This is a genomic window from Streptomyces sp. NPDC003393 (assembly GCF_053589015.1).
The window spans coordinates 113506-170962 of the sequence record NZ_JBSFRB010000004.1 but is presented as its reverse complement, the minus strand read 5'-3'; the positions used below and the strand labels follow the sequence as shown (position 1 = coordinate 170962).

The following is a 57457-nucleotide window of genomic DNA, read 5'->3' as shown; positions in this document are numbered from 1 at the left end:
GTGCCGTTGTACACCGACGACACCTGCGAGCCGGTCAGGGCCTCGCCGTAGACCTGGACGTCGTCGAGACCGCCCTTGTGGTTGCCGCCGTGGCTGCTGCCCGCCTGGTGACGGCCGAGCTGCAGCGGTCCGTTGGCGCTCCACGGGGTGGTGTAGGCCGTCTCCGAGGCGAGCGCGCCGTTGACGTACAGCCGGATCTTGGCCGCCGTGGCGTCGTAGACACCCACGAGGTGGGTCCAGGTGTTCGCCGTGACCGCCGCCTGGCCCGACGTGGCCCGTACCAGGGTGGCACTCGTACTGTCCGTGGCCCGGCGGGCGAATGTCCAGCCACCGGTGCCCGTCGAGTAGTACAGGACGAAGCCGTAGATCTGGTCGCCGTCCTGGGAGACCAGCGTGTGGTTGACCGACGTGTCGGTGAGCTTCGCCCACAGGGACACGGTGAAGCTGCCGGCCGTGTTGACCACCGGCCCGTCCGTCTGCGCGTACGATTCGGCGTCACCGTCGAACACGGCGCTGCCGCCGTGGTCGGTGTTCCAGTGCATGCCCGTGCCGTGCGTGCCGGTGCGGTTGCCGCCGGAGGAGTCACCGACCGAGTAGCCGGTCGTCTCGTCCAGCTTGTAGCGGGCCACGGGGGCCGTGGTCCCGTCGTGCTGGACGATGCCCTGGACGTTGCCCAGGTTGTCGAAGAGCGTGTCCGTCGTCGCGGTGTCACCCGTCGCCGGGTCGCTCTCCGTCTCCTTGACGACATTGTCGTCGGGGTCGTAGGAGACCTTCGTCGTCCGGTTGACGCCCGTCGGGTCCAGGACGGACGACGTGACGCGGTCGTCCGCGTCCACCGCGAAGGTGTTCGTGGTGCGTCCGTCGTTGGTCACCTGCTTGATCAGGTTCCCGGCCATGTCGTAGGTGTTGGACTCCTCGACGAACTGCTTGCCGTTCGCCGGGTCCTTGCGGGTGACAGTGGCCGTCAGGCCGTCGTCGGTGTAGGTGTACGCCGTCACCCAGCCCATGGCGTCCGTGATGGACGCGAGGCGGCCGGCCGGGTCGTAGGCCCGGGACTCCTGCACCAGCGTGGCCGGCGCCGACGGGTTGTCCGGGTCGCCGGTGTAGTCGAGCAGGTTCGTCGTGAGCGGGCGGCCCTCGCCGTCGAAGGTGTAGGTGTTGACGTTCCCCTGGGGGTCGGTCTCCTTCACCTTGTTGCCGTAGACGTCGTACTCGAACGACGTGGTGTCGCCGCCCGGGTCCGTGCGCGTGGCGACACGGTTGTACGCGTCGTACGTCATCGACGTCGTCCGCGGGGCGTCACCGCCGGTGAGGTCGGCGACGGTCTGGGAGGTGACGTCGCCGTCGTGGTCGAAGACGGTGGTCGTCCTGGCCTGGTGCACCGCGCCGGTGACGCGGTTGGTGACCGCCGGGGCGGTCTCCGAGGTCACCTGGTCGTCCTTGTCGTACGTCCAGGTGGTGGTCAGACCGTTCGGCTGGGAGTCCGATATCTCCTTCTGCGAGACCTTCCGGCCCAGGTTGTCGTACGTGTACGTCACCTTGGCGCCGTTGGCGTCCGTGACCGAGGCCAGGTCGCCGTTGGCGTAGTAGACGTTCTTCGTCTTCTTGCCGCCCGGCGTGGTGACCGTGTCCACCAGACCCGCGGGGGCCACCGCCGTACCGCCCTCGGCCGCGGGGGTCGTGGACGTGGTGTAGGTGGTGGTGGCGGTGCGGCCGTCGGGGTGGCCGGGCACCGGCGGGGTGGTCACCGACAGCAGGTTGCCGCCGGTGTCGTAGGTGTAGCCGGTGAGGTAGGTGTTGTCCGTCGCGGACGCGGACCGCGCGTCCCGCTCGGTCAGGAGCAGGTCGTTGCGCGGGTCCATCGGCGGGAACGCCGTCGTGGCGTCGGGGTAGTACGTGTAGTACTCCGTGGCGCACTTGTTCGCCGCCGTGTCCTGGCAGTCGGTCTGCGAGACCGTGTTGCCGCGCACGTCGTGACCGGTGATGCCGCGGTTGCCGTTGGCGTCCGTCACGGTGTGCAGGAAGCCGCCCGTGTCGTAGCCGTACGTCGTCCGCTTGCCCTCGGTGTCGATCGCGGCCAGCAGACGGTCGCCCATCTCCGCGTCGTACACGTACGTCAGCGTCTTGTTCGTCGGGTCGGTCAGCGTGACCGTCTTGACCGGCGCGACGCCGGAGGACGCCTTGTAGGCCGACCAGTGCCGCTCGACGTCGCTCTCGTCGAGGGCGTGGCCGTAGGCCGCGACCTCGGCGATGGAGCCGGTGAAGAAGCTGACGTCGGCCGGGGACTGGTACCAGCCCTTGGCGTACCCCGCGCCGATGTAGGTGCGGGTGTTGGACTGGTCGTTGGCGGCGCCGGTGAAGTCGGCGACCTTGACGCCGTCGAGGTACATCGTCTGGGTCGTGCCCGACACCGAGAGGACGGCGTGGTGCCACTGGTTGTCGGTGACCGTGTTCGTGGTGCCGAAGGCGGTGGTGCCGGACCCGGCGACCGTGTACCAGTGGCCGTGCAGCTTGTTGTCGGCGCCCACGTACAGCAGCGGGTTCCAGCCGCCCGACGGGGTGGTGACGGTCGGGGCCTGGTACTGGTCGGACAGGATCACGCCCGGCTTGGCCGTCTTGAACCACAGTTCGACCGCACGGTCGGCGGAGGAGTGCGCGGGTTGGTACGGGATCTCCGCGTACGAGGAGGTGCCGTTGAAGGTCGCCGCCGTCACGTCACCCGTGCCGAACGGACCCGCCACACCCTGCGTGACGGTGTTGTACGTGCCGAAACCGGTGTGGATCTCGTTGGCGGCCTGCGCGGCCCCGCCCGTGTCGGCCAGCCGCCAGTAGCTGGCCGGGGCGGAGCCCATCACGGCGGAGCGGTAGACCTGCGAGGAGCCGGTGACGGTCGGCGGGTTCAGCTTCCAGGTGCCGCCGTCGCCGTCCGTGGCCCGCGTGACCAGGTCGTCGGTGGTGCCGTAGGTGACGGCCGCCTGCGTCTTGCCGCCCGGTGTGGTGATCTTGCTGAGCAGGCCTGCGGACCGCTTGGCGGCCTGGTACTGCGCGCTGATCACCGAAGGGTCGAGCGGCTCCGAGTAGACGGCGACCTCGGCCATCTGACCGGTGTAGTGCCCGAGCTGGTCGTTCGGGTTCATCGCCGGCCAGCCCTGGGTGTTCACCCCCGCGCCGAGCGAGATGTACGGCTGGTTCCAGTCGTTGATCGTGCCCGTCAGGGAGCCCTGCGCGACGCCGTCCAGGTAGAGCGTCTGGCTGGTGGCCTGGCCGGTGAGGACCGCGTTGTGCCACTGGCCGTCGGTGACGGTCGACGAGGAGACGATGTTCGGGCTGCAGCTCGGGGACATCGCCAGACAGCCGCGCAGCTTGCCGTCGGTGCCGACGTACACCGCGGGGGTGTTCTTCGTCGTGTTGTTCACCGGGTCGGCGTCGCTCAGCGGCTTGTCGCCGTAGTAGAAGAGCACGCCGCCCGCCGTGGTCGTCCTGAACCACAGCGAGACCGTCGTGTACGACGGCGTCGCGCCCGGCGCGGACGGCATCTCCACGTAGGAGCTGGTGCCGTTGAAGGTGGCCGTGGTCTGCGTCGAGCCCGCGAGGAGCGGCGAGCCGCCCAGGGTCACGTTGTGGTACAGGCCGTTGTAGCGGCCCTGGTTCAGGCCGACGGTGTCCTTGGCGGCGGTCGCCCCGGCGGCCTCGCCGAGCCGCCAGTACGCGTACGGGTCGGCGTCCAGCACCGTGGTGCGGTAGTGGTTGCCGGTGACGTACGAGTACGACGTGCAGTGCGACCAGTCCGCCGGCGGGCAGACCTTGGTCAGCTGGTCGCCGCTGTAGCTGTACTGCCACGTCTGCGCGGTGTCGAAGTCACCCGCGGTGGACGGGTCGGTGGCCAGCGTGGCGACGTGCGCCCCGGTGGCGCCCGCCGGGGTCTGCCACGAAAGCGTCAGCGAGCGCTTCGACGTCTCGTTGGTGATCTTCGTGAGCTGCTTGGAGGTGTTGTAGGTGAACGTCTCGGTGCGGCCCGCGTAGTCCTTGATGCCGGAGATCGCGTAGGTACCGGCCTTCGCGGTGGTCTGCTTGAAGGCGTACTCCGTGAAGTCCTTGTCCGTCAGCGTGTAGCCGCCGGTCACCGACTGCAGACGCGCGTAGCGGCCCAGCGGGGGCTGGAACGTTCCGTCGCTGTTGCGGCCGAAGGCGACCTGCTCACCGCCCGGATACGTGACGATCACGCTGGTGACGGCACCGGACGGGTCCTTGACCTCGGCGGCCTTCATGTCGACGACCGTCGACCAGCCGGCGCCGAAGGCGCTGTCGAGGCGCGGGTCGATGCTGTTGTACGAGCGGTCGATCTCCAGGGAGGGGCCGACCACGTCGACGTCCGCGTCGCTGTCCTCGGTGGTGTAGTTCGCCTCGGACGGGTCGAACTCATGACCGTCGGTGTTCTGGGCCAGGCCCGAGGTCACCGGCGGCTGCGGCACCGCGGTGGTGAAGCGGCTGGAGTAGGCCACCTCCTCGTAGCCGTCGGTCACACCCACGTACCAGACGTAGTTCTTCGACCACTTCAGCTTGCCCGCGGGGATCTTCCAGCTGCTCTTGGTGAGGTTGCCGGAGGTGACCACCGGGGTGGTGCTGGTGGAGTCGGCGTCGTACACCTCGAAGCTGTACGTCAGGCTCGCGTTCGGCCACTTGTCGGCGTCGCTCGCGTAGACCAGCAGCTCCGGCTGGAGGGTGTTGGCCTGGAAGTTCTCCGGCGGGTACTGGGCGTTGACCTGCGGCGCGGTGTTCGGCGCGTAGGTCAGGTCCAGCGAGGGCCGCCAGGCGGCGGTGGCCGAGTCGTCGGAGTGGAACTTCTTCCAGTGCAGCATGTCACCGGTCGGCGCGGCCATGGCCAGGCCGTAGTTGGCGCCGCCGGTGGCGACCTGAGTGAACCACGAGGTGGACAGGGTCACCGGCATCTTCACGCCGACACCGGCGCTGCCGGAGGTGTTGGTGCAGGAGGCGCCGGGGCTCGGCGTGGTGGTGCCGATGGCGGAGCCGTACGACGGTCCGGGGTAGGTGGTCGTCGTCGACGGCGACCACGATTTGGTCACCGGGTACACCGAGAACGGCTCGGGGGTGCAGGTCGAGGACCACAGCGCCCAGACGTTCAGGGTGGCGGCGGAGACCTTCTTGCCGGCGAGCGTCGTCCCCAGGTTGGAGAACTGCAGGAACGAGTTGGCCTTGGTGGTGCCGCTGTCGTACGAGCCGACCTTGATCTGCGTCTCGGCGGAACGGTTGGCGGCGTAGTCGGTCTGGACGTACGTCGCCTCGCTCGCGAGGACCGTCGTCGGGTCGACGGTGACCGGGTAGACCCGCTTGGGGTCGTCCAGCCAGGCCCGGTCGGCGGTCATCCGCAACGCCGGCGCGCCGTCCAGAGTGGTCAGCTCGTAGGAGACTTTCGCGGAGCGCGCGCCCTCACCCGAGCGCCGGTCCATGCCGGCGTCCTCCATGTAGGCGTGGGGGACGGTGGCGACGGTTGCGCCGTCCGCGCCCACGAACTCCACGTCGCCGTTGTCGGCCAGACGCGGTGTCAGGTCCCGGGTGTCCAGCTTGAAGATCCAGGAGTTGCCGGCGTCCGGCGAGCGCAGGACGACGTTCTCCTTGAAGCCGTCGGCGATCGGGACGAGCTGGAGGTCGGTGTCGGGCAGCACGTCGTTGTACACGACGGCGCCGTCGGCGCTCTTGGTCGCGGCGACCTTTGCCGCACCGTTCAGCTCGTAGGCCAAGGCACGGCCGCGGCCGAGGCCGACGGAGGCCAGTTCGTCGTCGGCCGCGTTCGGGGCGAAGTCGACGTCGAGCGAGTTGGCCCTCTGCTCGAAGCGGCCCTCGTCGTCCTTGACGAGGGTGGTGTCGATCGGCTGCCAGCTGCCGTCGGCCGCCTTGAAGTTGGCGCGGCCGGAGTAGTGCCGGATCGTCGTGGAGCCGTCCTCGTTGACGTAGTAGTCCGAGGTCTCCGTCGACTTCTTCGCGTCCCGCTTGCTGGTGGCCGCATCGAAGCTCTTGCCCGTACCCCTGGCCGGGCCGGTCGTGGCCTGTCCCGGCTTGTCCACGGGGCGTTCGTAGGCGTCGAGTTCACCCTTGCCCTTGCCGGGCGCCCGGCCGACACCGCGGTCGGCGTCGGTGGCGTCGGCGGAGGCGTGGTGGCTCTTGCCGCGGGCGGTGCCGCCCTCCTGGTCGGGGGTGTCCGGTGAGTCGGGCTCACTCACCCACTTCCACAGACCGGACAGGGACAGCTCTGGCATGTTGGGCGCCGAGAGGGTGGCGCCGGTGGCCTCTGCCGTCTCCGTGGTGAGCATGAACGACAGGGACACGAGGACAGAAAGTGCGGTAGCCCTCGCTCTGCGCCGTCCGGAACCACCCGGAGGGTACAAGCGAGGGCTGCGAACCCAGCGAACGCGCACGGGCAAGCCTTTACTTGAAAAGGGTCAAAAGAAGCCCGCGAAGCTTGCCTGAGCGGTCACATAAGTTCTACATAAGATCACATTCGTTAGTTGATCTTTACCGAATGTGGTGGGTCATCTGCGGCTTTGTCATGTCTTGACCCCGCGAACGGCTTGCCGGACGTCTTCCGCGATCGTGTCCTTGAGCTTCACATCCGGCTTTGCCACCGCGATGTTGCCGGCCGCGGACGTCCCGTCGCCGACCACGACGAAGCGCACCTCGGGGTGCTTGCCGGCGTCGGCCCGCGCGACCGAGACCTGGGCGTCACCGACGGCCAGCAGGATCTCGCACTGACGCTGCATCAGGCTGTTGAAGAACGGCCGCACGTTGTCCGTCGTCTGCGGCCCCGTGACCGGTAGGTACATGACCCGGGTGCGGGTGTCCAGGGACGCCTCCTGCATCCCCTGCCACACGGTGGCGGCGGTCGTGCCCGCCAGAATGCCCTTCTCGCCGGTCAGCAGACAGGCGTCGGTCTCGGAGTACTGCCGGGCCCGCGGATCGGGCGGACCGCTCTCCTCACCGCCGAAGAGCCGCACGCCCACCAGCGCGAGGGCAACGGCCGCCACCACTCCGGCCGCGGCCCAGCCCCGGCAGCCCCTCAGCGCGACGGCCGCCACGGCCGCCACCCTGGCGACGGGCACCCCGCTCCACAAGCTGCCCTTGCCCTTCTTGCCGTCGCGCCCGGTCCGGCGCCAGGTACGCCGAACCTTCATCGCGACGGCCCCACGATGCGGGTTCGCGACCCGGCCGCGCGAACGGCGTCCACGTCGTGCTTCACGGCGATCCACCTCTGCTCTCGGGATGTGCGTACGTATGCGCGCATGCGGAAGCGACGCCGTAGGGTACATGCCGCCCAGGCGGCGGGGGTGCGGGGGAGCGCACGGGCGCCCCGGGACGCGCTCGCCGGCCGGGGCAGCCAGGGCCGTGCGGACGGCGCGAACCCGTCAGGTCGCGCGTCGATGCGGTCGAGCCGGCCTTTCGAACCCGCTCAGCCGCCGCATTGGCGGAGCATCATGCTCTTGTCCGCAGTGGTCACGGGAAGCTCGTACTTCACCGCCACCTGCGCGAACCTCACCGCGTACGAGCAGCGCACCGCCTTGCTGGGCGGCAGCCAGGTCGCGGGCCCCGCGTCCCTCTTGGCCGAGTTCGTGGAGCCCGAGACCGGAAGCAGATTGAGGGCGTCGTTCGCCAGCCGCTGCCGCTTCTGCTTGTCCCAGTGCGCGGCGCCCATCTGCCAGGCGTACGACAACGGCACCACGTGGTCTATCTGCACCTCGGTGGCCTTCGTCTTCTTCCAGGCGATGTCCTTGCCCGTGTACGGGTCGTGCAGGCTCATCGACACGACCACGCAGTCCGAGCCGGACCGGAACCTGACCTCCTGGCCGTCGCGTTTCAGCAAGTCGTTCCGGGTGTCACAACCGTTCCTCGCCAGCGGCACCCCGTCGGCCGTGTCCATCCACGCGTAGCCGAACTCGTCACGGTCGTAGCCCGTCTTGGGGCCGCGCCCCTTCGTCGCCACCTTCTCGATCAGCGACCGCGCCTTCGCCCGGTCCGCGGAGGAGGTGATCGCCGCCAGCCCCGGCTCGGTGCCGTCCGGGTTCTCCAGCGGGCTGACGGCATGTCCGTCCCGGGCCGGCGCGGGCGTCCCGCTCCCCGCGGGGCTACCGGCGTCGCCGACACCGCCCTTGCACCCGGCGACGAGCGCCACCGCCGTGCACACCGCCAGGCCGCCGCGCAGGAGGGGGCCCACCCCGCCGCAGTGCCTCGTCCGTCCCCCGGAACCACGGGACATCCCCACGCCCATGAAGCCCTCCCCTTGCCGTCCGCGTCCCGCTCCGGTGCGTGCGGGCCTGCCCTTTCCGTGCCCACGTTAACCGGCATGATGTTCGGCTCACGTGGGCGACGGAGGGGCGTACGGAGCGGGCGGGGCGTATCGGCGGCGGCTTCGACGCGCCGGGGCGGGGCCTACTGCCCCAGGACGGAGGCGAGGAACTCCCCGACCCAGCCCAGCAGTTCCCGGCCGATCAGCGGCTTGCCGCCGACCTTCGCCGTCTTCGGGCGGGGGACCAGCACCTGGTGCACGGCCGGCTTGATGACCGTGCCCGGGTACAGGCGCTTGAGGCGCAGCTCCTGGGACTCGCGCAACTCCACCGGGGCGAAGCGGATGTTGTTGCCCTGGAGGACGATCTCGCCGACCCCGCAGGCGCGGGCGAGCATGCGCAGGCCGGCCACCAGGAGGAGGTTCTCCACCGGCTCGGGCAGCTTGCCGTAGCGGTCGGTGAGTTCCTCGCGGACGGCCTTGATGTCCTCCTCGGAGTTGGCGGAGGCGATGGCGCGGTAGGCCTGGAGCCGCAGGCGCTCGCCGGGCGCGTAGTCGTGCGGGACGTGCGCGTCGACCGGCAGCTCGATCTTGACCTCCAGCGGGGCCTCCTCCTCGACCTCCCCCGTCTCCAGTTGCCGCCGGTAGTCCGCGACCGCCTCGCCGACCATCCGGACGTACAGGTCGAAGCCGACGCCCGCGATGTGGCCGGACTGCTCGCCGCCGAGCAGGTTTCCGGCGCCGCGGATCTCCAGGTCCTTCATCGCCACGTACATGCCCGCGCCCATCTCCGTGTGCTGGGCGATGGTGGCCAGGCGCTCGTGCGCGGTCTCCGTCAGCGGCTTCTCCGGCGGGTAGAGGAAGTAGGCGTAGCCGCGTTCGCGGCCACGGCCGACCCGGCCGCGCAGCTGGTGCAGCTGGGAGAGGCCGAAGTTGTCGCCTCGTTCCACGATCAGGGTGTTGGCGTTGGAGATGTCGATGCCCGACTCGACGATCGTCGTGGAGACCAGCACGTCGAACTTCTTCTCCCAGAAGTCGACCACGACCTGCTCCAGCGACGACTCCGACATCTTGCCGTGCGCGGTGGCGATCCGGGCCTCCGGCACGATCTCGCGCAGCCGCGCCGCCGCCCGGTCGATGGTCTCCACCCGGTTGTGGATGTAGAAGACCTGGCCCTCGCGCAGCAGCTCGCGGCGGATCGCCGCGCCGATCTGCTTCTCCTCGTACGGGCCGACGAAGGTCAGCACCGGGTGGCGCTCCTCCGGCGGGGTGGTGATCGTGGACATCTCGCGGATGCCGGTCACCGCCATCTCCAGGGTGCGCGGGATCGGGGTGGCGGACATCGTCAGCACGTCGACGTTGGCGCGCAGCTTCTTCAGCTGCTCCTTGTGCTCGACGCCGAAGCGCTGCTCCTCGTCGACGATGACCAGGCCCAGGTCCTTGAACTTCGTCTCGGAGGAGAACAGCCGGTGGGTGCCGATGACGACGTCCACCGAGCCGTCGCGCAGGCCCTCCAGGACCGCCTTGGCCTCGCTGTCGGTCTGGAAGCGGGAGAGCGCCTTCACGCTCACCGGGAACTGCGAGTAGCGCTCGCTGAACGTGCCGAAGTGCTGCTGCACCAGCAGCGTCGTCGGGACCAGCACCGCGACCTGCTTGCCGTCCTGGACGGCCTTGAAGGCGGCGCGGACCGCGATCTCCGTCTTGCCGTAGCCGACGTCGCCGCAGATCAGGCGGTCCATGGGGACCGACTTCTCCATGTCCTCCTTGACCTCGGCGATGGTGGTGAGCTGATCGGGGGTCTCCGCGTAGGGGAAGGCGTCCTCCAGCTCGCGCTGCCAGGGCGTGTCGGCGCCGAAGGTGTGGCCCGGGGCCGCCATCCGGGCCGAGTACAGCTTGATCAGGTCGGCGGCGATCTCCTTGACGGCCTTCTTCGCCCGCGCCTTGGTCTTGGTCCAGTCGGCGCCGCCGAGCCGGTGCAGGGTGGGCGCCTCGCCACCGACGTACTTGGTGATCTGTTCCAGCTGGTCGGTGGGGATGTACAGGCGGTCTCCGGGCTGGCCGCGCTTGGCCGGGGCGTACTCCACCACCAGGTACTCGCGGGTGGCGCCCTGCACGGTGCGCTGCGCCATCTCGATGTAGCGGCCCACGCCGTGCTGCTCGTGGACGATGTAGTCGCCCGCCTCCAGGGTCAGCGGGTCGATGGTCTTGCGGCGGCGGGCCGGCATCCGGGCGCCGTCCCGGGTGGCCGCGCGCTGACCGGACAGGTCGGTCTCGGTGAGCACGGCCAGCCTGAGCGCGGGGTCGACGAAGCCGTGGTCGATGCAGCCGCACGCCACGTGCACCACCGACGGGGACAGCTCCCCGAGGTCGGCGTCCAGGCGGGCCGCGATGCCCTCGCCGCCCAGCACCTCGACGGTGCGGGCGGCCGGGCCGTGCCCCTCGGTGACGTAGACGGCGCGCCAGCCGTCGGCCAGCCAGCCCTTGGTGTCGGCGAGCGCCCGTGCGGTGTCGCCCCGGTACGTCTCCGGCGCGTGCATGCCCAGCTTGAGGGTGTCCCCGCCGCCGTCGGCGTGCCCCTCGTACGCCGTCTCGTCGGCGGCGAACGGGGAGACGGACCACCACATCATGTCCAGTTCGCGGGCCCGGTCCCGGACGTCCGCGATCGACCACAGGGAGGCCGCGCCGACGTCGATGGGCGCCTCGCCGCCGCCGGCGCTGGCCGCCCAGGACGCCTGGAGGAACTCCTGGGAGGTCGCCACCAGGTCCGCGGCGCGCGTGCGCACCCGCTCCGGGTCGCACACCACGGCCATCGAACCCTTGGGCAGCACGTCCAGGAGCAGCTCCATGTCGTCGACGAGGACGGGGGCGAGGGACTCCATGCCCTCCACCGCGATGCCCTCGGCGATCCTGCCGAGCAGCTCGCCGAGCTCCGGGTGCTCCTCGGCCAGGGCACGCGCACGCGCCCGTACGTCCTCGGTGAGCAGCAGCTCGCGGCAGGGCGGGGCCCACAGGCCGTGCTCGGCGACTTCGAGGGAGCGCTGGTCGGCGACCTTGAAGTAGCGGATCTCCTCGACGTCGTCGCCCCAGAACTCGATGCGCAGCGGGTGTTCCTCGGTGGGCGGGAACACGTCGAGGATGCCGCCGCGCACGGCGAACTCGCCGCGCTTCTCCACCAGCTCCACGCGCGCGTACGCGGCGGCGGCGAGGGCTTCGACGACCTCGTTCAGGTCGGCGGTCCGGCCGGTTCTCAGGGCCACGGGCTCGAGGTCTCCGAGGCCCTTGACCTGCGGCTGCAGCACGGAGCGGATCGGTGCGACGACGACGGAGACCGGTCCGGTCTCGGGGTCGTCGGGGCTCGGGTGGGCCAGCCGGCGCAGCACGGCGAGCCTGCGGCCCACGGTGTCGCTGCGCGGGCTGAGCCGCTCGTGCGGGAGCGTCTCCCAGGAGGGGTACTCCACGACGCCCTCGGGAGGCAGCAGCGAGCGCAGTGCCGCGGCCAGGTCCTCGGCCTCGCGCCCGGTCGCCGTCACGGCGAGTACGGGGCGGGCGGCCTCGCGGGCCAGGGCGGCGATCGCGAAGGGGCGGGCGGCGGGCGGGCCTACGAGGTCGACGTGCATGCGGTTGCCGTCCGCGGCCGCGGTGATCGCTTCCGCGAGGGCGGGGTCCTTGACGACGGCGTCGAGCAGACCGTGCAGGCTCATGAAGTGCATCCATCCCGAGGAGAGGGCAACGCGAAGGGCCCGACTCGTGGGACGGGCCGGGGTTCCTTCAGCGTACGACGCCGGCGGGCCGGACCGGCGGGGCTGTGGACGACGCCCGGTGCCGAACGTGATCCGGCACGGACGGTGTGCGCGCCGGACGGTTCCGCCCCGCGCCGCCCCGGCCGGCCCGGCCCGCCCCGGGGCTGCCGCCTCCCGGACGTGCGATCCGGCCTGAACGCCTCGTCCTCGTTCCCGTCCTCGCGCCGGACGGGAACGAGGACGAGCCCGGGGCCGGGAAGTCGACGACTTCCCGGCCCCGGGCTTCCCCGTGACCCCCGTGCACGAAGGTCTCGTCGCGGTCGCTACTCCGTGGCGATCGCGTTCAGCACGTTCATCCGGCCGGCCCGGAACGCCGGGATCAGGGCGGCGAACAGCCCCACGAAGGCCGAGCCGATGAAGACTCCGGTGATCGTCGGCCAGGGGATGTCCAGGACCTTCAGGCCCTCCAGGGCGAGGAGCTTCTGGGCCGTGGCGCCCCAGCCCATGCCCAGGCCCAGGCCCAGCAGGGCGCCGAAGAGGGCGATGACGACCGACTCCAGGCGGATCATGCGGCGCAGCTGGCGGCGGGAGAGGCCGATCGCCCGCATCAGGCCGATCTCCCGGGTCCGCTCGACCACCGACAGGGCCAGGGTGTTCACCACACCCAGCACCGCGACGATGATCGCCAGGGCGAGCAGGCCGTAGATCATGTTCAGCAACTGCCCGATCTGGTCCTTCAGCGCCTGCTTGTAGTCGGTCTGGTCACGCACGGTGTACTGCGGGTAGTCGTGCAGCGCGGACTTCAGGGCCGTGTAGGCGGCATCCTGCTGCCCGTCCTTGGCGGTGGCGAAGACCAGCTGGTCCAGCGGCATCTTGTCGGCGGGCACGTACTTGGCGAGCGTGGCGATCGACGTGTACTTCGCGCCGGCGTCGATCACCACGTCACTGCTGGTGATCGCCCGGACGGTCAGGTTCGCGGTGGTGCCGTTGCGGAAGGCGACCTTGATCTTCGAGCCCAGGTGGATGCCGTGCGCCTCGGCGAACTTCTCGTGCACGGACATCGAGTCGGGCAGATAGGCGTCCTTGAGGTTGCCCTCGACGGTCTTGGTGCGCAGGTCGGTCGCGTACGACGGGTCGGCCGCCGTGATGTCCGTGTCCTTGAGGGTCTTGCCGTCGGGGGTCGTGTAGTCGGCCTTGGTCATCCGGTACTCGGTGACCCGGGCCAGCCCCGGCGTGTCCTTGATCGCCCGGACCGCCTGCGGGGTGACCAGCTGACCCGTGTCGGACTGGACGATGAAGTCCGTGCCGACGGTCTTGTCGAGCTGGTCGGTGGCGGAGGCGACCATGGAGGAGCCGACCACCGACAGGCAGGCGACCAGCGCGAGGCCGATCATCAGGGCGGCGCCCGTGGCACCGGTGCGGCGCGGGTTGCGCAGCGCGTTGCGCTCGGCCATCCGGCCCACCGGCCCGAAGCCCCGCAGCAGTACGGCGCCCAGGACGCGCACCACGCCACCCGCGAGCAGCGGGCCGATGACGACGAATCCGATCAGCGACAGCACCACGCCCAGGCCCAGCCACAGCGAGCCGTCCTTGGCCTTGTCGACGCCCGCCGTCAGATAGAGGCTGTAGCCGCCGGCGCCCGTCAGCACCAGTCCCACCAGGGCCCGGATCCGCCCGGCCCTGGCGCCGGCCGGGGCTCCGGCGTCGCGCAGCGCGGCCATCGGGGAGACCTTGCCGGCCCGGCGGGCGGGCAGGTAGGCGGCGAGGACGGTGACGACGACGCCGAGCACCAGACCGGTCACCGGGGTCGTCCAGGCGACCGTCAGATCGCTGGTCGACAGGTGCATGCCCATCTGGCCCATGAGCTTCATCAGCCCGACCGCGATGCCGACGCCCGCCCCGACACCGAGCACGGAGCCCACCAGGCCGAGCAGCAGCGCCTCGACGAGCACGGAGCGGTTGACCTGCTTGCGCGAGGAGCCGATGGCCCGCATCAGGCCGATCTCCCGGGTGCGCTGGGCGACCAGCATCGAGAAGGTGTTGATGATCAGGAAGATGCCGACGAGGAAGGCGATCCCGGCGAAGCCGAGCATCGCGTACTTCATGACGTTCATGAAGCTCTCGACGTCCTTCTGGTTGGCGTCGGCGGTCTCCTTTGCGGTCTGCACCTTGTAGCCGGTGCCGAGCGCCGCGAGCACGTTCGTCTTCAGCTGCGGGTCGGTCACCCCGGCGGCGGCCGTGACGTTGATGTTGGTGTAGACACCGGTCCTGCCGACGAGCGTCTGCTGCGCCGTCCTGGTGTCCAGGTAGAAGATGGCCGCACCGGGGTTGGTGACCTGGAAGGCGGCGATGCCGGAGATCCTCGCGCGGTGCGTGCCGACCGCGCTGATCACGCCGATCTCGTCACCGAGTTCCAGATGGTGCTTGTCGGCGGTGTCGGCGTCGACCATCACCTGGTCCGGGCCCTCGGGCACCGTACCCGAGGTGATCTTCATGGTGCGGGCGTCGTTGCCGTTCCAGCTGCCGACGATGGTCGGGGCACCGCTGGAGGGCGACAGGTTGTCCTTGTCGCCGTCGACGACGGTGACGGAGGTCGAGAAGACCGTCCCCTCCGCCGACTTCACGCCCTGCGCCCCGCGCACCTTGGCGAGCACGGAGGCCGGCACGACCGGCGGCTTGCCGTCGTCGGCGGTCGTCTCTCCGCTGTCGGAGGCACTCTTGGCGCTCACCGTCACATCGGACGACGTCGCCTGGAACAGCTTGTCGAAGGTGGTGTTCATGGTGTCGGTGAACACCAGCGTCCCGCAGACGAAGGCCACCGACAGCAGGACGGCGATCGCCGAGAGGGCCATCCGTCCCTTGTGCGCGAAGAAGTTGCGCATCGACGTCTTCAGGACGGTCATGACGTACGCCCCCGGGCGTCGAAGTCCTTCATCCGGTCCAGGACCTGGTCGGCCGTCGGCTGGAGCATCTCGTCGACGATCCGGCCGTCGGCGAGGTACAGCACCCGGTCCGCGTAGGAGGCGGCCACCGGGTCGTGGGTGACCATCACGATCGTCTGGCCGAGCTCGTCGACCGAACGGCGCAGGAAGCCGAGGACCTCGGCGCCCGCGCGGGAGTCCAGGTTGCCGGTCGGCTCGTCACCGAAGATGATCTCGGGCCGGGCGGCGAGCGCGCGGGCCACGGCGACCCGCTGCTGCTGACCGCCGGAGAGTTGGTTGGGCCGGTGCTTGAGCCGCCCGGCCAGGCCGACGGTCTCCACCACCCGGTCCAGCCATGCCCGGTCCGGCTTCCGGCCGGCGATGTCCATGGGCAGGGTGATGTTCTCGAGCGCGTTCAGCGTCGGCAGCAGGTTGAACGCCTGGAAGATGAAGCCGATCCGGTCCCGCCGCAGCTGGGTGAGCTTCTTGTCCTTCAGGCCGGTGATCTCGGTCTCGTCCAGGTGGATCTGACCGCTCGTCACGGTGTCGAGCCCGGCCAGGCAGTGCATCAGCGTGGACTTGCCGGACCCGGAGGGGCCCATGATCGCGGTGAACTGGCCGCGGGCGATGTCCACGTCGACGTGGTCGAGGGCGACGACCCGGGTCTCACCGGCCCCGTAGGCCTTCACGACCTGCCGCGCCCGCGCGGCAACGGCCGTAGTCCCTCCAGTACCCCCGTGCCTGGGAATGGTCACAGCCGATGTCACGGTAAGTCTCCTATGTCGGTCAGCGGTTGGTCGTGCCCCTCGCCCGTCGGTCGAGCGCGGTGGTGCGGTACGTCCACGAGTCTGGTCGGCGAGGGGCTCCGGCGCGCTGGTGCCGGGCCCCGTCTTCTGCGGGGGAAAACCCCACCTCCGGTGGTGCGGTGCGCCGCCGTCCGGCGGCGCCGTGCCGCCCCCTCAGTGGCGTAAAGCCAGGTTAAGGACGGACCCGGTGCCCTTTCGTCCTCCGCCGGTACGAACCCTCCCCGACCTCAGGTACGGAGCAACCCCTAGGGGCTGTCCACCGACGGGTGGACCTCGTCTCAGGGTCGCGTCCACCCACGGGCCCAGCGGGCCTCCACCTTCCGCCCCGTGAGCGGGCCTCGCGGCCCTGCTCAGGCCCGTCGCGCGACGCTCCCCGCGCCGCGCCCGGCCTTTCGCCGCCTCCGCGGTGTCACGGACCGGAGGGCTACGCCCCCGCGATGCGACATCGCGTCAGCAGGAGGCCGCACGTCGATGCCGGCGCAGTAAGCGCATACCGACCACTCAGTTTGGCCAAAACGCAGCGCATTTCCGGGGCGCCGAGTAGCGTGCGTGACCCGCAGCACCCTCCCCACGCCACCTCCCACCCCGCATCTCTCTTCCAGAGCCGCCACTCGAGGAGCCCGGGATGTCCCACCCCGCTCACGATCCCCCGCCGCCGTACGGCACGTATCCCCCACCGCCGTACGCCACGCACCCCTCGCCGTCGTACGCCACGCACCCCTCGCCGTCGTACGCGACGTACCCCTGGCAGCCGTCACCGCCCGTACCGGAGCCGGAGGCGCGGCGGTCACCCCGGCGGGCGGTGCTGGGGCACCACAGCGACCTGCGGATCCTGCGCGGCGCCTACCGCCGGCAGCGGCGCGTGGCCACCCTCACCGCACTGGGGTACTTCACGCTCTTCCTCGTCCTGTCCGCCTTCGCGCCGTCCTTCATGACGGCCGACGGCGCGGGCGGACTGCCCGTCGGGCTGCTGCTCGCCCTCGCCCAGCTCCCGGTCACCCTGCTGGCGATCTGGCTGTACGAGTACACCGCGCGCCGGTACGTCGACCCGATCGCGGACCGCATACGCCGGCAGGCCGAGCTGGACAGCAGGCGGGGGGCGGCGCAGTGATCCTCTTCAACGGCCCGCCCCAGGCGATGTCCCTGGTGGCGTTCACCAGCGTCGCCACCGTCACCCTGCTGCTGTGCGTGATGACCGGCCCGGACCGGGACGACCTCGACGAGTTCTACACCGGCTACAGCTCCCTGTCCCCCATGCGCAACGGCCTGGCCATCGCGGGCGACTACATCTCGGCGGCCAGCGTGCTGGGCACGGGCGGGATCATCGCCCTGTGCGGCTACGACGGGATCGTGCTGGCGCTGAGCACGGCGCTGTCGCTGATGCTGATGATGTTCCTGCTGGCCGAACCGCTGCGCAACGCGGGCCGGTTCACCATGGGGGACGCGCTGGCGCGCCGGATGCCGGGGCGTGCCGTGCGGATGACGGCGTGCGCGGTGACCATCGCCGCGCTGGTGCCGCTGATGCTGGTGCAACTGGCGGGCACGGGCCAGCTGCTGGCCTTCATCCTCGGCTTCTCCAGCGACTCCCTCAAGACCGGCTGTGTGATCGGCCTGGGCGCGCTGATGATCAGCTACGCGGCCATCGGCGGGATGAAGGGAACGGCCCTCATCCAGATCCTGAAGATCGTGATGCTGCTGGGGTCCGGGGCCGTGGTCGCCCTGCTCATCCTGCGGCGGTTCGACTGGGACCCCGGCCTGCTCTTCGACGCGGCGGCGCAGAAGAGCGGAGTCGGTCAGGCCTTCCTGCACCCGGGCATCGAGTTCGCGGGCGGCGCCCACCCCCGTCTCGACATGATCACCGGCGAGCTGACGGTGGTCCTGGGCGGTGCGTGCCTGCCACACATCACCATGCGCACCTACACCGCCTCCAGCGCACGGCAGGTGCGGCGGTCGATGTCCTGGGCGGTGTCGAGCGTGGCCCTGTTCGTGCTCATCGTCACCGTGGTCGGCTTCGGCGCCACCGCGCTCGTCGGACGCGCGGTGATCGCGGGGGCCGACCCGCAGGGCAACACCGCCTATCTGCTGGGCTCGCGGGCCGCGTTCGGGGCGGACATCTCCACCGGGGAGACGTTTCTGTTCACCGCCGTCACCACGGCCATCTTCCTGACGCTGCTCGCCTCCGTCGCCGGAATGATCCTGGCCTGCGCCAACTCCCTGGCCCACGACGTCTTCGCCGCCCGCGTGCAGGAGATGCCGGCGCGCCGCGAGATGACACTGGCCCGCCTCTCGGCACTGGCGGTGGGCGTTCCCACCATCCTGCTGGCCACGCTGGTCCAGCACCGCAGCCTCCAGCCGCTGGTGACGCTGAGCTTCTGCCTGGGCGCCTCCGCCATCGCGCCCGCCCTGGTCTACGGCCTCTTCTGGCGCCGTTACACCCGAACGGGCCTGCTGAGCACCCTGGTCGGCGGCACCCTCGCGGTGCTGCTGCTGATGCCGGGCACCAACATCGTCTCCGGCTCGCCGCTCGCCGCCTTCCCCGACGCCGACTTCAACTACTTCCCTTTCACCACGACCGGTGTGGTCACCATCCCCCTCGGCTTCCTGTTCGGCTGGCTGGGCACGCTGGCCTCCGGCCGGGCGAAGGCGGAGGAGCAGCGGCACCAGTACGAGTCGGTGGAGGGCTGGATCCTGGCGGGCGCGGTACGCAGGGGGAGCTGACCCGAGGCCCTGTCGCCGACAGGCACGCGGGAACCCGACGACAGGGCCTCAGGACGGCCGCCCGGCGGGCCCGTGCCGCCGCCCGCCGGGCGGCCCTACTCGGCCCAGGCCCGCCCGGTCAGTGCGGTGATGCTGTCCTGCACGGTGTCCATCTGGGCCCGCACGTCGTCCCACATCTCGCCGTGCTCGCGCAGCACCCGTTCGGTCTCACGGGCGATCCGGTCCGCCCGCAGCCGGGCCTCGGCCAGCACCTCGGCCGCCCGCGCCCGCGCCTCCTCCGGCGCCCGCGGCTCCTGCTCCCGGGCGTCGGCCAGGTCCTGCTCGGCCGCCGTCAGCGCGACCTCGGCCGCCTCCAGCCGCCGGGCGAGGTCGGCCTCCAGCGCGGCCTGACGCCCGCTCTCCTCCCGTTCCGCCTCGGCGAGCCGGGCGGCGTGCTCACGGGTCTGCTCGGTGAGCATCCCCGACGTACGCTGCCGCATCTCGCGCAGGGCCGCCACGGCCTCGCCCCGGTACGCCTTCACCTCGCGGCGCACGGAGACCCGTAGTTCCTCGGCCTCGGCCTGGGCGCCGAGCAGCCGCTGCCGGGCTCGTTCCTCGGCCTCGGCGCGTACGGTGTCGGCGTGCGCCCGAGCGGCCTGGAGCACGGCGTCCGCGTGCGCCCGCGCCGACTCCTGAAGCTGCCCGGCCTCCTGCCGCGCCCGCTCCCGCACCGCCTGCGCCTCGCGCCGCCCCAGTTCGTACAGGCGCCGGGCACCCTCTCCCAGCGACTCGTAGGTCTGCTCACCGATCCGGTCGGCGGCCTCCCGCAGGGCGGCGAGCTCCGCCTCCATGTTCTTGGCCAGCACGGTCAGCCGGGCGGCTCGCTCCCAGGCGGCGTCCCGTTCGTCGGAGAGGGCGTCCGCACAGGCGTTCACCTGGCTGGGGCGGTAGCCACGCCCCCGTACGACCACGAAGCCGTGAAACGCGGCCGATGCCCTGGCGGCGCTGCCCATCCTGAACCCCTCTCCGCCGAAGCCTCGTCGAGCGGATGCGACACGATGATTTCGCGCACATCTTGAGGTATTGGGCGGAAATGTTCATAACGCGACACTCCGGGCACGCGATTCGATCAGCCGCCGAACACAGAAAGGCCGGGTGTGGTCGTACCGGTCGTACGACCACACCCGGCCCCTTCGGCATCGTCCGGCCGCGCCCGGCCTTCCGGCCCCGCACGCCGTCGGATGCCGCTCACACGCTCACAGCAGGCCGTCCCACATCTGCTCCAGCAGCACCGACCACCAGCTCTCCGGCGAACCGAGCGCCGCCGGGTCCAGGGCGGCCAGCTGGGCCTGGAAGTCGACGGTCCACCGACCCGCCTGCTCCTGGTTCAGGCCGTGGCGCAGCCGCCACATCCGCCCGAGCAGCGCCAGGCAGCGCGCGAACTCCGGCAGGCCGGTGTTCACGAACTGCGGCGGCACGGACGTACCTCCCGGCCCGGCCTCCACCGGCACCGCGACGATGTTGGCCGTGCCGTACTGCACGCAGACCGCCTTGCCGAAGTCGCTGCCCATGACCAGGTACGAGCCCGCGTCCGGGGCCGGCCGCACACCGCGCTCGGCCGCCAGTTCGGCCAGCGTCGGCACCGGCCGCCCCGGCTGGGCCTGCGCCCAGAAGAACGGGCCCATGTCCATCGGCAGACCCGCCACCACCAGCGTCTGCGCCACGACCGGCGGCACGCCCTGCCGGGACACCGCCGCCTGCTCGAAACGGAACACACCCGGCCCGAAGGCCGCGCCGAGCTCCTGGGCGATGCCCTCCGGCGGAACCGGCGGCACCGCCTGCACCGGTGGGATCGGCGACCGCACCGGGGCCGGACGGGCGGGCCCGTCGGCCACCTGGTGCAACTCACCCTGATGGGCGAGGAGCTGCGCCATGCCCTGCTGCCGGCTCGCATGGTCGGTGCCGTACGGCGCGATCGACGTGATCCGCGCCTGCGGCCACTGCTCACGGATCATCCGCGCGCAGTAGGCGCCCGGCAACTGGCACGACTCCAACTCGGTGTGCAGCTCCAGCACCTGGTCCGGCGGCACGTTCATGGCCCGCAGCTCGTGGAAGATCTGCCACTCCGGGTGCGGCATGCCCGGCGCCGAACGCCGGATCAGCTGCTGCTCGGAACCGTCCTGAGCCCGGTAGCGCAGCACGGCCTGGTAGCCGGGGCCGACCGTCGGCAGGCCCTGCTGGGGGTAGCCGTAGGCCGGGGGCTGTTGACCGGGCACGGGCCGGCCGGGCGGCGGCATGGCACCGGGGGGCATGGGCTGCGGAGGCTGCGGGACGCCCGGAGGCGTACCGGGGGCGCCCGGGACCGGCGGTGGCGGAGGCGCGCCGGGGCCGCCCGACGCGGGCCCGGCCAGCATGGTCGCCGCGTGGTGCACGGCGCCCTGCCCTGCTCCCGGCGCACCGGGGACACCCGGAGCGGCGGGCGCACCCGGCGGCTGCGGCGGCCCGGGAACACCCGGAGCCGCGGGCGGTCCCGGCGGACCGGGCGGCTGCGGGACGCCGCCGCCCTGGCCGGGGTCGGCGAGCATCGTGGCGGCGTGGTGGACACCGCCCGGAGGCGTACCGCCGGGCGTGCCGGGTGCACCCGGGGTGCCCGGTGCCCCCGGCGGGGGAGGCGTCGGCGGACCGGCAGGACCGTCGGGCCCGAGCGACGAGACGAGCTGGGTGGGCACGTACCCGCCCGCGGCACCGGGGGCATCCGGAGCACCCGGAGCACCCGGGGTGCCCGGGGTGCCGGGCGCAGGCGGCGTGGACGCCGTGCCCGGCCGCGCACCCGGCGTGCCGGGGGCTCCCGGCGGCGGAGGCGTGGACGAACCGCTCCGCCCACGGCGCGGCGGAGGCGCGGCCTTGCTCGTCGCGGCGTCCGCGATGTCACCGGCGTGCGGCGCGAGAGGCCGTCCGGGACCGGCCTGCGGCGGAGCGGTCGGCGCCCCCGGGGCCGGGGTGCCTGGGGCGCCCGGGGTTCCCGGGCCCTGCGGGTGGCCGTACGGCGCCCCGTCGGGAGGCGGAGGCGGCGTGCCCGGGCCCGCCGCGGCGCCGGCGCCCGGAGCACCGGAACCACCAGGGGCACCGGGTGCACCGGGTCCCTGCGGGTAGCCGTACGACGGAGCGGCCGGCGGCGGGGGCGGAGTGCCCGGACCCTGCGGAGAGGCGTTCGACGCACCACCCGGCGGCGGAGGCGGCGTGCCGCCCTGGGAGTCAGCGGAAGGCGCACCCGGAACACCCGGGACCCCCGGATCGTCGAGCGCGGGCGCCAGAGCCGTCCGCGGAAGCCGGCTGCCGCCCTCCATCAGCGACGTCTTGGCGTCCGGGGCGGCGGCCGGCGGCGGGGTGTCGTCGGCGTCGCTCAGCGGCGGCGCGAACACGGTGGCGGGCAACGGCACGGAACGGTCCTCACCACCGTCGGCGTTGGTGTCCGTCCCGGCCCACGGAGTCGCCCCCGCGGGCGCACCGGTGTCGGCGCCCGTGGCGGCGGGCGCCGCGGGAGCACCCGTACCGGCCGGGGCCGACCCGCTCACCGGCACCCCCGCCTGCGTCCGCGGCAGCGCGTCGCCACCGGCGCCCGCACCCGCCCCGGAACCCTGATCCGCACCCGCATCGGCGCCCGGCCCGCCGCTGTCACCACGCCGGTCCGGGATCCCGAGCTTGTCCGCCGCCTCCTGCAACCACTCCGGCGGACTCAGCAGGAACGACGTCTGGTTCAGATCCACCCGGACGGGCGGCGCCGCGGCGGCCCGGTCGGCCTCCCCGTCCGCACGGCCGTACTCCTCCTCGTACCGGCGGATCACCTCGCCCACCGGCAACGCGGGCCACAACGTGGCCTCACCGCTGTCCCGCGCGATCACCAGCCGCTGCGCACCGCCGTCCGAACGCGGCCCGTCCGCGCGGTCCTCGGCCCACACCACGAAGCCGAGGTCGAACTCCCGTACCCGCACCTCCCGATGCTGGTACGACGGCACATCACCGTTGATCCACTCTTCCGCGCGCTCCTGCGCCTGCGCGAAGGTCACCATCGCCCGACCTCACTCCCCCACCGACGACACCGAGGACGACGCGGACGGCACCGCGACGGCCCGCGCGAAACCGCCGTCCACCATCAGGTTCGCCACCGTCTCCAACTCCGGCGGAGAACCCGCCAACCGGGACAGGAAGGCATCGAAGTCCGCACCGCAGGGCAGCAACAGCCGCTCCACACGCTCGGCCTGCGACCACGACGGATCGACGTCCCGCACGTCGTCGTACGCGCAGAACCACACCGAACCGGCCCGCTCGCCCTTCACCTTCACGGCCAGCAGCCCGCCCTGCACGAAACCGACCCCCAGGTAGTCCTTCGTCAGGTGGTCGCGCAGACACTTGTTGACGTACACCAGGTCGTTGACCGCCGCCTCCTCACGCACCGTGAAGAACGGCTGGTCGATCAGCAGCCCCAGCTCCGCGTCCAGCGCCGTCCCGACCGGCGCGCACCCGCCCGCCGCCTTCAGGAACGACCGGTACGCGCCGGGCAGCCGGTACCCCAGATCCTCCTCGATCCCCTGCACCTGCTGCTCCGACACCGCCGCACCCGACTTCGGCAGCCCGAAATGCGCCGGCCGGGTCTCCTGCAACGGCCGCGTGCCCCGCTTGGCCTGGTCGACATTCGCGGTCGCGATCCCGCCGTGATGACGCAACAGCGCCTTCACCTCCACCGGAACCAGCTCCAGGCGCCGGGTACCCGCCACGTGATGCCACGTCCAGCCGTGCGGGGTCGCCACGTTCGGCACCGTGTCCCACAGCTCGTGCCCGGACGCCGCCAGCGCCGCGTTCGCGGAGACGTAGTCCGTCAGCCGCAACTCGTCGACACCGAAGCCCTCCGGCGGCTCCGCGATCTCCGCCGCCGCCCGCGCGTACGGCGAGAAGTCGGGGTAGCCACGCTCGTCCACCCGCACCCCTCTCGGGTGACGAGAAGCCCGCACCGGGTCCGGGAAGTGCACGACCTGCCCGGCATAGGCCGCGTTCGGCGGCACGGCTTGTCCCCCAGCCTGGCGGCTGGGCGGTGCCCCCAGCCCGAGCCGACCTGATGTCATGGCGGTTGCCCCCTGCGGCACTCTGTACGACCCAGAGCGGAACGGCTGCTGACGCCGTACCGCCCAGACCCGTATCGACTACTTCTCTCCAACGCGTCGACCGCGCGCATCGCGGCGTGCCGACAGCCTATGCGGTACGCCGACACCGGTCACCGGGCCACCACCCACCGGCCACCCACTCCCCACCATCCCGCCGTGACCAGCCGTCACCCCATCGTGACGCACCGCCCCGGCCCGGGCGTGTCGCACCGCCCCAGCTTCCGCACCCGCCACGCGATTTGGCACTCTGTGTCCTCCGGGGGGATGCTCGGGAGGGGATGATGATCATGAATGCGACGCAGACGGGACCGCATGCCGGTGCCTCCGGCGACCCGAGAGTCGACTGGAGCAGCACCGAGGCACCCCACGCGCCCACCCTCCGCCACCGCCGCGACGGCATACTCCCCACCATCGCCGCCGCCCTGTCCGTACGCGGCGCCACCCTCACCGGCACCGCCGCACGCGGCGAGGAACCCCCCACCCTGCACCCCCTCGTCCAGGACTTCCTCGACGCCCTCACCAGCGCCCAGCGCGACCGCTTCACCGGGCGCTGCGCCGAGACCATCCTCATCTCCCGGCACATCAGCGCCGTCGACGCCGGCCGCAGCAAACGCGCCGCCCGCAAACCCATGACCAACGGCGAAGCCCGCAAAGCCCTCAAACAGGGCAAACTCACCGCCCGCCGCATCCGCGAGGACGGCGACCCCCTCCACGGCAGCTTCGCCACCCCCTGCCGCGCCTGCACCGCGCTCAGCGCCCACTTCGGCGTCCGCATCGTCGACCCCTCGGACGACGAAGCCTGACCACCCACAGACCGGGCCACGCGCGCCGCACCCCACCGCGGCCACGACGATCGAAGGGCAGATGCACGCCGACCGCCACACCACCACCCGCTTCGCCGTACCCGTCGACGCGGCCCTGCGCGCCGCCGGCTGGCAACCCGGACGCTGGGACATAAAACAGGCCGAGATCTGGGCGGACACCCTGCGCGACCACGCCTCCCCGGCCGGCCACCGGCACACCGTCTTCCCCGCCGCCGTCGAAGCCTGGGCCGAATTCGGCGGCCTGCGCATCACCCCCACCGGCAGCGGCCGCCAGATCGCCCCCACCACCCTCGACCTCGACCCGCTGCACGGCCTCCACATGGCCCGCACCCTCGGCGACCTCGGCCGCGCCCTCGACACCGAGGTCTGCCCCCTCGGCGCCGAGACCGACACCGAGTCCCTGCTCGCCATCGACACCGAAGGCCGCGTCTACGCCCTCGACCACACCGGCGACTGGTACCTCGGCCCCGACATCGACCAGGCCCTGTCCACCCTCATCTCCGGCACAGCCCCCGTACGCCTGACGACTGGCTGACCGGCCGGCCGCCTACCCGGCCGGGATCAACGCCGACACCCGGAAACCCCCCGCCTCCGTCGGCCCCGACACGAACACGCCGCCCAGCGCCACGACCCGCTCCCTCATCCCGAGCAGACCGTTCCCGCCGGACGGCAACCGCGCCGACAACGCCGACGACGGCTCCGGCGGCGGCTCGTTCTCCACCTGCATCGCGATCTCCGACCCCCGATGCGCGAGTCGCACATGCGTCTTCGCCCCCGCCGCATGCTTGTGGACGTTGGTCAGCGCCTCCTGCACCACGCGATACGCGGTCTGCTCGATCTCCGGGCCGTAGGACCGCACCTCCCCCTCCACCGACAGATCCACGACCATCCCCGCGGCCGCCGACTGCCCGACCAGCTCCTCCAGCTCCTCCAGACACGGCCCCTCCGCGCCCCCCGGCTCACCGGCCGCCCGCGAAGCCGCGGCAGCCGCGGCCACCCCCACCGCGACCAGCGGCACCGAAGCGGAAGCCCGCTCACGACGCCGCTCCCCCTCCCCGTCCCCACTGCGCAGCACCCCGAGCATCTCCCGCAGCTCGGTCAGCGCCTGCCGCCCCATGTCCCCGACCAGCGCCGCGTTGCGCACCGCCTTCTCGGGATCCTTCCGGGCCACCGCCTGCAACGCGGCGGCATGCACGACCATCAGACTCACCCGGTGCGCGACCACATCGTGCATCTCCCGGGCGATCCTCGTCCGCTCCTCGTTACGGGCCCACTCCGCCCGCTCCTCCGCCCGCTCGGCGAGCAGCTGCAACTCCCGCTCCAGACTGTCCGCCCGCTCCCTGAGCGACTCCATCAGCCGCCGCCGCGCACCCACGTACAACCCGAGAAGAAGAGGAGGAGCCGTCAGCCCCAGCGAGGTCGTCACGGCCGCGAACGGAACGAACCAGTCCCCGAGGGAGAAATCCCCCCGCGCCATGTCCTGCCGCACCCGCACGAACGTCACGATCATCGTGCCGAGGAACGACATCCCGGCCAGCGCCCCGATGATCCGCCGCGGCAGCTCGCACGCGGCCAGGGTGTACAGCCCGACGATCCCCATCAGGAAGCCCATCTGGGCCGGCGTGACGGCGATCGCCACCAGCACCACGGCCACGGGCCACCGCCGCCGGATCAACAGCACCGACCCGGCCAGCACCCCGAACACGATCCCCACGGCCGGCGGGACCCCGGCGTCCCGCGCGAACGGCACACCCTCGGCCCCGCACTCCACCGCGGACACCAGCGCCAGACTCCCGTCGAGCACCGCACTGCGCCACCGCGCCCACCACCACGGCCCGGCCCCGGCCGCCTGGTGGTCTCCCCCCGTCCTGGTCATGCCCTCCAGCGTACGGGCGCGCGCGGGGGCTTTTCCGGTGAGTTTCGCCTGCCGCCTCCCACCACACTCCGTGTCCGAACGACAGCAGGCCTGATCGAAATCCCTCGAACTGCTGAACATCTTCTGTTCGAGCCCGGAACCAGGCATTCCATCCGGACGGTATGCCTATGGCACGAACGAACGACAAATACGCCGACTTCGAGGGGCTGCGGGAGCGGGCGGTCGCACTGCGGCGCGGGGGCTACAGCCTTCGGCAGATCCGGGACGAGCTTCAGGTCCACAACAAGGAGATCCTTCAGCGCCTGGTGGAGGGCGAGCCGCCGCCGGAGTGGACGAAGCGCCCGCGAGCCAAGGACGACATGTGCGAGCGAGCGCGAGAGCTGCGCAGGCAGGGGTGGACGTACAACCAGATCCAGGCCGAGCTGGGCTGCTCCAAGAGCTCCGTCTCGCTGTGGGTACGGGATCTACCGAAACCGGAGCCCCGCTGCACGCCCGAAGAGCAGCGAGCGCGCATGAACGCCGGGCTTGCGCGCCTACGCGCTACCCGTGAACAAGAGCGGCGGGCCACACAACAGGCAGCGAGCTCTGCGATCGGTGAGCTGTCACAGCGCGAGCTCTTCATTGCAGGCGTCGCCCTCTATTGGGCCGAGGGAGCAAAGTCCAAGCCGTACCGCCGCGCCGAGGTCCTGCAGTTCATCAACAGCGACCCGAACGTGATCAGGCTCTTCCTCCGTTGGCTCGACCTGCTGGAGGTGGGACGTGAACGCCTGACCTTGCGCGTGAGCATTCACGAATCCGCGAACACCGAAGCCGCCGAGAAGTATTGGGCCGATGTCGTTGGCGTCGATGTGGCCTCGTTCAGCAGGGCCACACTCAAGAAGCACAACCCTCGAACGGTTCGCAAGAACACCGGCGAGGCCTACCACGGCTGCCTCATGATCTACGTCCGACAGAGCGCCCACCTATACCGTCGCATGGAGGGCGCCTGGTACGGCATAGTAGGGGCTGCACCTGCAACCGATCTAGAGAATCGGACATAGCAGGCAAACCATCCCGGGTCGTCTAATGGTAGGACAAAGAGTTTTGGTCTCTTGAATGAGGGTTCGATTCCTTCCCCGGGAGCCGTAGGTTCGGGTCCTGACCCCACAGGGTCAGGACCCGCTCTCGTCTCCCCCTCCCCCCGCCCCGCTATCCTGCGGATGTCCACCCCACCCCAAAGCCGAAGGGCATCCCGTGAGCGCCATTCGCCCGGCAGCCGTCGTCGTTCTCGCAGCGGGTGAGGGCACCCGTATGAAGTCGGCCACACCGAAGGTCCTGCATGAGATCTGTGGCCGCTCCCTGGTCGGTCATGTGCTGGCGGCCGCGCGTGACTTGAAGCCCGAGAACCTCGTGGTCGTGGTCGGGCACGCGCGGGAGAAGGTGACCGCGCATCTGGCGGAGGTCGACCCCCAGGTCCGTACCGCTGTGCAGGAGAAGCAGAAGGGCACCGGGCACGCCGTCCGGATGGGTCTGGAGGAGCTCGGCGGGGCCGTCGACGGGACCGTGGTCGTCGTCTGCGGGGACACCCCCCTGCTCACCGGCGAGACGCTGCGGAAGCTCGCCGAGACGCACGGCGAGGACGGCAACGCCGTCACGGTGCTGACCGCCGAGGTGCCGGACGCCACCGGGTACGGCCGGATCGTGCGCGACGGCGACAGCGGCGCCGTGACCGCGATCGTGGAGCACAAGGACGCGACCGAGGCGCAGCGGGCGATCCGGGAGATCAATTCCGGGGTGTTCGCGTTCGACGGGCGGCTGCTGGCGGACGCGCTGGGCAAGGTGCGGACGAACAACAGCCAGGGTGAGGAGTACCTCACCGATGTGCTCGGGATCCTGCGGGAGGCCGGTCACCGGGTGGGTGCCTGTGTGGCGGGCGATCACCGGGAGATCGCGGGGATCAACAACCGTGTGCAGTTGGCGCAGGCACGGCGGATCCTGAACGACCGGCTGCTGACGGCCGCGATGATGGCCGGTGTGACGGTCGTCGATCCGGCGACGACCTGGGTGGATGCGACGGTGACGTTCGAGCAGGACGTCACGGTGCTGCCGGGGACGCAGTTGCACGGCTCGACGCATCTGGCCGAGGGCAGTGTGGTCGGTCCGAACAGCCGGCTGACGGACACCCGGGTGGGGGCGGGTGCGCGGGTGGACAACACCGTGTCCGACGGGGCCGTGGTGGGCCCGGAGGCGTCGGTGGGGCCGTACGCCTATCTGCGGCCGGGTACACGTCTGGGGCTGAAGTCCAAGGTGGGTACGTACGTGGAGACGAAGAACGCCTCGATCGGCGAGGGGACGAAGGTTCCGCATCTGTCCTACGTCGGTGACGCCACGATCGGCGAGTACACGAACATCGGTGCCGCGAGCGTGTTCGTGAACTACGACGGGCAGGACAAGCACCACACGACGGTCGGGTCGCACTGTCGTACCGGTTCGGACAACATGTTTGTGGCGCCTGTCACGATCGGGGACGGTGCGTACACCGCTGCCGGGTCCGTGATCACTCGTGACGTACCGCCCGGTTCGTTGGCCGTGGCCCGTGGTCAGCAGCGGAATATCGAGGGTTGGGTGGCGCGAAAGCGTCCGGGCAGTGCGGCGGCGAAGGCGGCCGAGGCGGTGTCGCCGAAGAGTGAGGGCGAGGCCTGACGGGACACGGGTGCGCCAAACACGGCGTACCGTGATAAGTGCACACCCGCACCCCCACCAGCTGAGACGGCCTCTTACCGCGGTCTGACACGGCTCATGAGGTCATCTCGACATCCAGCTGCGAACACCCTCTGAGGAGACACTGCTGTGACCGGGATCAAGACGACCGGCGAGAAGAAGATGATGTTCTTCTCCGGCCGCGCCCACCCCGAGCTTGCCGAGGAAATCGCCGACGAGCTGGGTGTCGGGGTCGTCCCGACGAAGGCCTTCGACTTCGCCAACGGTGAGATCTATGTGCGCTATCAGGAGTCGGCGCGTGGCGCGGACTGTTTCCTGATCCAGAGCCACACGGCTCCGATCAATAAGTGGATCATGGAGCAGCTGATCATGATCGACGCGCTGAAGCGTGCGTCGGCTCGTTCCATCACGGTCATCGTGCCGTTCTACGGTTACGCGCGGCAGGACAAGAAGCACCGTGGCCGTGAGCCGATCTCGGCGCGTCTGGTGGCCGATCTGATGAAGACGGCGGGTGCGGACCGCATCCTGGCCGTGGATCTGCACACGGATCAGATCCAGGGCTTCTTCGACGGTCCGGTGGACCATCTGTTCGCGCTGCCGCTGCTCGCGGACTACGTGGGCAGCAAGGTGGACCGTTCGAAGCTGACGGTGGTGTCGCCGGACGCCGGCCGAGTGCGGGTGGCGGACCGCTGGGGCGACCGGCTGGGCGCGCCGCTGGCGATCGTGCACAAACGGCGTGACAAGGACGTGGCGAACCAGGTCACGGTGCATGAGGTCGTCGGTGACGTGAAGGGCCGTATCTGCGTCCTGGTGGACGACATGATCGACACCGGTGGGACCATCTGCGCCGCCGCCGACGCCCTGTTCGCGCACGGTGCGGAGGACGTCATCGTGACGGCGACGCACGGTGTGCTGTCGGGTCCGGCCGCGGACCGGCTGAAGAACTCGCAGGTGAGCGAGTTCGTGCTCACGAACACGCTGCCGACGCCGGGCGAGTTGGAGCTGGACAAGATCACGGTGCTGTCGATCGCGCCGACGATCGCGCGGGCGGTGCGTGAGGTGTTCCGGGACGGTTCGGTGACGAGCCTCTTCGACGAGCAGTAACGATCATTCTGTGACCCTTCACGGGTTCTGTCAGATCGTTTTGGGTACGGCCTCCTTCTGCGAGTAGACTTCTCGAGTTGCTCGGCGAGGGAGGCCGTGGCCGTCTTCGGGCGGATGCGGCGGTCCGTAATCGACGCGCTCTTCGTAGCAGGCCGTTCGTGTGGCCGGGTGACCATGTCCCCTATTTCTACGAGGAGTGAGAAGTATGTCCGAGGTGAAGCTCGCCGCCGAGACCCGTACCGAGTTCGGCAAGGGTGCCGCGCGCCGCATCCGCCGTGACGACAAGGTTCCGGGTGTCCTCTACGGCCACGGTTCCGAGCCGCTGCACCTGACGCTGCCGGGTCATGACCTGCTGATGGCGCTGCGTACGCCGAACGTCCTGATCTCCCTGGACATCGACGGCAAGACCAACGAGCTGGCGATCCCGAAGTCCGTGCAGCGCGACCCGCTGAAGGGTTTCCTGGAGCACGTCGACCTGCTGCTGGTCAAGCGCGGCGAGAAGGTCACGGTCGAGATCCCGGTGCAGACCGAGGGTGAGCTGGCCCCGGGCGGCAACCTGCTGGAGCACGTCCTGGCCGCGCTGCCGGTCGAGGCCGAGGCCACCCACATCCCCGAGGCCGTCACGGTGTCCATCGAGGGTCTCGAGGCCGGCGCCTCGGTCCACGCCAAGGACATCACCCTGCCGAGCGGTGTGACGCTGGCCGTCGAGGAGGACGCGGTCGTCCTCCAGGTCCTCCAGGCGCAGGCCGAGGAGGCCGCCGAGGGCGAGGGCGCCGAGGGCGAAGAGGCCGCGGAGGCCTGATCCCGGCCGGTCGTCGTTTCAACAGGCCGCTGCTTCCCGTACTCCGGTAGGGGGAGCGGCGGCCGGCGCGTATCAAGGAGAGGCAGACGTGACCACCCCGGCGAGTTCCGCGAACGCCCCTTGGCTGATCGTCGGCCTGGGCAATCCCGGACCGGAGTACGCCATGAACCGGCACAACGTGGGGTTCATGGTGGTGGATCTGCTGGCCGACCGTATCGGTGGCCGGTTCAAGCGGGCGGGCAAGGCACAGGCCCAGGTGGTGGAGGGCCGGATCGGTCCGCCTGGCCCGGAGAGCCGCCGGGTGGTCCTGGTGAAGCCGATGTCGTACATGAACCTGTCGGGCGGTCCGGTGAACGCGCTGCGGGACTTCTACAAGGTTCCGGTGGCGAACATCGTGGCGGTCCATGACGAGCTGGACATCGACTACGGCGCTCTGCGGCTGAAGCTGGGCGGTGGGGACAACGGGCACAACGGCCTGAAGTCGATGACGAAGGCGATGGGTGCGGAGTACCACCGGGTGCGGTTCGGGATCGGACGTCCGCCGGGCCGTATGCAGGTGGCCGACTTCGTGCTGAAGGACTTCTCGGCGGCGGAGCGCAAGGAGCTGGACTACTTCGTGGACCGGGCGGCGGACTCGGTGGAGTGTCTGCTGGCCGAGGGCCTGGAGCGGGCGCAAAGCGCGTACAACTCCTGACTTGTCGGGTGGCCGGCCTCGGCGGGAGTTGACCGGGCGTACGGGAATGGCCAATGATCCCGGCCATGCCTGCCGCCGCAGCCACCGCCCGCAGCCGTTCCCGTCAGGCCCGTACGCCCCGCAAGCCCGGTCGTAGGGACCGCAAGCCCGCGCGTACGGCCTCGTTCGCCGCGCTGCGGTTCGGGCGGGTCGCCGCGATGGGCGCGGTCACCGTGCTCCTGCTGATCGCGGGTGTGTGGGCGTCCTGGAGCACCGCGCCGTACGTGATGCTGACCAAGGGGCGGGAGCGGGGGACGGTCGAGGTGACGCGGTGCGCCCACGACACGTGCAGCGGCCCGTACACGCCCCTGTCGCCGGGGTCGAAGGCCAGGGACCGGGTGGAGATCGGCTCGGCGGCGGTGCACAAGGGGCGGACGTACAGCGTCGTGGTGAAGCCGGGCACCGACCGGGTGCTGCGTTCGGGTCCGGCCGGGATCCTGTACGCGTGGGCCCCGCTGGGCGGTGCGCTGCTGCTGGCCTCGGTGGTGGTGGCGGGCGGGTTGCGGCTGACCCGGGTCGCGTGGGTGCTGGGCGGGTCGGGGGTCGCGCTGCTGACCGCGGCGTTTCTGGCGCTTTGACCGGTTCGGGGGCAAGGCATGCCGCCGGGGTCCGTCTTTGTTCCCGGTTTGTGATTGACGGGGCTGGGGGTGCGGCTGGGAAGCTGAGTGGCCCCCTCCACATCTTCCTGTTCGCTTCTCGAAGATGGACTGCCCCATGCGTACCCTGATCCGCGCCGGCGCGGTGACCGCCGGTGTCTCGGCGGCGCTCGCGATGGCTCCCCTCGCGCACGCCGCCTCGCAGAACTCCCACCACGGTGACAACGGCACCGTGAAGATCCACGACGCGAAGACCGGCGAGGAACTGCGCCGGAACGAACCGCACGTGTGCACCTTCTACCTGGACGCCTTCGGATTCGACGGCGGGCAGGAGGTGGACTGGCACATCGAGGCGTGGGCGCCGACCGCCGACGTCAAGGGCGAGACCGTGAAGTCCGGTGACATCACCCTGGACGCCGACGGCCACGGCCGCACGGAGGACCTGTCGCTGCCCGACGGCCACTACAAGCTGTTCTGGAACTTCGACGGCGAGAACGGCCGTGCGAAGCACAAGGTCTTCTGGACGGACTGCGGGTCCGAGGAGGGCGGCTCCGGCTCCACGCCGAGCTCGCCCGGCACCACCCCCGGCGGATCCGATTCCACGCCGAGCGGGTCCACCACGCCCGCGCCGGACAGCTCCGCGACGCCGACGGCGGAGGCCACGTCCTCGGCCCCGGCCACCTCGGGCGCGGCTCCCGCCGCCTCCTCCTCGCCGTCCGCGCAGGGCGGCGCGAGCGGCGACCTCGCCGAGACGGGCAGCAGCGCCCCGGTGGGGCTGCTGTCGGGTGTGGCGGCCGCGCTGGTCGCGGCGGGTGGCTTCCTGGTGCTGCGGCGCCGGGCCCGCCGCGGCTGACACCACGGAACGGACATGAGGGTGGGCCCGGGATCCGCGCGGATCCCGGGCCCACCCTCATGTGGTGCTGACGGTCCCGGTCAGCCGGTGTTGCGCAGGCCGGCCGCCACGCCGTTGACGGTCAGGAGCAGCGCCCTGGACAGCAGCGGGTCGGTTTCCTCGCTCGCCGCCGCCGCGTCGCGCTGCCGCTTGAGCAGGGCGACCTGGAGGTAGGAGATCGGGTCGAGGTAGGCGTCGCGGATGGCGAAGGTCTGCTTCAGGACGGGCTGGGCGTCCAGGAGTTCGCGCTCGCCGGTGACCTTGAGGATCTCGGCGACAGTGAGCTCGTGCTCGGCCTTGATGACGTCGAAGACGTGCCGCAGCTCGTCGGGGACGAGGGTGTCGACGTAGTGCTGGGCGATGCGCAGGTCGGTCTTCGCGAGGGTCATCTCGACGTTGGAGACGAAGTTGCGGAAGAAGTGCCACTGCTCGTGCATCTCGTCGAGCACGGTGTCCAGGCCGGCTTCGCGCAGCGCCTTGAGTCCGGAGCCGACGCCGAACCAGCCGGGGACGATCTGCCGGGACTGGGTCCAGCCGAACACCCAGGGGATGGCGCGCAGGCCGTCGAGCGATACGCCCGAGCCGGGGCGGCGGGAGGGGCGGGATCCCAGGTGCAGTTCGGCGAGCTGGTCGACCGGGGTGGAGGCGAGGAAGTACGTCGGCAGGTCGGGGTCGTCGACGAAGGCGCGGTAGGCGGCGTGGGCGGCGTCGGAGATGACGTCCATGGCCGCGTCCCAGCGGGCGAGGGCCTCGGTGGACTGGCGGGGGGCGGTGTGCAGGGCGGAGGCCTGCAGGGTGGCGGCCACCGTCAGTTCCAGGTTCTCCCTGGCCAGCGCCGGGATGAGGTACTTGTCGGAGATGACCTCGCCCTGTTCGGTGACCTTGATCTCGCCCTCGAGGGTGCCCCAGGGCTGGGCGAGGATGGCGTCGTGGGTGGGGCCGCCGCCGCGGCCGACGGTGCCGCCGCGGCCGTGGAAGAGGCGCAGCCGGACGCCGTAGCGGTGGGCGACGTCGCGCAGCCGGCGCTGGGCGCGGTGGATCTCCCACTGGGAGGTGGTGATGCCGCCGAACTTGGAGGAGTCGGAGTAGCCGAGCATGACCTCCTGGACGTCCCCGCGCAGCGCGACCAGGCGCCGGTAGGAGGGGTCGGAGAGCATGTCCTCCAGGATGGTGTCGGCGGCCTTGAGCTCGTCGGTGGTCTCCAGCAGCGGCACGATGCCGATCCTGGCCCAGCCGGCGTGCAGGTCGATCAGTCCGGCCTCCCTGGCCAGGACGGTCGCCGCGAACACGTCGTCGGCGCCCTGGCACATGGAGATGATGTAGGACTCGATGACCTCGGGCCCGAAGACCTCCAGGGCCCGCTTGATGGTCTGGAAGACGCCCAGGGTCTTGGCTCCGGCGGCGTCGACGGGGGCCGGGGTGGGGGCGAGCGGGCGGCGGGACCTGAGTTCCTTGGCGAGCAGCTTGGTGCGGTACTCGCGGGGCATGTCGGCGTAGCGCCAGGACTCCTCGCCGAGCCGGTCGAAGAGCTGGCCGAGGGCGTGGTGGTGGGCGTCGGCGTGTTCGCGGACGTCCATGGTGGCCAGCTGGAGGCCGAAGGCGGCCAGGGTGCGGATGGTGCGGGCGAGGCGACCGTCGGCGAACAGGCCCCCGCGGTGGGCGCGCAGGGAGTCCTGGACCATGCGCAGGTCGGCGAGGAGTTCGGCGGTGCCGAGGTAGTCGCGGCCGGCCATGTGGGGGGTGCCCTTGGCGAGGCGCTGCTTGGTGTTGACGAGCTTCTGCCGGATACAGGTGGCCTTGAGCCGGTAGGGCTCCTCGGCGTTGAGCCGCTTGTAGCGGGGGCTGATCTCGGGCAGGTTGTCGAGGTCGGCCTGGAGGGAGGCGAGCAGTTCGTCGGTGGCGCCGCTGTAGCGGATGGAGTTGGAGAGGAATCCGCGCAGCTCGTCGATCATGTCGAGGGCGTCGTTGATGCCGTGTTCGTGCTGGAGGATCAGCACGTCCCAGGTGACGTCGGGGGTGACGTTGGGGTTGCCGTCGCGGTCGCCGCCGATCCAGGTGCCGAAGGTGAGGGGGCGGGTCTCGTCGGGGAGCTTGACGCCGACGCGCTCCAGTTCGGCGGTGAGGTCCTCCAGGACGTCGCCGACGGCGCCGGCGTGGAGTTCGTCGAGGTAGTAGATGGCGTTCCGGGCCTCGTCGGTGGGTTCGGGGCGGACGACGCGCAGTTCGTCGGTCTGCCAGACGAGGTCGATGTTCTCGGCCAGCCGGGTGTTCAGGCGACGGCGGTCGGATTCGAGGACCGGGGTCTCCAGGAGGGCGGCGATGCGCCGGAGCTTGTTGAGGACGGAGCGGCGCGCGGCCTCGGTGGGGTGCGCGGTGAACACCGGGCGCACGTTGAGGTGCTGGACGGTCTGGCGCAGGTGGTCGGGGTCGGCGTCCTTGAGCCGGTCGGCGGTGCGGGAGATGAGACCGCCCTCGGCGGCGCGACGGGCGCGCAGTTCGCGTCCGCGGTGGACCTGCTCGGTGACGTTGGCGAGGTGGAAGTAGGTGGAGAAGGCGCGGACGAGCTTGGCCGCGGTCTCCAGTTCGGTGCCGCGCAGCAGTTCGGCGGCGGCCTCGCCGTCCTCACGGGTGAGGCGGCGCACCTTCTCGACCAGGTCGAGGAGCTCGGGGCCCTCCTGCCTCACCAGGGTCTCCCCCAGGAGGTCGCCCAGTCGGCGGATGTCGGCACGCAGCTCGCTGCTGGTCGTGGTCTGGTCGTCGGCACTGCTCACAGGTGCGGCTCCTTGCAGTGTTGAAGCACGTCTGGGAGGGAACTCGGATGGGTGCCGCGCGGCGGCTGCCGCATACGGACCGGGCATCCGGGAAGGAATCTTCAGAGCGGACCGCGCTGTCCGACCGACACCAAGTCTAGGTGTCGGCCGGGACGCGCAGGCCAGGGGCTCTTGCCGCGCGGCGACGCACTGCCATACTTACGTCGCCGTAGGTTACGGAACCGTAGGGAGCTGGTCGTTTCCGAAACCCCACGGCACCACCGGCACCACCGGCATCTGTCACAACCCTCGACCCCACAGAGGACGCCCATGACCACAAGCTCCTCCGATGTGCTCGACGACGCCCCGGAGGCGGCCGTCGGCGTGACGCCTACCGCCACTCTGGGCGGCGAGCAGAAGCGTTCGATCGAGCAGATCACGCTGCTGCTGTTCATCACCGTTCCGTTCCTGGCGCTGCTCGCCGCGGTGCCGCTGGCCTGGGGGTGGGGGGTGAGCTGGCTGGATCTCGGTCTGCTGGTCTTCTTCTACTTCCTCGGCTGCCACGGCATCACGATCGGTTTCCACCGCCACTTCACGCATGGCTCCTTCAAGGCCAAGCGGCCCCTGAAGGTCGCGCTGGCCATCGCGGGGTCGATGGCGGTCGAGGGCCCGCTGGTGCGCTGGGTGGCCGATCACCGCAAGCACCACAAGTTCTCGGACGCGGACGGCGATCCGCACTCGCCGTGGAAGTACGGTGAGACGATCCCGGCTCTGGTCAAGGGCCTGTTCTGGGCCCATGTCGGCTGGATGTTCGACGAGGAGCAGACCCCGCAGGACAAGTACGCGCCGGATCTGATCAAGGACCCGGTGATGCGGCGGATCTCCCGTCAGTTCGTGCTGTGGACGACCGTGTCGCTGCTGCTGCCGGCGCTGATCGGCGGCCTGGTGACGATGTCGTGGTGGGGTGCGCTCACGGCGTTCTTCTGGGGTTCGCTCGTCCGGGTGGCGTTGCTGCACCACGTGACCTGGTCGATCAACTCCATCTGCCACGCGGTGGGCAAGCGACCGTTCAAGTCGCGGGACCGCTCGGGCAACGTGTGGTGGCTGGCGATCCTGTCCTGCGGCGAGTCCTGGCACAACCTGCACCACGCCGACCCGACCTCCGCCCGGCACGGCGTGGAGCGCGGCCAGCTGGACTCCTCCGCCCGGATCATCCGCTGGTGCGAGCAGCTCGGCTGGGCGTACGACGTGCGCTGGCCGTCACGCTCGCGTATCGATTCCCGCCGGAACACCGACGAACGCGGCTCCCGGCGCCGGAAGGAGACCGCCGAGGCGGCATGATTGACGCCGTGGCGACCGACTCCAGCACCCCCAGCAGCGACAAGCCGCGGCGCACCCGCCGCACCCGGATGACCGGTGCCGAGCGCCGCCAGCAGCTGCTGGAGATCGGTCGCACCCTGTTCGCGGCGAAGGGTTTCGAAGGCACGTCGGTGGAGGAGATCGCGGCGAAGGCCGGGGTGTCCAAGCCGGTGGTGTACGAGCACTTCGGCGGCAAGGAGGGCCTGTACGCGGTGGTGGTGGACCGCGAGATGCGGCGCCTGCTGGACATGGTGACCAGCTCGCTGACCGCCGGCCATCCGCGGGAGCTGTGCGAGCAGGCGGCCTTCGCGCTCCTGGACTACATCGAGGAGTACACGGACGGCTTCCGCATCCTGGTCCGGGACTCCCCGATCCCACAGTCCACGGGTTCCTTCGCGTCGCTGATCTCCGACATCGCCACCCAGGTGGAGGACATCCTGGGCCGCGAGTTCAAGTCGCGCGGCTTCGATCCGAAGCTCGCCCCGCTCTACGCCCAGGCGCTGGTCGGCATGGTCGCCCTGACCGGCCAGTGGTGGCTGGACGTGCGCCGCCCGAAGAAGGCGGAGGTGGCCGCGCACCTGGTGAACCTGGCGTGGCACGGTCTGGACGGCCTGGAGCCGAAGCCGCGGCTGATAGGGCACCGGAAGAGCTGAGAGCACTCCACCGAGTGACATCAATAGACCGCAAGATTAATCTTGTGACACCATTCGGGCATGACTGAGATTGCGATCAGCGCTGCCCGTTCCCAGCTCGGTGACCTGGTCCGCCGAGCGGCCCACAGTCGCGAGACCATCGCTCTGACGGACCACGGGCACGTGGCCGCACTCCTCGTGTCTCCCCAGGTGATAGAGGATCTTGAGGACGCCCTGGCCGTCTCCGACTACCAGCGGCGGAAGGCCGAGGGAACGCTGGGCGAGGGCATCCCCATGGCGGAGGTCCGGAGGCGACTGGGGCTCGAGAAGCCATGACCTACGAGATCGTCTTCGAACCTCACGCCCTGGACGCTGCGGCGCGGTTCCTGAAGGAGGACCCAGCCGGCCTCGCCAGGGTCCTGGACGTGATCGACGATCTGGCCCGCGATCCACGTCCCGCCGGGTCGATGCCGTACGGCCTGGACATTCGCCGCCTCCGGGTCGGCGAGTACCGGGTCCTGTACGTCATCGACGACGACACCATCCGCATCCTGGTCACGCACCTCGGCCGGAGGGCCTGAGCTCTTCGAGGAACTCCAGCCTGTTGCCCACCGGATCCTCGGAGTAGAAACGCCGATGGCCCGGCAGGTTGTCGTCCCAGGTGACCGGTGCGCCCCGGGCGGCCAGCCGTGCTGCGTACGCCTCGATGTCCGTCACCCTCAGGCCGGGGTGGGCCTTCCTCGCCGGGCGGAAGTCCTTCTCGACGCCCAGGTGGAGCTGGACGGACCCGGCCTGGAACCAGCAGCCTCCGCGCGCGGCCAGCACCGGCGGCTTGGGGATCTCCGTCATGCCGAGAACACCCGCGTAGTACGCCCGCAGCGTGTCCTCGCAGCCGGGCGGGGCGGCGAGCTGGACGTGGTCGATGGCCGTGAGCATGGGTCACGCCTCCTTGACGGCGACGGCGAAGAGTCGGCGGAACGGGAACGGGGTGCCGTGCGGGCCGGCCGGGTAGGCCTCGCGCAGCGCGGCCCGGTACTCGGCGAGGAAGGCGTCGCGGGCCTCCGGGTCGTCGGCGAGGGCCGTGAGGACCGGGCGCAGGCCCGTGCCCTTCACCCAGTCCAGCACCGGGTCCTGGCCGCTCAGCAGGTGGATGTACGTCGTCTCCCACACATCGGCCGCGCAGCCCAGCCCGGTCAGCCGCTCCAGGTACGCCTCGGGGGCGAGCACCGCGTCCTCGTGCCGCAGCACGTCGCCGAGGCGGTCGCGCCAGCGCGCGGAACCCGCGAGGTCGCGCATCAGCCGGTGGCTGGGGGCGGAGAAGTTGCCGGGCACCTGGAAGGCGAACACCCCGCCCGGCTTCAGGGCCGCCACCCAGTCGGCGAAACGCTCCACGTGCCCGGGCACCCACTGGAGGGTGGCGTTGCTGACGATCAGGTCGTACGGCTCCGTGGGCGTCCAGGTGCGGGCGTCGGCAGCGGTGAAATCGAGGCGGCCGCCGCCGGGGGTGGGGCCCTCGTGGTCCACCACGGCCTTGTCGAGCATCTCGGGCGAGTTGTCGTAGCCGGTGATGTGCGCGGTGGGCCAGCGGTCCGCGAGGAGGACGGTGACGTTGCCGGGGCCGCAACCGAGGTCGGCGACGCGGGGCGGGCGCGGGTCCGCGGGCAGGTCCGGGATGCGGGCGACGAGGTCGGTGAACGGGCGGGCCCGGTGGCCGGCGTGGCGCAGGTACTGGGCGGGGTCCCAGGTGGGACTGTCGGCGCGGCGGGCTCGGCGGGCGCTTTCTGCGGGCATGACGGCCTCCCTGTATCTTGATTCCAAGATAGTTGATATCAAGAGACTTCACATCGACACAACCACTACACTGATCGCATGGAGGACGAGGTCGATCGGCTGGTCGCGGCGTGGCGGCGGGAGCGCCCTGACCTCGACGTGGAACCGCTCGAGGTGCTCAGCCGGGTGAGCAGGCTGGCCCGGCACCTGGACCGCGCGCGCCGGCTGGCCTTCGCCGAGCACAGCCTGGAGCCCTGGGAGTTCGACGTGCTGACCGCGCTCAGGCGCGCGGGAGCGCCGTACCAGCTCTCCCCCGGGCAACTGCTGACCCAGACCCTGGTCACCTCGGGCACCATGACGAACCGCATCGACCGGCTGGCCAAGAAGGGCCTGGTGGAGCGGCTGCCCGACCCCAGCGACCGGCGCGGTGTGCTGGTCCGGCTCACCGAGGAGGGCCGCGACCGTGCGGACCGGTCGCTCGCGGGCCTGCTGGACCAGGAACGCACGCTCCTGGCCGAACTCTCCTCCGCCCAGCGCGCCGAACTCGCCGGACTGCTACGCCAGCTGACCGCCCCGTTCGACAACATCCCCGGCTAGGTGGTCCTCCCCGGCCAGGTCGGCCGGCCCGACCCCGGCCCGGCGGGCCAGGGCGACGGCGGCGAGCGTGGAGTGCACGCCGAGCTTGCCCAGGACGTTCTGCATGTGCGTGCGCACGGTGTGCGGGGACAGGAACAGGCGCTCGGCTACGGCCTTGCGCCCCAGTCCCGCGACCATGCAGCGCAGCACCTCACGCTCGCGCGGCGTCAGGGACTCCACCAGCCGTTCGCTCTCGGTGCGGTGCTTGCGCGCGGCGGTCAGCTCCCGCAGGACGCCGGTGAGCAGGGCGGGCGGCAGATGGGTCTCGTCGCGCAGCACCCCCCGGATGACGGTGAGCAGCCGCGACAGCGAGCAGTCCTTGGCCACCCAGCCGCAGGCGCCGGCCTGGAGGGCGAGCGCGGCCCGACGCGGGTCGTCCTTCTCGGCGAGGACGACGGTACGCACCCCGGAGTGCGCGCCGCGTACGCCGGCGACCAGGGAGATCCCGTCCACCAGCCCGTCCGCGTTGCCCTCCTGGACGGGCACGGCGGCCCGGCCCCCGGGCACGTTCCCGCCGAGATCGGCGTCGACGAGCAGCACGTCGAAGCGGCGTCCCTCGGCGCCGGCCCGTTCCAGGCAGCGCAGCGCCGCCGGTCCGGACCCGGCGGCGGAGACGTCGACGTCCGGTTCCGCGGCCAGCGCGGCGGCGAGCGACTCGGCGAAGATACGGTGGTCGTCGACGACCAGAACGCGGATACGCACCACTGAAACCCCCTTCCCCAGGCTCCTCGTGGAGCAGGGGATTCCCATTGTCCCGAGACCTCGGCGCCACCGGCGCCGCCGGCACGGCTGACACCGCCGGCAGCACCGACCGCTCTCACCGGCGCGGGCACGACGCCTGGGGTGGGCGCCACCGCCGCACGGCCGCCGCCATGCGGAACAGTTACCCCCACTTCGGGCGTCGTACCCGGCTGTCTCGCCCCCTGATCGGCACCGGCCCCCACCGGCACCGCTCCTCAGAGTACGGCCGGGGACCGCAAGGGGAAGGCGATTCGCAGAACTGACCGCCCGGCGCGTTTAGGGTGTGCCGCATGTTTCGTATTGAGGCAGAAGTCGACAAGCAGCGCCGTGATCTGCTCCGCTCCCGCCTCCGCGACACGAACACGGCCGCTTCCCCGGTCCTGGCCGCCCTGCGCGGAACCCCCGCCGAACGCGACCTCCCCCTGCACGTCTGGGCCCTGGACGAATCGGGCGGTCTGGCCGGCGGCCTGGTCGGCCACACCTGGACGACCTGGCTGCACGTCACCTACCTCTGGGTCGACGCACCGCACCGGGGCGAGGGCCTCGGCTCCCGCCTCCTCACCCGCGCCGAACGCATCGCCCACGACGCACGCGGCTGCCGCGGCGCCCGCCTGGAGACCTGGGACTTCCAGGCCCCGGAGTTCTACCGCCGACACGGCTACAAGGTGGTGTGCGCGATCCCCGACTACCCGCCGGGCGTCACGGAGTTCACCTTGATCAAGCCGCTGCGCTGACAGCAGCTCAGGATGCCGGCCTCGTCCCGCGTCACCGTTCCCCGTAGCGGGGCAGCTCCTCGGGAGAACCACGCGAACCCTTGTACTGGGCCAGCGCTTAGGCGTGTCTGGTCAGTTGGTAGGCGATAGCGGTAGGGGTCTGTCGCAGTGACGTGCCACTCGACGGGTGGGCCCGACTTCGCCGGGGCCACCCAACACGCTTACGGTTGGGGAATTTCGTACTACGTGGGGGCAGTTCCTGCCCGCATCTTGAACCGCAGGCCCTGGAAGACGCGCGGGCGGCGCCAGTGGCCGGATGGCGCCGCCGCGTGGTCGGTGGGGGTCAGGTCAGTCGTCGGGCTCCCGGCGAGGGGACCGCCTCGAAGACTCGGGGAGTGGTGAAGCCGGCGCGGGCGAAGGCGTCCTCGATGGTCTTCGTGAGGGCCGGCACCTCCGTCTCCTCCGTGAGGACGATCGCCGAGCCGCCGAAGCCGCCGCCGGTCATCCTCGCTCCCAGCGCGCCCGTGCTCAGGGCCGTGTCGACGACGAGGTCCAGTTCCGGGCAGGAGATGCGGAAGTCGTCGCGCAGGGAGGCGTGGCCCTCGGTCAGGACCGGGCCGATGGCGCGGGGGTCGCCGGACTCCAGGAGGGAGACGACCCGTTCGACGCGCTGGTTCTCGGTGACGATGTGGCGGACCAGGCGGCGGACCTCCTCCTCGTCGCCCAGCTGCTCCAGGGCCGCGTCCAGGCCGTCGTAGGGGACGTCCCGCAGGGCGTCCACGCCGAGCAGGGCCGCGCCCTTCTCGCAGCCGGCGCGGCGCTTGCCGTACTCGCCGTCGCTGTGGGCGTGCTTGACCCGGGTGTCCACCACCAGCAGGCGCAGTCCCCGGCCCGCCAGGTCGAAGGGGATCTGGCGCTGGGACAGGTCGCGGGTGTCCAGGAACAGGGCGTGGCCGGCCTCGCAGCAGGCCGCGGCCGTCTGGTCCATGATGCCGGTCGGGGCACCGACGTAGACGTTCTCGGCGCGCTGGCACAGGCGGGCCAGCTGCCGGCCCTTCAGGCCCAGGGCGCACAGGTCGTTCAGGGCGAGGGCGACCACGACCTCCAGCGCCGCCGAGGAGGACAGGCCCGCGCCGGAGGGGACCGTCGACGCCAGGTGCACGTCCGCGCCCGTCACCGCGTGGCCGGCTTCGCGCAGGGCCCAGACCACGCCCGCCGGGTACGCCGTCCAGTCCTTGTCCGACCCGGGCGCCAGGTCGTCGACGCGCAGCTCGACCGGGCCGCCGGGCACGTCCGCCGAGTGCAGGCGCAGCACGCCGTCCTCGCGCCGCGCCACCGCGGCGATCGTGACGTGCGGCAGCGCGAAGGGCATCACGAAGCCGTCGTTGTAGTCGGTGTGCTCGCCGATCAGGTTGACGCGGCCCGGCGCCGCCCAGACTCCGTCCGGTGCGGCGCCGTAGAGGGCCGTGAAGTCTTCCCTGGTCTCCCGGGCCCGCCGGGTCTCTTCCGTCTGTTCCGCGGCCACTACTGCTCCCTCGCGATGTGCTGCGCGAACTCCCAGGCGTCCGCGACGATGCCCGCGAGGTCCGCGCGGGACGGGTTCCAGCCGAGCTTCTCGCGGGCGGTGGCGGCCGAGGCGACCAGGACCGCCGGGTCGCCGGCCCGGCGCGGGGCCACGACCTCCGGGATCGGGTGGCCGGTGACCTGACGGACCGTCTCGATCACCTCGCGGACGGAGAAGCCGTTGCCGTTGCCGAGGTTGCAGATCAGGTGCTCGCCCGGGACGGCGGCCCGTACGGCGAGCAGATGGGCCTCGGCCAGGTCCGCCACGTGGATGTAGTCGCGGACGCAGGTGCCGTCCGGGGTGGCGTAGTCGTCGCCGTAGATCGAGATGGCGTCGCGGCGGCCCTGAGCGACCTGGAGGACCAGGGGGATCAGGTGGGACTCGGGGTCGTGGCGCTCGCCGTACGTGCCGTAGGCGCCGGCCACGTTGAAGTAGCGCAGCGAGACCGCGCCCAGGCCGTGGGCCGCCGCCTCGCCGGTGATCATGTGGTCGACGGCGAGCTTGGAGGCGCCGTAGGGAGAGGTCGGGGCCGTCGGGTCGGTCTCGGTGATCGGGGTGTTCACCGGCTCGCCGTAGGTCGCGGCCGTGGAGGAGAAGACCAGCTTCTTCACGCCGGCCGCGCGCATGGCGCCGAGCAGGGCCATGGTGCCGCCGACGTTGTTGTCCCAGTACTTCTCCGGCTTCACCACCGACTCGCCGACCTGTGAGAACGCCGCGAAGTGCAGCACCGCGTCGAAGGAGGCGTCCAGCCACTTGGCGGCGTCGCGGATGTCGCCCTCGACGAAGGCGGCGCCCGCGGGCACGCCCTCGCGGAAGCCCGTCGAGAGGTTGTCGAGCACGACGACCTCGTGCCCGGCCTCCAGCAGGTGCTGGGCGACCACGCTCCCCACGTAGCCCGCGCCGCCCGTCACCAGGTACTTCCCGCTCATGAACTCGCTACCTCCCGCAGTCGCTCGGCCGCGCGCTCCGGCGGCACGTCGTTGATGAAGACGCTCATGCCGGACTCGGAGCCCGCGAGGAACTTCAGCTTGCCGGACGTGCGCCGGATGGTGAAAAGCTCGAGGTGGAGCGCGAAGTCCTCGCGGACGACTCCGTCGAACTCCTCCAGCGCGCCGAACGGTGCCTGGTGCCAGGCGGAAATGTAGGGCGTCGGGGGCTCACCTTCGCCGAAGAGCCGGTCGAAGCGCCTCAGCAGTTCCAGATAGACCCGGGGGAACTCTGAGCGGGCCGGCTCGTCCAGGGCGAGCAGGTCCGGGACGCGGCGCCTGGGGTAGAGGTGCACCTCGTAGGGCCAGTGCGCGGCGTACGGCACGAAGGCCACCCAGTGTTCGCTCTCCAGGACGATGCGCTCGTCGGCGAGTTCCCGGGCCAGGACGGCGTCGAAGAGGTTCTCCCCGCCGGTCGCGTCCTTGTGGGCGGCCAGCGAGCGGAGCATCAGCGCGGTGCGCGGGGTGGTGAAGGGGTAGGCGTAGATCTGGCCGTGCGGGTGTCCCAGCGTGACACCGATCTCGGCGCCCCGGTTCTCGAAGCAGAACACCTGCTGGACGGAGGGCAGATGGGACAGTTCGGACGTGCGGTCCGTCCAGGCGTCCAGCACCAGCCGGGCCTGCTCCTCGGTCAGGTCGGCGAAGGAGGAGTCGTGGTCGGAGGTGAAGCAGACGACCTCGCAGCGGCCGGAGTCACCGGCCAGCGACGGGAAGCGGTTCTCGAACACCACCACGTCGTACGCGGAGTCGGGGATCTCGGTCAGCCGCTCGCCCTTGCTGGGACACAGGGGGCACTCGTCGGCCGGCGGGTGGTAGGTGCGGCCCTGGCGGTGGGAGGCCACGGCCACCGCGTCGCCGAGCAGCTCGTCCCGGCGGATCTCGGAGGTGGTGACGGTCCGTTCCAGGGGCCGGCGGTCGGCAGTGTCACGAACGGTGTCGTCCCGCTGGTCGTAATAGATGAGCTCACGACCGTCGGCCAGCCGGGTCGAGGTCTTCTTCACTGTCGGACTCCCTACCGGATCCAGGTCCGCTCCGCACTTCATCACCCAACACAATCAAACATAACACATCACAACTCACCACCCCTGCCTCGTCGCCCTTCCGGCCGCCCCCCACATCACAATCAAACAAAGACCACCAACAAAAGTGTTCATTTCCTGAAGGCAGGAGCGTAGTTTCCCCGCTGGATCAGTTCGCGCGACGAAGCGAGTTCTCATGCAAACCCCCACATACGCACCCGCCTACCTGGCGGCGGAGCTACGACTCCCCACCAATGGCCTGGACTACGCGATCCTCGCCATCTACTTCGTGGTCGTCCTCGGCATCGGCTTCGCGGCGCGCCGCTCCGTCAAGACCAGCCTCGACTTCTTCCTCTCCGGCCGCTCCCTGCCGGCCTGGATCACGGGGCTGGCGTTCATCTCCGCCAACCTGGCCGCCACCGAGATCCTCGGCATGGCCGCCAACAGCGCCCAGTACGGCGCGTACACCGTGCACTGGTACTGGATCGGCGCCATCCCCGCCATGGTCTTCCTCGGCCTGGTGATGATGCCCTTCTACTACGGCAGCAAGGTGCGCTCGGTGCCCGAGTTCCTGCTGCTGCGCTTCGACCGGGGCGCACATCTGCTCAGTTCGATCCTGTTCGCCTTCGCAGCGATCCTGATCGCCGGAGTGAACCTGTACGCCCTCGCGATCGTCGTGGAGGCGCTGCTGGGCTGGCCGCAGTGGGTGGCGATCGTGGTCGCCGGCTTCTTCGTCCTCGCCTACATCACCCTCGGCGGGCTGTCCTCCGCGATCTACAACGAGGTGCTGCAGTTCTTCGTGATCCTCGCGGCCCTCATCCCGATCGTGGTGCTCAGCCTGAAGAAGGTGGGCGGCTGGGACGGCCTGACCGACAAGCTCACCGCCGCCCACGGCGAGAACTTCACCACCGCCTGGGGCGGCACCGGGATCGGTCACGCCAACCCGCTCGGCGCCAACTGGCTCACCATCGTGCTCGGCCTCGGCTTCGTGCTGTCCTTCGGCTACTGGACGACCAACTTCGCCGAGGTGCAGCGCGCACTGTCCGCGAAGAACCTCTCCGCCGCCCAGCGCACCCCGCTGATCGCCGCGTTCCCGAAGATCTTCATCGTCTTCCTGGTGATGATCCCGGGCCTGGTCGCCGCCGCCCTGGTGCCGAAGATCGGCACCTCCGGCTCCGACCTGCAGTACAACGACGCCATTCCGTACCTGATGCAGGAGCTGCTGCCCAACGGCGTGCTCGGCATCGCCGTGACCGGTCTGCTCGCCGCCTTCATGGCCGGCATGGCGGCGAACGTCTCGTCGTTCAACACCGTGTTCACCAACGACATCTGGGCCAAGTACGTCGTCAAGGGCCGCGAGGACACCTACTACGTGCGGTTCGGGCGGCTGATCACCGCGATCGGCGTGCTCGCCTCGATCGGCACGGCGTTCCTGGCGTCGTCGTTCTCGAACATCATGAGCTACCTCCAGACGCTGTTCTCCTTCTTCAACGTGCCGATGTTCGTGGTGTTCATCGTCGGCATGTTCTGGAAGCGCGCGTCGAAGAAGTCCGGCTTCTGGGGGCTGCTCGCCGGCACGACCGCGGCGATGGTGAACTACTTCGTCCTCTACCAGCAGGGCGTCATCGACATCCCCACCGACCAGGGCGCCAACTTCGTCTCCGCGATCGCCGGGTTCGTCGCCGGCGCGGTGGTCATGGTGGCGGTGTCGCTGTTCACCAGGCCCCGGCCGCGGGAGGAACTGCAGGGCCTGGTCTACGGCACCCGCTCGCCGGGCATGGCCGAGCCGGCCGCGCCCGGTGACGAGGCCTGGTACCGCAGGCCCGCGCTGCTCGGGTGGGGCGCCGTCGTCCTCGCCGCCCTCTGCTACATCCCGTTCTCGTTCTGATCGCGGGAGGATTGGAAGACCATGTCAGACTCCGAGAACTCCGCACGCCGCTCCGGGCAGTACGAACCCTCCGGGTACTCCGAGCAGGATGTGCAGCGGGAAGTCTCCGAACTGGAGGGCAAGTCCGCGACCGCCGCGCGGATCTTCGATCTCCGGCGGATCATCGGCGGGCTGTTCGTGCTGTACGGGATCATCGTGACGATCACCGGCATCACGGACTCGCAGGCGGCGATCGACAAGGCGCAGGGAGTGAACATCAACCTGTGGACCGGCATCGGGATGCTGGTGCTGGGGGTGTTCTTCCTGGTGTGGCTGAAGCTGCGGCCCGTGGCTCCGCCCCAGGGGACCGATTCCGAGTGACGACCCGGCTGCGGGCGCGCCGAGCGCCCGCAGCCACCTGGGCGGCGTGACCGCCCACGGTCATGTCGGCCGGCTCGCGCGGTCCAGCAGGCCCGTGCGGGCGGCCAGGGCCGCCGCTTCGAGGCGGGAGCCGACGCCCAGCTTCATCAGGACGCGCTGCACATGGGTACGGGCGGTGCTGGGGGCGATGCCCATGCCGGCCGCGATCTGCCGGGTGTCCTCGCCCTCGGCGACCCGGACCAGGACCTCCACCTCCCGCGCCGTGAGCATCCGCAGCAGGCGCTGGCCCTCGTCGTCCGGTTGGACGGCCGGGTTGAGCAACTCGCCGAAGGCCCCCTGCAACAGCTGCGGGGCCACCGCCGCCTCCCCCGCACGCGCCTTCATGATCGCGCGTTCCACGCCCTCTATGCGCTCGTCGTGCCGTACGTAGCCGGAAGCGCCCGCGGCGAAGGCCGCCGCGATGCCGCGCGGGGAGGGAACGGGGCCGAGGACGACCACCGCCACCTGCGGGCGCTCCCGCTTGATCTTCACCACCGGGTCGAACGCTCCCTGCTCGGCCGGTGCCGCCGTGCCCAGCAGGCACACCTCCGGCGCGCGGCTGATCACCAGGTCCGCCGCGCCCGCCGCCGGTGCCGCGGCGGCCAGCACGCGATGCCCCCGCAGCTTCAGCGCCGAGGCCAGCGCCTCGGCGAGCAATCGGTGGTCGTCGACCACCATGAGCCGCACTCCCATCGAGCAACCCCCCAGTCCCCGATACCTGATCCGCGATCCGATCCGCGATGCCCGGAAGCTACAGGCTTGTTCGGCATCACGCCTCCCCTACCGGTAAGAACTGCCCCGGATCCCGGAAGTTCCTCGCCGAACGCGGCACGGCCCCGTCCCTGGACGGGGCCGTGCTCACTCGGGGTGCCTCAGCGTGTGCGGACGGGGCCGGCGACCCACGCCCTGCCGGGGATCGACTCAGCCGGTCCCGAAGGCGATGGCCAGATAGCGGTCGCTCGAGCTGGAGAAGTCCGAGGCGTAGACCTGGGACATGAACAGGCGTCCGTCGTGGTACAGGATCTCGGCGTAGTCCGTCGAGAAGGTGGTCTCCGCGTCACGGACCGCCTTGTCCGCCGGGTTCTCCAGGAGCTTGGTCTCCTTGAACGAGGCGCCGTCGATGCTCACGATCTGACCGCCCTTGTCGTAGGGCGGCTCCTTGTAGGCGAGGATGTTGCCGCCGTCCATGCGCAGCGGGGTGATGGTGTAGCCGTCTCCCGCGTCCGCGCGCTGGCCGGTCTGCTTGCCGGTGCCGAGGTCGAAGGCGACGATCTCGTTGGTGTCACGGAAGCTGCCCGAGCTGCCGTCGTGTTCGGCGGTGGCCAGGTAGGCATGGTCGTTGCCGATCACGATGCCGGTGCAGGCCTCGATCCGGGTGATCCCGTCGCACCTGGCCGCGTACCGGTCGCCGGGCACCGAGATCCTGTTGCGCAGGGCGCCCGTCCTGTTGTCGATGCTGAAGAGGTCGGAGACGCCGTGCGACTTGTCGGAGTCGCCGACCTCCGCCGCGACCACCAGCGGGTTCGTCGACACCACACTCGCGTACTCGATGCCCGTCGCCATCTTGTACTCGGAGATCACCTTCCCGGACTTCGGGTCGATGGTCTGGATGCGCAGCTGCGGGTGGTCGTAGGTGCCGCACTTGCGCACCGCGACCAGCTTCTCCCCGCCGCCGTAGCCGGCGTCGTAGCAGGAGTCACCCGGCTTGGGCGTCCACAGGGCCTTCCCGGTCGCGAGGTCGAAGGCGGCGCCGCCGCTGGTGCTGCCCAGGGCGGCCGTGCCCCCGCTGATGGTGACGTTGTCGAGTCTGACCGGCTGGTCGCCGATCTTGACCGTCCGCGTCCACAGCTTCTTCCCGGCGTCGAGGTCGATCGCCGAGACCTGGGTGCAGCCGTTGTAGGGCTTGTCCTTGGTCGGCATGGCGGGCTCGTAGGCGACCACCGTCTTGTGGTCCGCCGTGACGCGACGGGTCACCTGGCACACCGGGCCGGGCAGCTTGAGCGTCCACAGCCTGGTGCCCTTGCCGGGGTCGTAGCCGACGATCTGGGCGACACCGCTCTTGGCGTACACCTTGTCGGTGAGCCAGGAGCCGGAGACGGTGGTGGTGTCGTCCACCTTCGGCATCGGCAACTGGAAGAGCACCTTGGCGGCGGTGTCGGCCGGCACCTTCTCGTCGCCCCGGGTCGAGGTGCCGCCGCCCTTGTCTCCGTCCTTGCCTCCGGTGCCGCCGCTGGTGCCGGCGGTGTCCTGCTTGCCGCCACCGTCGCCGGACGACTTCGAGTACACGACGCCGCCGCCGATGATCAGCGCGATCGCGACGACGGCCGCGACGATGATCATCAGCTGCTTCTTCTTCTCCCTGTCCGGCCCGCCCGCCTGCGCCTGCCCCGGCACGGTGGGCTGCTGCCCCGGGTAGCCGGGCGGTCCGGGGTACCCGTAACCGGGCTGGGAAGTGGCGTACTGGCCGGGCTGCGGGGTTGCGTACGGGTTCGGCGCCGGGGCCGGGGTCGGCGCGGGCGTGCCCGGCCCGCCGGGGTAGCCGTAGCCGACGGGCTGCTGCGGCTGCTGCGGGGACTGGGGCGCCTGCGGGTAGCCGTAGCCGGGCTGGGGCTGCGGCGGGCCGGACGGCGGCTGCGCCGGAGGCGGCGGGGTCTGCGGGGCGCCCTGCGGCGGCTGCGTGGCCTGGGCATGGCCGTAGCCCGGGGCCGGCGGCTGTGCGGGCTTGGCGAGGTCCGGACCGCCCGGCGGGGGCGGGGTCTGCGACGGCTGCTCGGGCCGCTGGTCCTGCGGCGGGCCGTAACCCCCCTGCTGCGGCGGCTGGTTGGGCGGGGGCGGCGGCTGGGTCATGACGGCACCTCGGATGAACGGGACGGGGTCGGGAGCGGTACGCAACGGCGCCGGCCGCGCTCGAACGGCCGGCCTCGCCTCACTTGCCGAAGGCGAGCATCAGCTTCTCCCTCGACTCGTCGTTGCCGCTCAGCCGGGTGGTGGAGATGTAGAAGCGTCCGTCGGCCCAGTCGACGTCCTTGGAGAAGAAGCTGTTCTCGATCCGCGCGGTGCTCTGCGGGTTCTGCAGCAGCTTGGCCGGGGTGTGGCTCGATCCGGCGGTCGGCACGGACACGACCTGGCCGCCCGCGTCGTACGACGGCTCGACGTACGCGACGAGCTTCCCGTTCTCGACCTTGATCGGCAGCATCGAGGTGTCCTGCGGGGACTTCACCCGCCACTTCTCCTTGCCGGTGGCGAGGTTGACGGCGACGATCTCGTTGGCGCCGCTGGTGGCCCGCGTGGGCAGGTAGAGCGTGGTGGCGTCGGAGGCGACGGCCTGGCAGCCCTGCAGGTCACGCTCCAGGATGGCCCAGCCGCACTGCGGGTCGAAGGTGGCCTTGGAGTCGACCTGGGAGCGGACGGACCCGTTGCTGTTCAGGGTCGAGATGTTGTAGTGCTTCTTGCCCTCGTCGGTCGAGTACAGCACCACGGGGTCGACGGAGAAGGCCCGCGCCACCGTCCAGCCCTTGGGGATCTTCCTGGTCCACTTGACCTTGCCGGTGGCCGGGTCGAGTTCCTGCACCTCGTCGTGCTCGTTGGAGCTGCCCGCACCGCAGGAGGAGACCGCGATCAGCCGGGCACCGCCCGCGAACGCGTTCGGGAAGCAGGCCTCGCCGTACCGCTTCTTGTCGTAGAGCTTGCGGCCGCTGTCGATGTCGTACGCGACACCCGACTGCGAACGGCCCACCATCAGCGTCTTGCCGGTGACGCTCAGCTCGATGGTGATCGTGCTGTCGAACAACTGGCCCTCGGAGAGCTGGGTGTGCCAGCCCTTCTTGCCGGTGTTCAGGTCGATCTGCTGGAGCTGGTTGCACTTGGCGCGGTCGTTGGAGCCGCTCTCGTAGGCCACGACGACCTTGTCGCCGGCGGACTTCTGCGGGGTCACCGCACAGATCTTCTGCGGGAGGGTGATCGGCTCCCAAGTGGGCTTGCCGTCGCCGACGTTGTAGGCGAAGACTTGCTTGTACGCCGCCTTCACCGCCGCCTTGCCGGTGACCCACATGCCGGGGGCGTCGGCGCCGGAACCGGGCGCGTCGGGCGCCTCCTTGTACCAGAGCACCTTCGCCTCGCCGTCCTGACGGCCCGCGTTGAGGTCCTCCGGGTCGTCACCGCCGTCGCCGCTGCCGTCACCGGGGTTGACCGGATCGCCGGACGCGGCCGGCTTCGAGGGCTTGGAGTCGCCGCTCTGCTGCGCGACCGGCTTCTTCTTCCCGCCGTCGTCGCCGCTGGTCACGGCCCACACGGTGCCGCCGACGACGAGCAGCACGGCCACCGCGGCACCGATGAGGATCGCGGGCTTGCCCTTGAACGGGTTGCGGGAGCCGCCGGGCGGCGGAGTGCCGGGCGCGCCCGGGAACTGGCCCTGCGGGTAGCCGTAACCGGGCTGCTGCCCGTACGGACCGGGCTGGCCCGGCTGGCCGTACGGACCGGGCTGCTGCGGGTAGCCGTACGGACCGGGCGCGGGCGTGCCGGGTGCGGGGGCGCCGTAGGGGCCCGGCTGAGCGTACGGTCCCGGCTGGCCCGGCTGGCCCGGCTGGCCCGGCTGGCCGTAGGGGCCGGGCTGCTGCGGGTAGCCGTAGCCGGGCTGGGGCTGCGGCGGGCCGGACGGCGGCTGCGCCGGAGGCGGCGGGGTCTGCGGGGCGCCCTGCGGCGGCTGCGCCGGAGGCGGGGGCGTGGACTGCCGTGGATCCTGCGGTTCCGGTGCTCCGAATCCGCCCTGCGGCGGCTGGTTGGGCGGCTGAGTCATCAGCGCGTTTCCCCCTCATCGACTGACTTTTAGCCACGCCCTGAGATTCGTGAAGGCCCCAGAGTCGTACGCGCACAGGCCGGACACTTCTCCGGCCGCTCTTTCTTATCACCCGGCGCCGACACCTCACGGGGCCACGTTCACCCCTGTTCCCAAGGGAGGACCGGCCCGTGATGCCCTCGTTACGCGTCGGGGACCCGCCCGGGGCCCCCCCGGAAAACCTGCACGAGCCCTTCACGCGGCGCACGCGCCGGTCAGCACGCGCCTATGCGTCCTCGGCCAGTTCCAGCCAGCGCAGCTCCAGTTCCTCGCGCTCGCCTGTCAGCTCGCGCAGCCGGGCGTCGAGTTCGGCCACCTTCGCGAAGTCCGTGGCGTGCTCGGCGATCTGGGCGTGCAGCGTGGACTCCTTCTCGGAGATCCGGTCCAACTGCCGCTCGATCTTCTGGAGTTCCTTCTTCGCGGCGCGCTGTTCGGCGGCGCTCTTCTCCGTGGTCGCCGGCTTGGCCGCGGCGGTGGCGGAGGCCTGCGCGGCGACCGACTCCTCCATGCGCCGGCGCCGCTCCAGGTACTCGTCGATGCCGCGCGGCAGCATGCGCAGCGTGCCGTCGCCGAGAAGGGCTTGCACCGTGTCGGTGGTGCGCTCGACGAAGAACCGGTCGTGGGAGATGACGATCATCGAGCCGGGCCAGCCGTCGAGGAGGTCCTCCAGCTGGGTGAGGGTCTCGATGTCGAGGTCGTTGGTGGGCTCGTCGAGGAAGAGGACGTTGGGCTCGTCCATCAGCAGGCGCAGCAGCTGGAGCCGGCGCCGCTCGCCGCCGGACAGGTCGCCCACCGGCGTCCACTGCTTCTCCTTGGTGAAACCGAACGTCTCGCACAGCTGACCGGCGGTCATCTCCCGCCCCTTGCCGAGGTCCACGCGCTCGCGCACCCGCTGCACGGCCTCCAGGACCCGCCAGTCGGGATCGAGCTCGGCGACCTCCTGGGACAGGTAGGCCAGCTTCACCGTCCGGCCGACGGCGATCCGGCCGCCCGCGGGCTGCGCCTCGCCCTCGGTCCGGGCGGCCTGCTCCATGGCGCGCAGCAGGGAGGTCTTGCCGGCGCCGTTGACGCCGACGAGGCCGATGCGGTCGCCGGGGCCGAGCTGCCAGGTGACGTGCTCGAGCAGCACCTTGGGCCCGGCCTGGACGGTGACGTCCTCCAGGTCGAAGACGGTTCTGCCGAGCCGTGAGGAGGCGAACTTCATCAGTTCGCTGCGGTCCCGCGGCGGCGGCACGTCCTTGATCAGCTCGTTGGCGGCCTCGACCCGGAAGCGCGGCTTGGACGTCCGGGCGGGCGCGCCGCGCCGCAGCCAGGCCAGCTCCTTGCGGATCAGGTTCTGTCGCTTGGCCTCCTCGGAGGCGGCGATGCGCTCGCGTTCGGCGCGCGCGAAGACGTAGTCGGAGTAGCCGCCGTCGTACTCGTGGACCGTGCCGCGCTGCACGTCCCACATGCGGGTGCAGACCTGGTCGAGGAACCACCGGTCGTGGGTGACGCACACGAGCGCGGAGCGGCGTTCGCGCAGGTGACCGGCCAGCCAGGAGATGCCCTCGACGTCGAGGTGGTTGGTGGGCTCGTCCAGGACGAGCAGGTCCTGTTCCTCGATGAGCAGCTTGGCCAGCGCGATGCGCCGCCGCTCACCGCCGGACAGCGGTCCGATGACGGTGTCCAGCCCCTTGGGGAAGCCGGGCAGGTCGAGGCCGCCGAACAGCCCCGTCAGCACGTCGCGGATCTTGGCGTTGCCCGCCCACTCGTGGTCGGCCATGTCCCGGATGACCTCGTGCCGGACGGTCGCCTCGGGGTCGAGGGAGTCGTGCTGCGTGAGCACCCCCAGCCGCAGGCCGCCGGAGTGCGTGACCCGCCCGGAGTCGGCCTCCTCCAGCTTGGCGAGCATCCGGATGAGCGTGGTCTTGCCGTCGCCGTTGCGCCCGACCACCCCGATCCGGTCGCCCTCGGACACGCCGAGTGACACACCGTCGAGCAGGGCACGCGTGCCGTACACCTTGCTGACGTTCTCGACATTGACCAGGTTGACGGCCATTTCACTCCTGTGCAGGGGGGTCGGTCAGCCTTCAAGCCTAGGGCCTCGGGGGTGGGGGGTGACGCGCGAGGGAATGGTCACTCTTTGTGATGACGTGATCAGGAAGCGGCCGCTACCGTGGAGGGCAGGCAGCAGGATCCCGTCCATGGGAGGAACCATGACCGCCGAGTCCGTAGAGCACCGCCACGAGTGGCCGGTGCCGCCGCAGGACGGCTACACCGTGGACGACCTGTTCACACTGCCTGATCTCCCGCCGCATACCGAACTGATCGACGGGAGCCTGGTTTTCGTGAGTCCGCAGCGCCGGTTCCACGCCAACGTGATCGACTTGCTCGTCACCCGCCTGCGCAGCAGTCTGCCTGCCGAATTCAGGGTCAGCCGGGAGATGACCGTGGTCCTGGACAAACACAATGGACCTGAACCCGACGTGAGCGTCGTCCGGACCGACGCGATCACCGGACCGGGGCAGACGAGCTACCAGGCCGAGGACGTCCTCCTCGCCGTGGAGGTCGTCTCTCCGGACTCGGAGTCCCGGGACCGCACGACCAAGCCGCACAAGTACGCCCGCTCGGGGATCCCCCACTTCTGGCGCGTCGAGGAAGACGGTGCTGACGGCAGGCCCATCGTCCACGTCTACGAACTCGACCCGATGACCAAGGCATACGTGCACATGGGCGTGCATCGCGACCGGATCGAGATCGACAAGCCGTACGCCATCGACATCGACCTGACAGCGGTCGACAGGCTCTGAGTCCCGGTCCCGCTCCTATACGACCGCCGCCCGCTCCTGTACGACCGTCGCCCCGGCCGCCGGAGACTCGGCGACCCGGGCGGCGCGGCACGTCCCCGACGCCCGCAGGGCCTCCGCCACTGCGGCCGCGGACTCGGCGTCCGCCACGAGGAACGCCGTCGTGGGCCCCGACCCCGACACCAGCCCCGCCAGCGCGCCCGCCGCACGCCCCGCCGCGAGGGTGTCCGCCAGCGACGGCCGCAGGGACAGCGCCGCGGGCTGGAGGTCGTTGGAGAGCGCGGCGGCGAGCGCGGTCGCGTCCCCCTTCGCCAGCGCGGCCAGCAGGTCCTCGGAGGCCACCGGTTCGGGGACCTCGGTCCCCTCGCTCAGCCGGTCGAACTCGCCGTACACCGCGGGCGTCGACAGCCCCCCGTCGGCGACCGCGAACACCCAGTGGAAGGTGCCGCCCACCTCCAGGGCCGTCAGCTGCTCGCCGCGCCCGGTCCCGAGCGCCGCCCCGCCGAGCAGGCTGAACGGCACGTCGCTGCCCAGTTCGGCGCAGATGGCGAGGAGTTCGGCGCGCGAGGCGCCCGTACCCCACAGCGTGTTGCAGGCGAGCAGCGCGCCCGCGCCGTCCGCGCTGCCGCCCGCCATGCCGCCGGCGACCGGGATGTCCTTGGCGATGTGGATGTGGACGGCCGGCTCGATGCCCCGGCGCGCGGCGAGCGCGAGGACCGCGCGGGCGGCGAGGTTGGTGCGGTCCAGGGGGACCTGGCCGGCGTCCGGGCCCTCGCAGGTGACGCGGAGTTCGTCCGCGGGCGCGACGGTGACCTCGTCGTACAGGCCCACCGCGAGGAAGACGTTCGCCAGGTCGTGGAAGCCGTCCGGGCGGGCGGCGCCGACGGCGAGCTGGACGTTGACCTTGGCCGGGACGCGGACGGTGACGCTCACTGGTGGTCGGTCTCCTTGTGCTCTGCGATGCGCGCGAACTCTTCCACGGTCAGCGACTCACCGCGGGCCTGCGGCGACACCCCCGCCGCGACCAGGGCCGCCTCGGCCGCCGCGGCCGAACCGGCCCATCCGGCGAGTGCGGCCCGCAGGGTCTTGCGGCGCTGGGCGAAGGCGGCGTCGACGACGGCGAACACCTCGCGCCGGGTGGCCGTGGTCTTGATCGGCTCGGTGCGCCGCACCAGGGACACCAGCCCGCTGTCGACGTTGGGCGCCGGCCAGAAGACGTTGCGGCCGATCGCGCCGGCCCGCTTGACCTCGGCGTACCAGTTCGCCTTGACGGACGGCACGCCGTAGACCTTGGAGCCGGGGGCGGCGGCGAGCCGGTCGGCGACCTCCGACTGCACCATCACGAGGGTGCGCTCGATGCTCGGGAAGGTGTCGAGCATGTGCAGCAGCACGGGGACGGCGACGTTGTACGGCAGGTTCGCCACCAGGGCGGTCGGCGCCGGGCCCGGCAGCTCGGTGACGTGCATGGCGTCGGAGTGCACCAGGGCGAACCGGTCGGCGCGGTCGGGCATGCGGGCGGCGACGGTCGTGGGCAGCGCGGCGGCGAGCACGTCGTCGATCTCCACGGCGGTCACCCGGTCGGCGGCCTGGAGCAGCGCCAGGGTGAGGGAGCCGAGCCCCGGGCCGACCTCGACGACCACGTCCTCGGGGCGGACGTCGGCGGTGCGGACGATACGGCGGACCGTGTTCGCGTCGATCACGAAGTTCTGGCCGCGCTGTTTGGTGGGGCGTACGCCGAGGGCGGCCGCCAGTTCACGGACGTCGGCGGGGCCCAGGAGGGCGTCGGGGGTGGGGCTGCTCACGGCACCAGGGTACGGGGGTGCGGACCGGGCCCCGTCCCGGTCCGGCCCGAGTCGGACGCCACCCCCTGGCCGTGCAGTCTGTCGCCGCACTGCGGCCAGGGACTCGCCCCGCGCCGCACGTACAGCTTCTTGGCCCGGTACGTCTGTTCCTCCGCCGACGCGTCCTGCGGGCGGCCCCGGCCGCCCAGGCCGTGCCAGGTGGCCTCGTCGAGCTGGTACAGGCCCCCGTAGGTGCCGGACGAGTCCACCGCGTGCGGCCGGCCCCCGGACTCGCACTGCGCGAGCCCCTGCCAGTCGAGGTGGTCGGCGCCGCGTACCGACGGCGGATGGGGCCGGGTGCCGACCTTGACGAGCTGCGGGCGCGGCGCGCGCACCACCTCCGACTCCACGCGCCGCGGCCGCTGCCGTACCCCGTTGACGGTGCGCAGGGTGTAC

43 protein-coding genes, 1 tRNA gene and 1 pseudogene (2 of these 45 running past the window's edge) are annotated in these 57457 nt (G+C 71.1%); 21 read left to right on the top strand and 24 right to left on the bottom strand.

Annotation, left to right across the window (positions count from 1 at the left end; translation table 11 throughout):
* From ACWDUZ_RS06185 to ACWDUZ_RS06160, 6 genes are all read right to left on the bottom strand, one after another.
* Nucleotides 1-6344, bottom strand: partial view of a LamG-like jellyroll fold domain-containing protein gene (locus tag ACWDUZ_RS06185; RefSeq protein ID WP_451630606.1) — the 5' portion only. Its footprint begins 4348 nt before the window's first position; the window shows 6344 of its 10692 coding nt (coding positions 1-6344); the start codon lies at nucleotides 6342-6344; the stop codon falls past the left edge of the window.
* A 219-nt stretch (nucleotides 6345-6563) separates the two neighbouring features.
* Nucleotides 6564-7187 (bottom strand): BMP family ABC transporter substrate-binding protein, encoded by a 624-nt coding sequence (locus ACWDUZ_RS06180; RefSeq protein WP_451630605.1) that lies wholly within the window; start codon nucleotides 7185-7187, stop codon nucleotides 6564-6566.
* A 275-nt stretch (nucleotides 7188-7462) separates the two neighbouring features.
* Complete coding sequence (locus ACWDUZ_RS06175) at nucleotides 7463-8266, bottom strand: HNH endonuclease family protein (RefSeq protein WP_451630703.1); 804 nt, start codon at nucleotides 8264-8266, stop codon at nucleotides 7463-7465.
* Between the two features lie 173 nt (nucleotides 8267-8439).
* Nucleotides 8440-11994, bottom strand: a complete 3555-nt coding sequence (gene mfd, locus ACWDUZ_RS06170) for a transcription-repair coupling factor (protein WP_451630604.1) — start codon at nucleotides 11992-11994, stop codon at nucleotides 8440-8442.
* Between the two features lie 362 nt (nucleotides 11995-12356).
* Nucleotides 12357-14936, bottom strand: a complete 2580-nt coding sequence (locus ACWDUZ_RS06165; protein ID WP_451630603.1) for an ABC transporter permease — start codon at nucleotides 14934-14936, stop codon at nucleotides 12357-12359.
* The gene (locus ACWDUZ_RS06160) at nucleotides 14933-15721 is read right to left on the bottom strand and encodes an ABC transporter ATP-binding protein (RefSeq protein ID WP_451630602.1); all 789 of its coding nucleotides are present in this window, start codon (nucleotides 15719-15721) and stop codon (nucleotides 14933-14935) included. Before ACWDUZ_RS06160 ends, ACWDUZ_RS06165 begins: the two co-directional genes overlap by 4 nt.
* Nucleotides 15722-16385: 664 nt before the next feature.
* On the opposite strand from ACWDUZ_RS06160, the gene ACWDUZ_RS06155 reads away from it, so the two are divergent.
* Both ACWDUZ_RS06155 and ACWDUZ_RS06150 read left to right on the top strand, forming a co-directional pair.
* Nucleotides 16386-16871 (top strand): DUF485 domain-containing protein, encoded by a 486-nt coding sequence (locus ACWDUZ_RS06155; RefSeq protein WP_451630601.1) that lies wholly within the window; start codon nucleotides 16386-16388, stop codon nucleotides 16869-16871.
* A gap of 26 nt (nucleotides 16872-16897) precedes the next feature.
* Entirely contained in the window at nucleotides 16898-18478 is a 1581-nt protein-coding gene (locus ACWDUZ_RS06150) for a sodium/solute symporter (RefSeq protein ID WP_451630702.1), read from the top strand.
* Between the two features lie 95 nt (nucleotides 18479-18573).
* On the opposite strand, the gene ACWDUZ_RS06145 is transcribed toward ACWDUZ_RS06150, so the two are convergent.
* From ACWDUZ_RS06145 to ACWDUZ_RS06135, 3 genes are all read right to left on the bottom strand, one after another.
* Nucleotides 18574-19470, bottom strand: a complete 897-nt coding sequence (locus tag ACWDUZ_RS06145) for a cellulose-binding protein (RefSeq protein ID WP_451630600.1) — start codon at nucleotides 19468-19470, stop codon at nucleotides 18574-18576.
* A 243-nt stretch (nucleotides 19471-19713) separates the two neighbouring features.
* Nucleotides 19714-22527 carry an SUKH-4 family immunity protein gene (locus tag ACWDUZ_RS06140; protein ID WP_451630599.1) on the bottom strand — a complete coding sequence of 938 codons (2814 nt, stop codon included), beginning with the start codon at nucleotides 22525-22527 and terminating at the stop codon, nucleotides 19714-19716.
* A 9-nt stretch (nucleotides 22528-22536) separates the two neighbouring features.
* Nucleotides 22537-23577 (bottom strand): SMI1/KNR4 family protein, encoded by a 1041-nt coding sequence (locus ACWDUZ_RS06135; RefSeq protein ID WP_451630598.1) that lies wholly within the window; start codon nucleotides 23575-23577, stop codon nucleotides 22537-22539.
* Between the two features lie 317 nt (nucleotides 23578-23894).
* Here ACWDUZ_RS06135 and ACWDUZ_RS06130 point away from each other — a divergent pair, with 317 nt between their 5' ends.
* On the top strand, nucleotides 23895-24419 hold the full coding sequence (locus tag ACWDUZ_RS06130; RefSeq protein ID WP_451630597.1) for a YwqJ-related putative deaminase: 525 nt from the start codon (nucleotides 23895-23897) through the stop codon (nucleotides 24417-24419).
* Nucleotides 24420-24480: 61 nt separating this feature from the next.
* Nucleotides 24481-24975 (top strand): SUKH-3 domain-containing protein, encoded by a 495-nt coding sequence (locus ACWDUZ_RS06125; RefSeq protein ID WP_451630596.1) that lies wholly within the window; start codon nucleotides 24481-24483, stop codon nucleotides 24973-24975.
* Between the two features lie 12 nt (nucleotides 24976-24987).
* On the opposite strand, the gene ACWDUZ_RS06120 is transcribed toward ACWDUZ_RS06125, so the two are convergent.
* Entirely contained in the window at nucleotides 24988-26316 is a 1329-nt protein-coding gene (locus ACWDUZ_RS06120) for a sensor histidine kinase (protein WP_451630595.1), read from the bottom strand.
* Between the two features lie 167 nt (nucleotides 26317-26483).
* On the opposite strand from ACWDUZ_RS06120, the gene ACWDUZ_RS06115 reads away from it, so the two are divergent.
* The 8 genes from ACWDUZ_RS06115 to ACWDUZ_RS06080 all read left to right on the top strand — a co-directional run bounded on the left by ACWDUZ_RS06115 (nucleotide 26484) and on the right by ACWDUZ_RS06080 (nucleotide 33104).
* A complete protein-coding gene (locus ACWDUZ_RS06115) occupies nucleotides 26484-27356 on the top strand; it encodes a hypothetical protein (protein WP_451630594.1) in 873 nt (290 codons plus the stop codon).
* Nucleotides 27357-27367: 11 nt separating this feature from the next.
* A tRNA-Gln gene (locus ACWDUZ_RS06110) sits at nucleotides 27368-27438 on the top strand.
* Between the two features lie 111 nt (nucleotides 27439-27549).
* Nucleotides 27550-28998 carry a bifunctional UDP-N-acetylglucosamine diphosphorylase/glucosamine-1-phosphate N-acetyltransferase GlmU gene (gene glmU / locus ACWDUZ_RS06105; protein ID WP_451630593.1) on the top strand — a complete coding sequence of 483 codons (1449 nt, stop codon included), beginning with the start codon at nucleotides 27550-27552 and terminating at the stop codon, nucleotides 28996-28998.
* A 147-nt stretch (nucleotides 28999-29145) separates the two neighbouring features.
* Nucleotides 29146-30120, top strand: coding sequence for a ribose-phosphate diphosphokinase (locus tag ACWDUZ_RS06100; protein ID WP_451630592.1), 975 nt, complete (start codon nucleotides 29146-29148; stop codon nucleotides 30118-30120).
* Between the two features lie 205 nt (nucleotides 30121-30325).
* Entirely contained in the window at nucleotides 30326-30922 is a 597-nt protein-coding gene (locus ACWDUZ_RS06095; RefSeq protein WP_451630591.1) for a 50S ribosomal protein L25/general stress protein Ctc, read from the top strand.
* An 88-nt stretch (nucleotides 30923-31010) separates the two neighbouring features.
* The gene (gene pth / locus ACWDUZ_RS06090; protein WP_451630590.1) at nucleotides 31011-31616 is read left to right on the top strand and encodes an aminoacyl-tRNA hydrolase; all 606 of its coding nucleotides are present in this window, start codon (nucleotides 31011-31013) and stop codon (nucleotides 31614-31616) included.
* A 53-nt stretch (nucleotides 31617-31669) separates the two neighbouring features.
* On the top strand, nucleotides 31670-32233 hold the full coding sequence (locus ACWDUZ_RS06085; protein ID WP_451630589.1) for a hypothetical protein: 564 nt from the start codon (nucleotides 31670-31672) through the stop codon (nucleotides 32231-32233).
* Nucleotides 32234-32369: 136 nt separating this feature from the next.
* On the top strand, nucleotides 32370-33104 hold the full coding sequence (locus ACWDUZ_RS06080) for an LPXTG cell wall anchor domain-containing protein (RefSeq protein ID WP_451630588.1): 735 nt from the start codon (nucleotides 32370-32372) through the stop codon (nucleotides 33102-33104).
* Nucleotides 33105-33184: 80 nt separating this feature from the next.
* On the opposite strand, the gene ppc is transcribed toward ACWDUZ_RS06080, so the two are convergent.
* On the bottom strand, nucleotides 33185-35914 hold the full coding sequence (gene ppc / locus ACWDUZ_RS06075; RefSeq protein ID WP_451630587.1) for a phosphoenolpyruvate carboxylase: 2730 nt from the start codon (nucleotides 35912-35914) through the stop codon (nucleotides 33185-33187).
* A 309-nt stretch (nucleotides 35915-36223) separates the two neighbouring features.
* On the opposite strand from ppc, the gene ACWDUZ_RS06070 reads away from it, so the two are divergent.
* The 4 genes from ACWDUZ_RS06070 to ACWDUZ_RS06055 are packed head-to-tail and all read left to right on the top strand — an operon-like array spanning nucleotide 36224 to nucleotide 38465.
* The gene (locus ACWDUZ_RS06070) at nucleotides 36224-37234 is read left to right on the top strand and encodes an acyl-CoA desaturase (protein WP_451630586.1); all 1011 of its coding nucleotides are present in this window, start codon (nucleotides 36224-36226) and stop codon (nucleotides 37232-37234) included.
* Complete coding sequence (locus tag ACWDUZ_RS06065) at nucleotides 37231-37905, top strand: TetR family transcriptional regulator (protein ID WP_451630585.1); 675 nt, start codon at nucleotides 37231-37233, stop codon at nucleotides 37903-37905. Before ACWDUZ_RS06070 ends, ACWDUZ_RS06065 begins: the two co-directional genes overlap by 4 nt.
* A 60-nt stretch (nucleotides 37906-37965) precedes the next feature.
* A complete protein-coding gene (locus tag ACWDUZ_RS06060; protein WP_326802806.1) occupies nucleotides 37966-38220 on the top strand; it encodes a type II toxin-antitoxin system Phd/YefM family antitoxin in 255 nt (84 codons plus the stop codon).
* Nucleotides 38217-38465 (top strand): type II toxin-antitoxin system RelE family toxin, encoded by a 249-nt coding sequence (locus ACWDUZ_RS06055; protein WP_451630584.1) that lies wholly within the window; start codon nucleotides 38217-38219, stop codon nucleotides 38463-38465. Before ACWDUZ_RS06060 ends, ACWDUZ_RS06055 begins: the two co-directional genes overlap by 4 nt.
* On the opposite strand, the gene ACWDUZ_RS06050 is transcribed toward ACWDUZ_RS06055, so the two are convergent.
* A complete protein-coding gene (locus ACWDUZ_RS06050; RefSeq protein WP_451630583.1) occupies nucleotides 38440-38820 on the bottom strand; it encodes a VOC family protein in 381 nt (126 codons plus the stop codon). The genes ACWDUZ_RS06055 and ACWDUZ_RS06050 overlap by 26 nt on opposite strands.
* 3 nt (nucleotides 38821-38823) lie before the next feature.
* A complete protein-coding gene (locus ACWDUZ_RS06045; protein WP_451630582.1) occupies nucleotides 38824-39675 on the bottom strand; it encodes a trans-aconitate 2-methyltransferase in 852 nt (283 codons plus the stop codon).
* Nucleotides 39676-39753: 78 nt separating this feature from the next.
* Here ACWDUZ_RS06045 and ACWDUZ_RS06040 point away from each other — a divergent pair, with 78 nt between their 5' ends.
* On the top strand, nucleotides 39754-40251 hold the full coding sequence (locus ACWDUZ_RS06040; RefSeq protein WP_451630581.1) for a MarR family winged helix-turn-helix transcriptional regulator: 498 nt from the start codon (nucleotides 39754-39756) through the stop codon (nucleotides 40249-40251).
* Here ACWDUZ_RS06040 and ACWDUZ_RS06035 read toward each other — a convergent pair.
* Nucleotides 40210-40995 carry a LuxR C-terminal-related transcriptional regulator gene (locus ACWDUZ_RS06035; RefSeq protein ID WP_451630580.1) on the bottom strand — a complete coding sequence of 262 codons (786 nt, stop codon included), beginning with the start codon at nucleotides 40993-40995 and terminating at the stop codon, nucleotides 40210-40212. The two genes, ACWDUZ_RS06040 and ACWDUZ_RS06035, sit on opposite strands and share 42 nt — an antisense overlap.
* A 326-nt stretch (nucleotides 40996-41321) precedes the next feature.
* On the opposite strand from ACWDUZ_RS06035, the gene ACWDUZ_RS06030 reads away from it, so the two are divergent.
* Nucleotides 41322-41765 carry a GNAT family N-acetyltransferase gene (locus ACWDUZ_RS06030; RefSeq protein ID WP_451630579.1) on the top strand — a complete coding sequence of 148 codons (444 nt, stop codon included), beginning with the start codon at nucleotides 41322-41324 and terminating at the stop codon, nucleotides 41763-41765.
* Nucleotides 41766-42087: 322 nt separating this feature from the next.
* Here the strand turns inward: ACWDUZ_RS06030 and galK are convergent, their stop codons facing one another.
* Genes galK through galT form a run of 3 tightly spaced genes read right to left on the bottom strand, consistent with a single transcriptional unit; the run spans nucleotide 42088 to nucleotide 45295 of the window.
* Nucleotides 42088-43269, bottom strand: coding sequence for a galactokinase (gene galK / locus ACWDUZ_RS06025; protein ID WP_451630578.1), 1182 nt, complete (start codon nucleotides 43267-43269; stop codon nucleotides 42088-42090).
* Nucleotides 43269-44237 carry a UDP-glucose 4-epimerase GalE gene (galE, locus tag ACWDUZ_RS06020; protein WP_451630577.1) on the bottom strand — a complete coding sequence of 323 codons (969 nt, stop codon included), beginning with the start codon at nucleotides 44235-44237 and terminating at the stop codon, nucleotides 43269-43271. The genes galK and galE overlap by 1 nt, the downstream gene beginning before the upstream one ends.
* Entirely contained in the window at nucleotides 44234-45295 is a 1062-nt protein-coding gene (gene galT, locus ACWDUZ_RS06015; protein ID WP_451630576.1) for a galactose-1-phosphate uridylyltransferase, read from the bottom strand. The genes galE and galT overlap by 4 nt, the downstream gene beginning before the upstream one ends.
* A gap of 214 nt (nucleotides 45296-45509) precedes the next feature.
* On the opposite strand from galT, the gene ACWDUZ_RS06010 reads away from it, so the two are divergent.
* Both ACWDUZ_RS06010 and ACWDUZ_RS06005 read left to right on the top strand, forming a co-directional pair.
* On the top strand, nucleotides 45510-47201 hold the full coding sequence (locus ACWDUZ_RS06010; protein WP_451630575.1) for a sodium:solute symporter family protein: 1692 nt from the start codon (nucleotides 45510-45512) through the stop codon (nucleotides 47199-47201).
* 21 nt (nucleotides 47202-47222) lie between these two features.
* Nucleotides 47223-47561, top strand: a complete 339-nt coding sequence (locus ACWDUZ_RS06005) for a hypothetical protein (RefSeq protein WP_451630574.1) — start codon at nucleotides 47223-47225, stop codon at nucleotides 47559-47561.
* Nucleotides 47562-47621: 60 nt separating this feature from the next.
* Here ACWDUZ_RS06005 and ACWDUZ_RS06000 read toward each other — a convergent pair whose 3' ends face one another.
* The 4 genes from ACWDUZ_RS06000 to ACWDUZ_RS05985 all read right to left on the bottom strand — a co-directional run bounded on the left by ACWDUZ_RS06000 (nucleotide 47622) and on the right by ACWDUZ_RS05985 (nucleotide 54472).
* Entirely contained in the window at nucleotides 47622-48293 is a 672-nt protein-coding gene (locus tag ACWDUZ_RS06000) for a helix-turn-helix transcriptional regulator (RefSeq protein WP_451630573.1), read from the bottom strand.
* Between the two features lie 228 nt (nucleotides 48294-48521).
* Entirely contained in the window at nucleotides 48522-50447 is a 1926-nt protein-coding gene (locus ACWDUZ_RS05995; protein ID WP_451630572.1) for an outer membrane protein assembly factor BamB family protein, read from the bottom strand.
* A gap of 79 nt (nucleotides 50448-50526) precedes the next feature.
* Nucleotides 50527-52395, bottom strand: coding sequence for an outer membrane protein assembly factor BamB family protein (locus ACWDUZ_RS05990; RefSeq protein WP_451630571.1), 1869 nt, complete (start codon nucleotides 52393-52395; stop codon nucleotides 50527-50529).
* 265 nt (nucleotides 52396-52660) lie between these two features.
* Nucleotides 52661-54472: an ABC-F family ATP-binding cassette domain-containing protein gene (locus ACWDUZ_RS05985; RefSeq protein WP_451630570.1), complete on the bottom strand. Its 1812-nt coding sequence runs from the start codon at nucleotides 54470-54472 to the stop codon at nucleotides 52661-52663.
* Between the two features lie 157 nt (nucleotides 54473-54629).
* On the opposite strand from ACWDUZ_RS05985, the gene ACWDUZ_RS05980 reads away from it, so the two are divergent.
* Nucleotides 54630-55223, top strand: coding sequence for a Uma2 family endonuclease (locus tag ACWDUZ_RS05980; RefSeq protein WP_451630701.1), 594 nt, complete (start codon nucleotides 54630-54632; stop codon nucleotides 55221-55223).
* A 15-nt stretch (nucleotides 55224-55238) separates the two neighbouring features.
* Here ACWDUZ_RS05980 and ACWDUZ_RS05975 read toward each other — a convergent pair whose 3' ends face one another.
* From ACWDUZ_RS05975 to ACWDUZ_RS05965, 3 genes and pseudogenes are all read right to left on the bottom strand, one after another.
* Complete coding sequence (locus ACWDUZ_RS05975; protein ID WP_451630569.1) at nucleotides 55239-56153, bottom strand: 4-(cytidine 5'-diphospho)-2-C-methyl-D-erythritol kinase; 915 nt, start codon at nucleotides 56151-56153, stop codon at nucleotides 55239-55241.
* Nucleotides 56150-57022 (bottom strand): 16S rRNA (adenine(1518)-N(6)/adenine(1519)-N(6))-dimethyltransferase RsmA, encoded by an 873-nt coding sequence (gene rsmA / locus ACWDUZ_RS05970; RefSeq protein ID WP_451630568.1) that lies wholly within the window; start codon nucleotides 57020-57022, stop codon nucleotides 56150-56152. The genes ACWDUZ_RS05975 and rsmA overlap by 4 nt, the downstream gene beginning before the upstream one ends.
* Nucleotides 57023-57090: 68 nt before the next feature.
* Nucleotides 57091-57457, bottom strand: a pseudogene (locus ACWDUZ_RS05965) (ubiquitin-like domain-containing protein) (its annotated part continues 923 nt past the right edge of the window); the annotation flags it as partial.

Bases quoted from the DNA above. Each gene is read 5' to 3' on its own strand.
- ACWDUZ_RS05980 (WP_451630701.1), top strand. From the start codon at position 54,630: ATGACCGCCGAGTCCGTAGAGCACCGCCACGAGTGGCCGGTGCCGCCG.
- ACWDUZ_RS06030 (WP_451630579.1), top strand. From the start codon at position 41,322: ATGTTTCGTATTGAGGCAGAAGTCGACAAGCAGCGCCGTGATCTGCTC.
- ACWDUZ_RS06000 (WP_451630573.1), bottom strand. From the start codon at position 48,293: ATGGGAGTGCGGCTCATGGTGGTCGACGACCACCGATTGCTCGCCGAG.
- ACWDUZ_RS06085 (WP_451630589.1), top strand. From the start codon at position 31,670: ATGATCCCGGCCATGCCTGCCGCCGCAGCCACCGCCCGCAGCCGTTCC.
- galE (WP_451630577.1), bottom strand. From the start codon at position 44,237: ATGAGCGGGAAGTACCTGGTGACGGGCGGCGCGGGCTACGTGGGGAGC.
- ACWDUZ_RS06005 (WP_451630574.1), top strand. From the start codon at position 47,223: ATGTCAGACTCCGAGAACTCCGCACGCCGCTCCGGGCAGTACGAACCC.
- ACWDUZ_RS06070 (WP_451630586.1), top strand. From the start codon at position 36,224: ATGACCACAAGCTCCTCCGATGTGCTCGACGACGCCCCGGAGGCGGCC.
- ACWDUZ_RS06130 (WP_451630597.1), top strand. From the start codon at position 23,895: ATGATGATCATGAATGCGACGCAGACGGGACCGCATGCCGGTGCCTCC.
- ACWDUZ_RS06145 (WP_451630600.1), bottom strand. From the start codon at position 19,470: ATGGGCAGCGCCGCCAGGGCATCGGCCGCGTTTCACGGCTTCGTGGTC.
- ACWDUZ_RS05990 (WP_451630571.1), bottom strand. From the start codon at position 52,395: ATGACTCAGCCGCCCAACCAGCCGCCGCAGGGCGGATTCGGAGCACCG.
- mfd (WP_451630604.1), bottom strand. From the start codon at position 11,994: ATGAGCCTGCACGGTCTGCTCGACGCCGTCGTCAAGGACCCCGCCCTC.
- ACWDUZ_RS06065 (WP_451630585.1), top strand. From the start codon at position 37,231: ATGATTGACGCCGTGGCGACCGACTCCAGCACCCCCAGCAGCGACAAG.
- ACWDUZ_RS06045 (WP_451630582.1), bottom strand. From the start codon at position 39,675: ATGCCCGCAGAAAGCGCCCGCCGAGCCCGCCGCGCCGACAGTCCCACC.
- ACWDUZ_RS06080 (WP_451630588.1), top strand. From the start codon at position 32,370: ATGCGTACCCTGATCCGCGCCGGCGCGGTGACCGCCGGTGTCTCGGCG.
- ACWDUZ_RS06050 (WP_451630583.1), bottom strand. From the start codon at position 38,820: ATGCTCACGGCCATCGACCACGTCCAGCTCGCCGCCCCGCCCGGCTGC.
- ACWDUZ_RS06010 (WP_451630575.1), top strand. From the start codon at position 45,510: ATGCAAACCCCCACATACGCACCCGCCTACCTGGCGGCGGAGCTACGA.
- ACWDUZ_RS06140 (WP_451630599.1), bottom strand. From the start codon at position 22,527: ATGGTGACCTTCGCGCAGGCGCAGGAGCGCGCGGAAGAGTGGATCAAC.
- ACWDUZ_RS06115 (WP_451630594.1), top strand. From the start codon at position 26,484: ATGGCACGAACGAACGACAAATACGCCGACTTCGAGGGGCTGCGGGAG.
- ACWDUZ_RS05995 (WP_451630572.1), bottom strand. From the start codon at position 50,447: ATGACCCAGCCGCCGCCCCCGCCCAACCAGCCGCCGCAGCAGGGGGGT.
- ACWDUZ_RS06175 (WP_451630703.1), bottom strand. From the start codon at position 8,266: ATGTCCCGTGGTTCCGGGGGACGGACGAGGCACTGCGGCGGGGTGGGC.
- ACWDUZ_RS06120 (WP_451630595.1), bottom strand. From the start codon at position 26,316: ATGACCAGGACGGGGGGAGACCACCAGGCGGCCGGGGCCGGGCCGTGG.
- ACWDUZ_RS06060 (WP_326802806.1), top strand. From the start codon at position 37,966: ATGACTGAGATTGCGATCAGCGCTGCCCGTTCCCAGCTCGGTGACCTG.
- ACWDUZ_RS06055 (WP_451630584.1), top strand. From the start codon at position 38,217: ATGACCTACGAGATCGTCTTCGAACCTCACGCCCTGGACGCTGCGGCG.
- ACWDUZ_RS06125 (WP_451630596.1), top strand. From the start codon at position 24,481: ATGCACGCCGACCGCCACACCACCACCCGCTTCGCCGTACCCGTCGAC.
- ACWDUZ_RS06155 (WP_451630601.1), top strand. From the start codon at position 16,386: ATGTCCCACCCCGCTCACGATCCCCCGCCGCCGTACGGCACGTATCCC.
- ACWDUZ_RS06180 (WP_451630605.1), bottom strand. From the start codon at position 7,187: ATGAAGGTTCGGCGTACCTGGCGCCGGACCGGGCGCGACGGCAAGAAG.
- ACWDUZ_RS05985 (WP_451630570.1), bottom strand. From the start codon at position 54,472: ATGGCCGTCAACCTGGTCAATGTCGAGAACGTCAGCAAGGTGTACGGC.
- ACWDUZ_RS06135 (WP_451630598.1), bottom strand. From the start codon at position 23,577: ATGACATCAGGTCGGCTCGGGCTGGGGGCACCGCCCAGCCGCCAGGCT.
- ACWDUZ_RS06150 (WP_451630702.1), top strand. From the start codon at position 16,898: ATGTCCCTGGTGGCGTTCACCAGCGTCGCCACCGTCACCCTGCTGCTG.
- ACWDUZ_RS06095 (WP_451630591.1), top strand. From the start codon at position 30,326: ATGTCCGAGGTGAAGCTCGCCGCCGAGACCCGTACCGAGTTCGGCAAG.
- ACWDUZ_RS06040 (WP_451630581.1), top strand. From the start codon at position 39,754: ATGGAGGACGAGGTCGATCGGCTGGTCGCGGCGTGGCGGCGGGAGCGC.
- ACWDUZ_RS06165 (WP_451630603.1), bottom strand. From the start codon at position 14,936: ATGACCGTCCTGAAGACGTCGATGCGCAACTTCTTCGCGCACAAGGGA.